Origin of the sequence: Cellulomonas algicola, from assembly GCF_019024305.1 — a bacterium.
Lineage (GTDB): Bacteria > Actinomycetota > Actinomycetes > Actinomycetales > Cellulomonadaceae > Cellulomonas > Cellulomonas algicola.
Window position 1 is genome coordinate 230,687 of sequence record NZ_JAHKSJ010000017.1, and the last position, 43,188, is coordinate 273,874.

39 protein-coding genes, 1 pseudogene and 1 riboswitch (1 of these 41 running past the window's edge) are annotated in these 43,188 nt (G+C 74.9%); of the genes and pseudogenes, 28 read left to right on the forward strand and 12 right to left on the reverse strand.

Annotated features, from left to right (window positions below; genetic code table 11):
• The 11 genes from KOV94_RS14405 to mutM form a co-directional block, all read left to right on the forward strand.
• Positions 1 to 309, forward strand: the end of a protein-coding gene (locus KOV94_RS14405; protein WP_218052412.1) for a DAK2 domain-containing protein. 1,317 nt of this gene lie to the left of the window's left edge; 309 of the gene's 1,626 nt are visible here — the last part of the coding sequence; its start codon lies off the left edge, out of view; its stop codon occupies positions 307 to 309.
• The gene (locus KOV94_RS14410; protein ID WP_218052413.1) at positions 309 to 2,579 is read left to right on the forward strand and encodes an ATP-dependent DNA helicase RecG; all 2,271 of its coding nucleotides are present in this window, start codon (positions 309 to 311) and stop codon (positions 2,577 to 2,579) included. The genes KOV94_RS14405 and KOV94_RS14410 overlap by 1 nt, the downstream gene beginning before the upstream one ends.
• Positions 2,580 to 2,713: 134 nt before the next feature.
• The gene (locus KOV94_RS14415; RefSeq protein WP_124344189.1) at positions 2,714 to 3,403 is read left to right on the forward strand and encodes an ABC transporter ATP-binding protein; all 690 of its coding nucleotides are present in this window, start codon (positions 2,714 to 2,716) and stop codon (positions 3,401 to 3,403) included.
• A complete protein-coding gene (locus KOV94_RS14420; protein WP_124344188.1) occupies positions 3,400 to 5,001 on the forward strand; it encodes a DUF6297 family protein in 1,602 nt (533 codons plus the stop codon). The genes KOV94_RS14415 and KOV94_RS14420 overlap by 4 nt, the downstream gene beginning before the upstream one ends.
• On the forward strand, positions 4,998 to 5,642 hold the full coding sequence (gene rsmD, locus KOV94_RS14425; RefSeq protein ID WP_218052414.1) for a 16S rRNA (guanine(966)-N(2))-methyltransferase RsmD: 645 nt from the start codon (positions 4,998 to 5,000) through the stop codon (positions 5,640 to 5,642). Before KOV94_RS14420 ends, rsmD begins: the two co-directional genes overlap by 4 nt.
• A 50-nt stretch (positions 5,643 to 5,692) precedes the next feature.
• Positions 5,693 to 6,187 (forward strand): pantetheine-phosphate adenylyltransferase, encoded by a 495-nt coding sequence (gene coaD / locus KOV94_RS14430; RefSeq protein ID WP_124344186.1) that lies wholly within the window; start codon positions 5,693 to 5,695, stop codon positions 6,185 to 6,187.
• On the forward strand, positions 6,184 to 6,699 hold the full coding sequence (locus KOV94_RS14435) for a hypothetical protein (RefSeq protein WP_124344185.1): 516 nt from the start codon (positions 6,184 to 6,186) through the stop codon (positions 6,697 to 6,699). The genes coaD and KOV94_RS14435 overlap by 4 nt, the downstream gene beginning before the upstream one ends.
• A gap of 162 nt (positions 6,700 to 6,861) precedes the next feature.
• Positions 6,862 to 7,440, forward strand: a complete 579-nt coding sequence (locus KOV94_RS14440) for a YceD family protein (protein WP_124344184.1) — start codon at positions 6,862 to 6,864, stop codon at positions 7,438 to 7,440.
• A gap of 2 nt (positions 7,441 to 7,442) precedes the next feature.
• Positions 7,443 to 7,640 carry a 50S ribosomal protein L32 gene (gene rpmF, locus KOV94_RS14445; RefSeq protein ID WP_124344183.1) on the forward strand — a complete coding sequence of 66 codons (198 nt, stop codon included), beginning with the start codon at positions 7,443 to 7,445 and terminating at the stop codon, positions 7,638 to 7,640.
• 46 nt (positions 7,641 to 7,686) lie between these two features.
• Positions 7,687 to 8,478, forward strand: a complete 792-nt coding sequence (gene rnc, locus KOV94_RS14450) for a ribonuclease III (protein WP_225916671.1) — start codon at positions 7,687 to 7,689, stop codon at positions 8,476 to 8,478.
• A 5-nt stretch (positions 8,479 to 8,483) separates the two neighbouring features.
• Positions 8,484 to 9,392 carry a bifunctional DNA-formamidopyrimidine glycosylase/DNA-(apurinic or apyrimidinic site) lyase gene (gene mutM, locus KOV94_RS14455; RefSeq protein ID WP_218052415.1) on the forward strand — a complete coding sequence of 303 codons (909 nt, stop codon included), beginning with the start codon at positions 8,484 to 8,486 and terminating at the stop codon, positions 9,390 to 9,392.
• 74 nt (positions 9,393 to 9,466) lie between these two features.
• Here mutM and KOV94_RS14460 read toward each other — a convergent pair whose 3' ends face one another.
• Positions 9,467 to 10,468: a phosphoglycerate dehydrogenase gene (locus KOV94_RS14460; RefSeq protein ID WP_225916672.1), complete on the reverse strand. Its 1,002-nt coding sequence runs from the start codon at positions 10,466 to 10,468 to the stop codon at positions 9,467 to 9,469.
• Between the two features lie 7 nt (positions 10,469 to 10,475).
• Between KOV94_RS14460 and KOV94_RS14465 the strand changes: the two genes are divergently transcribed.
• The 4 genes from KOV94_RS14465 to KOV94_RS14480 all read left to right on the forward strand — a co-directional run bounded on the left by KOV94_RS14465 (position 10,476) and on the right by KOV94_RS14480 (position 14,488).
• A complete protein-coding gene (locus KOV94_RS14465; RefSeq protein ID WP_124344123.1) occupies positions 10,476 to 11,102 on the forward strand; it encodes a response regulator in 627 nt (208 codons plus the stop codon).
• A 113-nt stretch (positions 11,103 to 11,215) separates the two neighbouring features.
• Positions 11,216 to 12,673, forward strand: coding sequence for a glutamate/gamma-aminobutyrate antiporter GadC (gadC, locus tag KOV94_RS14470; protein ID WP_218052416.1), 1,458 nt, complete (start codon positions 11,216 to 11,218; stop codon positions 12,671 to 12,673).
• Positions 12,670 to 13,122 carry a hypothetical protein gene (locus KOV94_RS14475; RefSeq protein WP_218052417.1) on the forward strand — a complete coding sequence of 151 codons (453 nt, stop codon included), beginning with the start codon at positions 12,670 to 12,672 and terminating at the stop codon, positions 13,120 to 13,122. Before gadC ends, KOV94_RS14475 begins: the two co-directional genes overlap by 4 nt.
• On the forward strand, positions 13,115 to 14,488 hold the full coding sequence (locus tag KOV94_RS14480; RefSeq protein WP_308160565.1) for a dipeptidase: 1,374 nt from the start codon (positions 13,115 to 13,117) through the stop codon (positions 14,486 to 14,488). The genes KOV94_RS14475 and KOV94_RS14480 overlap by 8 nt, the downstream gene beginning before the upstream one ends.
• Before the next feature lie 43 nt (positions 14,489 to 14,531).
• Here KOV94_RS14480 and KOV94_RS14485 read toward each other — a convergent pair whose 3' ends face one another.
• From KOV94_RS14485 to KOV94_RS14505, 5 genes are read right to left on the reverse strand one after another with little or no spacing between them, the layout of a single operon-like run.
• Positions 14,532 to 16,262, reverse strand: coding sequence for a sensor histidine kinase (locus KOV94_RS14485; protein WP_307720316.1), 1,731 nt, complete (start codon positions 16,260 to 16,262; stop codon positions 14,532 to 14,534).
• A 10-nt stretch (positions 16,263 to 16,272) separates the two neighbouring features.
• Positions 16,273 to 18,216 carry a thiol reductant ABC exporter subunit CydC gene (gene cydC / locus KOV94_RS14490; RefSeq protein ID WP_218052418.1) on the reverse strand — a complete coding sequence of 648 codons (1,944 nt, stop codon included), beginning with the start codon at positions 18,214 to 18,216 and terminating at the stop codon, positions 16,273 to 16,275.
• Positions 18,213 to 19,865 (reverse strand): thiol reductant ABC exporter subunit CydD, encoded by a 1,653-nt coding sequence (gene cydD, locus KOV94_RS14495; RefSeq protein WP_218052419.1) that lies wholly within the window; start codon positions 19,863 to 19,865, stop codon positions 18,213 to 18,215. The genes cydC and cydD overlap by 4 nt, the downstream gene beginning before the upstream one ends.
• 1 nt (position 19,866) lies before the next feature.
• Positions 19,867 to 20,973, reverse strand: a complete 1,107-nt coding sequence (cydB, locus tag KOV94_RS14500; RefSeq protein WP_225916673.1) for a cytochrome d ubiquinol oxidase subunit II — start codon at positions 20,971 to 20,973, stop codon at positions 19,867 to 19,869.
• 18 nt (positions 20,974 to 20,991) lie between these two features.
• On the reverse strand, positions 20,992 to 22,500 hold the full coding sequence (locus tag KOV94_RS14505; RefSeq protein ID WP_124343573.1) for a cytochrome ubiquinol oxidase subunit I: 1,509 nt from the start codon (positions 22,498 to 22,500) through the stop codon (positions 20,992 to 20,994).
• A gap of 495 nt (positions 22,501 to 22,995) precedes the next feature.
• Between KOV94_RS14505 and KOV94_RS14510 the strand changes: the two genes are divergently transcribed.
• On the forward strand, positions 22,996 to 26,379 hold the full coding sequence (locus KOV94_RS14510) for an Rne/Rng family ribonuclease (protein ID WP_218052420.1): 3,384 nt from the start codon (positions 22,996 to 22,998) through the stop codon (positions 26,377 to 26,379).
• A gap of 86 nt (positions 26,380 to 26,465) precedes the next feature.
• Here the strand turns inward: KOV94_RS14510 and KOV94_RS14515 are convergent, their stop codons facing one another.
• Together KOV94_RS14515 and KOV94_RS14520 are read right to left on the reverse strand one after the other, a co-directional pair.
• Positions 26,466 to 27,566, reverse strand: coding sequence for a YihY/virulence factor BrkB family protein (locus tag KOV94_RS14515; RefSeq protein ID WP_218052421.1), 1,101 nt, complete (start codon positions 27,564 to 27,566; stop codon positions 26,466 to 26,468).
• 142 nt (positions 27,567 to 27,708) lie between these two features.
• Positions 27,709 to 28,329: an NAD(P)H-dependent oxidoreductase gene (locus tag KOV94_RS14520; protein ID WP_218052422.1), complete on the reverse strand. Its 621-nt coding sequence runs from the start codon at positions 28,327 to 28,329 to the stop codon at positions 27,709 to 27,711.
• Positions 28,330 to 28,448: 119 nt separating this feature from the next.
• Between KOV94_RS14520 and KOV94_RS14525 the strand changes: the two genes are divergently transcribed.
• The 5 genes from KOV94_RS14525 to proB all read left to right on the forward strand — a co-directional run bounded on the left by KOV94_RS14525 (position 28,449) and on the right by proB (position 32,844).
• Positions 28,449 to 29,015: a TetR/AcrR family transcriptional regulator C-terminal domain-containing protein gene (locus KOV94_RS14525; protein ID WP_124342624.1), complete on the forward strand. Its 567-nt coding sequence runs from the start codon at positions 28,449 to 28,451 to the stop codon at positions 29,013 to 29,015.
• A gap of 218 nt (positions 29,016 to 29,233) precedes the next feature.
• Positions 29,234 to 29,542: a 50S ribosomal protein L21 gene (gene rplU / locus KOV94_RS14530; RefSeq protein ID WP_218052445.1), complete on the forward strand. Its 309-nt coding sequence runs from the start codon at positions 29,234 to 29,236 to the stop codon at positions 29,540 to 29,542.
• 65 nt (positions 29,543 to 29,607) lie between these two features.
• Positions 29,608 to 29,865 carry a 50S ribosomal protein L27 gene (gene rpmA / locus KOV94_RS14535; protein ID WP_124342626.1) on the forward strand — a complete coding sequence of 86 codons (258 nt, stop codon included), beginning with the start codon at positions 29,608 to 29,610 and terminating at the stop codon, positions 29,863 to 29,865.
• Between the two features lie 109 nt (positions 29,866 to 29,974).
• Positions 29,975 to 31,495 carry a GTPase ObgE gene (gene obgE / locus KOV94_RS14540; RefSeq protein ID WP_124342627.1) on the forward strand — a complete coding sequence of 507 codons (1,521 nt, stop codon included), beginning with the start codon at positions 29,975 to 29,977 and terminating at the stop codon, positions 31,493 to 31,495.
• 194 nt (positions 31,496 to 31,689) lie between these two features.
• Positions 31,690 to 32,844, forward strand: coding sequence for a glutamate 5-kinase (gene proB / locus KOV94_RS14545; protein WP_124342628.1), 1,155 nt, complete (start codon positions 31,690 to 31,692; stop codon positions 32,842 to 32,844).
• Positions 32,845 to 32,953: 109 nt separating this feature from the next.
• Here the strand turns inward: proB and KOV94_RS14550 are convergent, their stop codons facing one another.
• From KOV94_RS14550 to KOV94_RS14565, 4 genes are all read right to left on the reverse strand, one after another.
• Positions 32,954 to 34,594: an ABC transporter substrate-binding protein gene (locus tag KOV94_RS14550; RefSeq protein WP_218052423.1), complete on the reverse strand. Its 1,641-nt coding sequence runs from the start codon at positions 34,592 to 34,594 to the stop codon at positions 32,954 to 32,956.
• A gap of 74 nt (positions 34,595 to 34,668) precedes the next feature.
• The gene (locus KOV94_RS14555) at positions 34,669 to 36,417 is read right to left on the reverse strand and encodes a dipeptide ABC transporter ATP-binding protein (RefSeq protein ID WP_218052424.1); all 1,749 of its coding nucleotides are present in this window, start codon (positions 36,415 to 36,417) and stop codon (positions 34,669 to 34,671) included.
• Complete coding sequence (locus KOV94_RS14560) at positions 36,414 to 37,406, reverse strand: ABC transporter permease (protein ID WP_218052425.1); 993 nt, start codon at positions 37,404 to 37,406, stop codon at positions 36,414 to 36,416. Before KOV94_RS14560 ends, KOV94_RS14555 begins: the two co-directional genes overlap by 4 nt.
• On the reverse strand, positions 37,403 to 38,461 hold the full coding sequence (locus tag KOV94_RS14565) for an ABC transporter permease (RefSeq protein WP_218052426.1): 1,059 nt from the start codon (positions 38,459 to 38,461) through the stop codon (positions 37,403 to 37,405). Before KOV94_RS14565 ends, KOV94_RS14560 begins: the two co-directional genes overlap by 4 nt.
• Before the next feature lie 74 nt (positions 38,462 to 38,535).
• A riboswitch (SAM riboswitch) is annotated at positions 38,536 to 38,647 on the reverse strand.
• Between the two features lie 177 nt (positions 38,648 to 38,824).
• Here KOV94_RS14565 and KOV94_RS14570 point away from each other — a divergent pair.
• The 7 genes and pseudogenes from KOV94_RS14570 to KOV94_RS14600 all read left to right on the forward strand — a co-directional run.
• Positions 38,825 to 39,646: an NADPH-dependent oxidoreductase gene (locus tag KOV94_RS14570; protein ID WP_218052427.1), complete on the forward strand. Its 822-nt coding sequence runs from the start codon at positions 38,825 to 38,827 to the stop codon at positions 39,644 to 39,646.
• A 78-nt stretch (positions 39,647 to 39,724) separates the two neighbouring features.
• Positions 39,725 to 40,141, forward strand: a complete 417-nt coding sequence (locus tag KOV94_RS14575) for a rhodanese-like domain-containing protein (RefSeq protein WP_218052428.1) — start codon at positions 39,725 to 39,727, stop codon at positions 40,139 to 40,141.
• A complete protein-coding gene (locus tag KOV94_RS21320; protein WP_218052429.1) occupies positions 40,138 to 40,746 on the forward strand; it encodes a GNAT family N-acetyltransferase in 609 nt (202 codons plus the stop codon). Before KOV94_RS14575 ends, KOV94_RS21320 begins: the two co-directional genes overlap by 4 nt.
• A gap of 4 nt (positions 40,747 to 40,750) precedes the next feature.
• A complete protein-coding gene (locus KOV94_RS14585) occupies positions 40,751 to 42,058 on the forward strand; it encodes a glutamate-5-semialdehyde dehydrogenase (protein WP_218052430.1) in 1,308 nt (435 codons plus the stop codon).
• Between the two features lie 58 nt (positions 42,059 to 42,116).
• Positions 42,117 to 42,272 (forward strand): hypothetical protein, encoded by a 156-nt coding sequence (locus KOV94_RS14590; protein WP_218052431.1) that lies wholly within the window; start codon positions 42,117 to 42,119, stop codon positions 42,270 to 42,272.
• A gap of 23 nt (positions 42,273 to 42,295) precedes the next feature.
• Positions 42,296 to 42,895: a nicotinate-nucleotide adenylyltransferase gene (gene nadD, locus KOV94_RS14595; RefSeq protein WP_218052432.1), complete on the forward strand. Its 600-nt coding sequence runs from the start codon at positions 42,296 to 42,298 to the stop codon at positions 42,893 to 42,895.
• Positions 42,892 to 43,188 (forward strand): annotated as a pseudogene (locus tag KOV94_RS14600) (hypothetical protein); the annotation flags it as partial. The gene nadD and the pseudogene KOV94_RS14600, both read left to right, overlap by 4 nt.

A 43,188-nucleotide genomic window follows, 5' to 3' on the forward strand; every position in this document is an offset into this window, starting at 1 on the left:
GTCGTCGTCGCGACCCTCGCGTTCGCGTCGTCGGCGTCGTCGTCCGGGACGGCGGCGGCGGTGCACGACGCGGTCCGCGCGCTGGGCCGGCTGCGGGTCGTCCGCGTCGACGACGCGTCCGCGCTGCCCGCGGCCGTCGACGACGTGCTGACCGGGCCGGGCGGCGAGAGCCTCACCGTGCTCCACCGCGACCCGCTCGACGACGCGACGTCCGCGCACGTCGAGGCAGCGGCCGCGGCGCGCGGGCTCGAGCCGGTGCTCGTCGGGCCGACCCGGGGCGGGGCGGCGTTCTGGGTGGGGGTGGACTGATGGCGCGGCGGGTGCAGGGCGGTCAGGGCGGTGTCCGGTACGTCGACGGCGTCGAGCCGCGCGGCGGGTACCTGGACTCCCCGGTGACGTCCGTCGCGCCCCGCGCGGGCAAGCCGTTCGCGGCGCTCGGGATGCGGACCGTCGGCGACCTGCTGCGGCACTACCCGTTCCGGTACGCCGACCCGGGGACGCTGACCGACATCGCGAGCCTGCGCGTCGGGGACACCGTGACGGTCGTCGCGGACGTGCGGCAGGCCGTCGTGCGCCGGGCGCGGTCGACGAACGCGTCGCGGCTCGAGGTGCGGATCACCGACGGTCGCGCCGAGCTGCAGCTCATCTTCTTCGGCGGTGCGCGGCACCACGAGCGCCTGCTCGTCCCCGGGCGGCGCGGGCTGTTCACCGGGCAGATCTCCGCGTTCGGCGGGCACCTGCAGCTCGCGCACCCCACCTACGAGATGTTCGACGACGACGGCGAGGGCGAGCGGGTCGCGGTCGAGCGCGCGTCGTGGCCGCGGCCCGTCTACCGGGCCGGCTCGGGGCTCGACACGACGAAGATCGCGGCCGCCGTCCGCACGGTCCTCGGCACGCTGCGCGACGAGGACGTCGTCGACCCGGTCCCGCCGGAGCTCCGCGAGGAGCGCGGGCTGGCGGACCTGCACCGCACGCTGCGGGACCTGCACGAGCCGCACACCGCGGCCGACTGGCAGGCCGCGCGCGACCGGCTGCGCTACGAGGAGGCGTTCGTCCTGCAGGCCGAGCTCGCGCGCCGACGGGCCCGCGCCGCGGCCGAGCCCGCCACCGCTCGCCCCCCGGTGGCCGACGGCCTGCTCGCCGCGTTCGACGCGCGCCTGCCGTTCACGCTCACCGCGGGCCAGGTGGAGGTGGGCGAGACCATCGCGGCCGAGCTCGCACGTCCCGTCCCCATGCAGCGGCTGCTGCAGGGCGAGGTCGGGTCCGGCAAGACGCTCGTCGCGCTGCGCGCGATGCTCCAGGTCGTCGACGGCGGCGGCCAGGCCGCCCTGCTCGCGCCGACCGAGGTGCTCGCCGCGCAGCACGCCCGGTCGCTGCGCGCCCTGCTCGGCGACCTCGCGGAGGGCGGCATGCTCGGCGGCGCGGACACCGCGACGCGGGTCGTGCTGCTCACCGGGTCGCAGTCGACCGCGGCCCGCAAGGCCGCGCTGCTCGACGCGGCGAGCGGTGCCGCGGGGATCGTCGTCGGGACGCACGCGCTGCTCTCCGCCACGGTGCAGTTCGCGGACCTCGGGCTCGTCGTCGTCGACGAGCAGCACAAGTTCGGCGTCGAGCAGCGCGACACGCTGCGCGCCAAGGCGTCCACCAGCCCGCACCTGCTCGTCATGACGGCGACGCCCATCCCGCGGACCGTCGCGATGACCGTCTTCGGCGACCTCGAGACGTCGGTGCTCCGCGAGGTGCCCGCGGGTCGCAGCGGCGTCGTGACGCACGTCGTGCCCGCGGACAACCCCGTCTGGATGTCGCGCACGTGGGTGCGCGTGCGCGAGGAGGTCGACAAGGGCGGCCGCGCGTACGTCGTGTGCCCGCGCATCGACGGCGACGACGACCAGGGCGCCGACGACGCGGACCTCGTCCGCGAGGACGCGCCCGAGGACGACGCCGGGCCGACCACCCCACGCCGCCCGCTGCGCGCGGTGCTCGAGGTCGCCGCCGAGCTCGCCGAGGAGCCCGCGCTGTCCGGCCTCGGGGTCGGCGTCCTGCACGGGCGCATGCCGCCCGACGAGAAGGACCGCGCGCTCGCGGACTTCGCGTCCGGGCGCGTGCCGGTGCTCGTGTCGACGACGGTCGTCGAGGTCGGCGTCGACGTCCCCGAGGCCACCGTCATGGTGATCCTCGACGCGGACCGGTTCGGGGTGTCGCAGCTGCACCAGCTGCGCGGCCGCATCGGGCGCGGCACGGCACCGGGTGTCTGCCTGCTCGTGTCGACGGCCGAGCCCGGCACGCCCGCGGCGGAGCGCGTCGACACGCTCGCGCGCACGTCGGACGGGTTCGCGCTCGCGAGCTTCGACCTCGAGCAGCGCGGTGAGGGCGACGTGCTCGGTGCGTCCCAGTGGGGCGGGTCCTCGTCGCTGCGCCTGCTGCGCGTCACGCGCGACGGCGACGTGATCGAGCAGGCGCGCCAGGACGCGCGCGCGCTCGTCGAGCGCGACCCGGAGCTCGCGTCGTGGCACCCGCTGGACGACGCGATCCGCGCGCTGCTCGCGGGGGACCGCGAGGAGTTCCTCGACCGCACCTGAGGGCGCGCCCCCGCCGGATGACGGCGTCACCACGGACGCGCCGTCGCGGCTCGTCGCGGCGGTCCCGCACCCCGGCTGGTGCGTCGACGAGCCCCGGTGCGGCGTGCACGGGTGGGCGGTCTACCCTGGCGGGCGTGTCGAAGCCCGTCGTGCGCGCCCAGGACCTGGTAGTCGGCTACGGCGGGGCACCGGTGTGCGCGCCGGTGAGCTTCACGCTCGCCCCGGGCAAGGCGGTCGCGCTGGTCGGCGCCAACGGCTCGGGCAAGTCGACCGTGCTCAAGACGATCCTCGGCCTGCTCACGCCCGCGCAGGGCACCCTGCGCGTGTTCGGGGACCCCGTCGACGAGCGCGACGTGCTCTTCCGCACCCGGGTCGCGGCGGTGCTCGACGACGACGCGTACTTCCCGGCGCTCACGGTCGCGGAGCACCTGTACCTCACCGCGCGCGGCCACGGCGTGCTCGGCGCCGACGGCGTCGTCGACACGCTGCTCGACGAGTTCGGGCTGTCCGACCACCGTCGCGCGCTGCCCGTCGCGCTGTCCTCGGGCCAGCGCCGGCGCCTGCTCCTCGCCGCCGGGTTCGCGCGTCCACGATCGCTGCTGGTGCTCGACGAGCCCGAGCAGCGCCTCGACCGCGCGATGCGCGACCGGCTCGCCGACCGCCTGAACGTCGAGAAGCGCGACGGCGGCGCGGTGCTGCTCGCGACGCACGACCCCGACCTGGTGCGTGCGGTCGCCGACCGTGCGGTGGTCGTCTCGGACGACGTGAGCCGCGTGGTCGACCCGGCCGAGGCGGCCCGCGTCATCAGCCGGGAGAACCCGTGAGTGACGAGGCGGCCGTCGCGCCCTCCGACGTCGGCGAGGTCCCGTCCGCCCGGGCCATCCGTCGCTACACCGCGCACGCGGGCAACGCGCGCGGCGGCGCGAACCTGGGGTCGGTCCTGTCCGACGTCTACTACGCGGTGATCGCGGTCGGCGTGGGCGTGCTCGTCGCGCTCGGCGCCGCGCGCACCCTCCGGCTCGAGGTGCACCCGGCGTCGCACGTGGTCACGGGGTGGGCGCTCGACCTGTCGACCCTCGTCGCGGTCGTGCTCGTCGCGGGCGCCGGGGCGCTGCTGTCGGTCGCCGGTCGCCTCGGGCCCGTCGGGGCCGGTGGTGCCGAGGCGGCGTGGTGGCTGGGCCTGCCCGTCGACCGGCGGGGCCTGCTGCGGCCTGCGTCCCTGCGCCTGCCGGTCGTGGCCGGACTCGTCGGCGGTGTGCTGGTCGCGGTGCTCGACGCGGGGTTGCTGGCCGAGTCCGGCAGCACCGTCAGCCGCGTCGCCGTCGCCGCCGCGTTCGTCGCCGCGGCCGTCGTCCTCGTGGCCGCCGCCGCGCAGACCACGGGTACCGCGCGCCGCACGCTCGCGCTCACGGGCGACCTCGTCGCGGTGACCGCGCTCGCCGCGGCCGCGGTCCTGCTCGTCACCGACGTCCAGGTCCCGCCGCCCGCGCCCGGCTGGGTCGTCGTCGCCGTGCTCGCGGTGCTCGTCGTGGGGCTCGGCGTGCTCGTCGACCGCCGCCTGGCGCACATCCCGGAGCGCTCGCTGCGCGAGAGCGGCTCGGTCGCGGCCCAGGCGGTCGGTGCGGTCGTCTCGCTCGACTCGCGCGAGCTCGGCCGCGCGCTCACCGACGGCGCGCTGCCGTCCGCGCGTCGACGCGTCAGCCGGCTGCGGACCGCGCGCGGGGCCGCGTCCGCGCTCGTCACGGCCGACCTCGTGGTGCTGCGGCGCTCGACCCGGCACCTCGTGCAGCTCCTCGTCGCGGCGCTCGTGCCCGCGATCGTCGTGGTCGTCCCGCAGCTCGCGTCCCCGTTCGGCGTCCTCCTGGCCGTCCTCGTGTCCGGCTACGTCGCGGCGAGCGCGACGGGGGAGGGCGCGCGCCGCGCCGAGATGGCCCCCGTGCTCGACCGGCTCCTGCCGCTCGAGGCGAAGACGGTCCGGCGGCTGCGCATGGTCGTCCCCGGCGCCGCGATGCTCGTCTGGTCGCTCCTGGCGTTCGCGGCCGTCGGGCTGTGGGCCGACCGGCTCGTCGGGTGGCTCGCGCTCGCGGTCGCCGCGACGCCGGTCTGGGCGGCCGCGGCCGTCCGGGCCGCGTACCGCTCGGCGCCGGACTGGTCGGGACCGCTCGTCTCGACGCCCATGGGTGCCCTGCCGGGCGGTGTCGCCGCGGTGCTCGCCCGCGGGCCCGACGTCGTCGTGCTCGGCCTGCTGCCCGTGTGGATCGCGATCCTCGTCGGCCGGACCGGGCCGGTGTTCCTCGCCGCGCAGGCGCTGTTCTCCGTGATCGCGGTGCTCGTCGCGTCGTCGATCGAGACCCGGCCCCTCATGGAGCGGATCATGGACGCGCAGGAGAACCCGCCCGAGAAGTCCGGGGCGCGGCGGTGACGCGCATCGTCGCCGGGGCCGCGGGCGGCCGCACGCTCCAGGTGCCGCGCCGCGGCACGCGGCCGACGAGCGAGCGCGTCCGCGAGGCGCTGTTCTCCCGGCTCGAGCACCTGGGCGTCGTGTCCGGCGCGCGCGTGCTCGACCTGTACGCCGGCTCGGGCGCGCTCGGGCTGGAGGCCGCCAGCCGGGGCGCGGTCGCCGTGACGCTCGTCGAGTCGTCGCGCGACGCCGCCGACGTGTGCCGGCGGAACGCCGCGACGCTCGGGCTCCGCGGGGTCACCGTGGCCGCCGAGCGCGCCGAGAAGTTCGTCCAGCGCCGGCCCGTCGCCCCGTGGGACCTGGTGCTCGTCGACCCGCCCTACGACGTCGCGGAGCCCGACCTCGGCACGGTGCTGGCCCACGTCGCACCGGGCGTCGCCGACGACGGCGTGCTCGCCGTCGAGCGCTCGTCACGCTCGCCCGAGCCCACGTGGCCCACCGGCTGGGAGGGCGTCGAGCGGCGCGTCTACGGCGAGACGGTCGTCTGGTTCGGGGAGCGGACGCCGGTCGACGGCACCCCCGACGACGGCGGGCAACCCGACGACGCCGCGTGCGACGGCGACGCCGCGGACGGGCGAGCGCCGCGCCCGGACGAGGACTGACCCGGCCGCGTCCGACGGGCGCGCACCGGCCGTTCGCCTACCCTGGCCGGGTGACCACAGCCGTCTGCCCGGGATCCTTCGACCCCCTCACCCTCGGCCACGTGGACGTGGTGCGGCGTGCGCGGACGATGTTCGACGAGGTCGTCGTCGCCGTGGCGCGCAACTCGTCGAAGACGCCGCTGCTGACCGCCGACGAGCGCGTCGCGCTGGCCCGCGCGGCGCTCGCGCACGTCGACGGCGTGCGGGTCGAGGCGGTCGACGGACTGCTCGCGGACTTCGTGCGGGAGCAGGGCGCGTCGGCGGTCGTGAAGGGCCTGCGCAGCGGCGCGGACTTCGACGCCGAGCTGCCCATGGCGCTCATGAACCGGCACCTGTCGGGCGTCGAGACGGTGTTCGTGGTCGGGGACCCGGCGCTCGCGCACGTGGCGTCGTCGCTGGTGAAGGACGTGGCCCGGTTCGGCGGGCCGATCGACGACCTGGTGCCGGCCGAGGTCGGTGAGGCGGTGCGCGCGGCGCTCGCGCGGACGGGAGGGAGTGCACGATGACCGACGAGGACGCGACGACCCGGCCCGAGGGCCTCACGGGTGTGCTGGACGCGATCGCGGCGGCGGTGACGCAGGCCCGGGCGATGCCCATGTCGTCGTCCGTGCTGGTGAACCGGGCGGAGCTGCTGGACCTGCTGGACCAGGCGCGCGACGTGCTGCCCACGCAGCTCACGCGCGCGGACCAGGTGCTCGCGGACGCCGACGCGGCACGGGCCGAGGCGCGGGGGCAGGCGGACCGCATCATCGCCGAGGCACGGCAGCGCGCCGACGAGCTCGTCGACTCGGAGGCCGTCGTCGTGGCGGCGCGCGAGCGGGCGCAGCAGATCGTGCAGGAGGCCGAGGAGTCGGCGACGGTCCTGCGGCGTGACGCGGACGACTACTGCGACCGCCGGCTGGCGGACTTCGAGATCGACCTCGGCAAGGTGCTGAGCCAGGTGCAGGCGGGTCGTGCGAAGCTCGCGGACCGGCTGGACGGTGGCGCGGACGACCGGTCGGAGGGCTCCGTCCTCTGAGCCGAGGCCCCGGCTGACCGGCCGGTCGAGCAGCCCGTCGACCGGTGCCGTCGGGCGAGGTCGGGGCTGATTTGGGAGCCCCCGGTCGCGTGTCGTAGAGTTGGCGGTTGGTCCTGCCGGTCGTGGCGTGGACCGAGATCCAAGATGAGGGGACCTTCGGCCGTGCAGCGCCCTGTTCACCTCGATCCCCGTTCGCCGTTCGTGCTCGACACGCATGAGCTCGGCCGACGTCCGGGATCGACGCGGACCGTGCAGCTCACGGTCGGTGCCCCGGAGGATCTCGGGACCGACGTGATCGGCATCCGTCCTGGTACCGACATCGAGCTGGACCTCCGGCTCGAGGCGGTCATGGAGGGAGTCCTGGTCTCCGGATCCGTCCGTGGCCGGGCGGTCGGGGAGTGCGTGCGCTGCCTGGAAGAGGTCGTCGAGGACGTCGACGTCACCCTCCAGGAGCTCTACGTCTACCCCGAGCGCGCCGCCGCTGCGGTCGAGGAGGGCGACGAGGACGAGGACGTGCGTGAGCTGGAGGGCGATCTGATCGACCTCGAGCCCGCGCTGCGGGACGTGGTGGTGCCGGCTCTGCCGTTCCAGCCGCTGTGCCGCCCCGACTGCCCGGGTCTGTGCTCCGAGTGCGGAGCTCGCCTGGCGGACGACCCTGACCATTCGCATGAGACGCTTGACCCTCGCTGGTCCGCCCTGAGCGGCCTGTCGAGCAAGGTCGACGAGACGAAAGAGAGCTAGCCGTGGCGGTTCCGAAGCGCAAGATGTCGCGCAGCAACACCCGTGCGCGTCGGTCGCAGTGGAAGACCACTGCCGCGACGCTGACCTCGTGCCCCGTCTGCAAGGCGGACAAGCTGGCGCACACCGCGTGCCCGTCGTGCGGTGCGTACAACGGCCGTCGCTACGCCGAGGCCGTGCGCAGCGAGCACGAGGCCCGCTGACACCCTCGCTCGTCGCCGTGACGCACCTGACCGCCCTGTGACCGGGATGAGTGCCGCGGCCGACAGGCTCATCGTGAAGCTCGGGGTCCATCTGGACCCCGAGCTTCTCGTGCTGGCGCTGACCCACCGCTCGTTCGCGCACGAGGCCGGTGGCATCCCCACGAACGAGCGGCTCGAGTTCCTCGGCGACACCGTCCTCGGTCTCGTCGTGACCGAGTCGCTCTACCGCCGTCACCCCGACCAGCCCGAGGGTGCGCTCGCGAAGATGCGGGCCGCGACCGTCTCGCAGCGTGCGCTCGCCGGTGTCGCGCGCGACCTGGACCTGGGCGCGTTCGTGCTGCTCGGCAAGGGCGAGCTCGCGACCGGCGGGGCGGACAAGGACTCGATCCTGTCGGACACGCTCGAGGCGATCTTCGGCGCGGTGTACCTGTCGCACGGGCTCGAGACGGCCCGCACGGTCGTCGACCGGTTCGTCGGGCCGACGCTCGACGCGGCCGCGGGCCTCGGTGCGGGGCTCGACTGGAAGACCTCGTTGCAGGAGCTGTCCGCGGCGCTGGGCCTGGGGGCTCCGTCGTACGAGGTCGTCGGGGAGGGTCCCGACCACGCCCGGACGTTCACCGCACGCGCCGTCCTCGCGGGCGAGGCGCGCGGCTCGGGCACCGGCCCGGCGAAGAAGCTCGCCGAGCAGCACGCCGCCGAGGACGCCTACCGCACCCTGGAGGCGCTCGCGGCGCTCGGGCCGGCCGCGGACGGCGGACCCGACGGCCCCGCGGGGGACGTGCCCGTCCCGGCCGACGAGCACGCCGTCGCCGCCGCGGACGCGTCCGTCGAGGGCTGAGGCGGGTGCCGGAGCTCCCCGAGGTCGAGACCGTCCGTGACGGGCTCGCACGTCACGTCCTGGGTCGGACGGTCACCGGGGTCGCCGTCCACCGCGACTACAGCGTGCGGCGGCACGTCGCCGGACCCCTCGACTTCGGCGGGCGGCTCACCGGCCGGCGACTGGACGCGGCGGTGCGGCGCGGCAAGTTCCTGTGGCTGCTGCTCGACGGCGAGGACGACGCGCTCCTCGCACACCTCGGCATGAGCGGGCAGCTGCTCGTGCGTGGCGCGGCGAGCCTCGACGACGCGGCCCGGCACCCCCACCTGCGCGTGCGGCTCGGGTTCGACGACGGGTCGGCGCTCGACTTCGTCGACCAGCGGACGTTCGGCCACCTCAGCGTCCCGGACCTCGTGCCGACACCCGACGGGGAGCCCGGCGGGCTCGGCTCGGACCGCGCCGCGGTGCCCGAGCCCGTCGCGCACATCGCCCGTGACCTGCTGGACCCCGCGCTCGACCGCGCGCGCCTCGTCGAGGCCGTCCGCGCCCGCCGCACCGGGGTCAAGCGCGCGCTGCTCGACCAGACGCTCGTCTCGGGCGTCGGCAACATCTACGCCGACGAGGGGCTGTGGCGGGCCCGGCTGCACTACGCGCGCGCGACGGACACCCTGCGCCGGGCGGAGGTCGAGCGTGCGCTCGACGGTGCGCACGAGGTCATGACGCAGGCGCTCGCGCAGGGCGGCACGAGCTTCGACGCGCTCTACGTCAACGTCAACGGGGCGTCGGGCTACTTCGACCGGTCGCTCGCCGTGTACGGGCAGGAGGGGCGGCCCTGCCCGCGGTGCGGCACGCCCGTACGGCGCGACGAGTTCATGAACCGCTCGTCGTACACGTGCCCGCGCTGCCAGCCGCGTCCCCGCAACGGCCGCTGGTGACGCCGCGCGGGTCCACGCCGCTCCGGCGTCGCGCGTGACTCGGCGCTCGGCGGCATCGTGCGGCGAGCGGTGACTCAGCGCTCGACGACGTTGCGCAGCGGACGCCCGGCCGAGAACGCGGCGTAGTTCTCCGCGACGAGTGCGGCCGCACCGACGGGTCGCCCGCCGGCCGCGTGCGGGCTCACCAGGATCCGCGGCTCGTCCCACAGCGGTGACGTCGCAGGCAGCGGCTCCTCCTCGAACACGTCGAGCGCGGCGCCCGCGAGCCGACCGGACCGGACGGCGTCCAGCAGGGCGTCCTCGTCGAGCGTCGCGCCGCGGCCGACGTTGACGACCCACGCGTGCGCGGGCAGCAGTCCCAGCACGTGCGCGTCGACGGCGTGCCGCGTCGCGTCCGTCGCGGGGAGCAGGCTCACGAGCAGGTCGGTGCGGGGGAGCAGGTCAGGGAGCGAGTCGGCGGTGACGACGGGGTAGCCGTGCCGGTCGCCCGCTCGCGTCGCGACGCCCGTGACCTCGGCACCGAGCGCGGTGAGCAGCGGCGCGAGGCGGGCGGCGATCGAGCCGAAACCCCAGACCGCGACGCGCGCGCCGTCCAGGGTGCGGAGCGAGTCGCGCGGCCGGACGGGCTGCACGCCGCCGAGGTCGGTGGCCCACCGGTGCTCGGCCTGCGCGCGGACCAGGTCGGGGACGCGGCGCACGACGGCCAGCACGAGCGCGAGGGTGTGCTCGGCGACGGGACCGTCGTGCAGGCCGCGGCCCGACGTCAGGACGACGTCCGGGCCGAACCCGGCGGCGAGCACGGCGTCGGGTCCGGCGGCGAGCGTCTGCACCCAGCGCAGGTCGGTCAGCCGCTCGGCGCACGCCCGGAGGTTGTCGGCGCTGTTGCCCCACGCGACGAGGACCTGGGCGTCGAGCGCGTCGTCGGGCGGCGGCGCGTCGGGGGCGTACCGGACGACGCGCACGTCGTCGGGAAACGCGGGCGCGTCCTCCAGCGTGGTGGGCAGCAGAACCGTGATCACACCTGGATACGATGCCATCGTGCCGTCGATCAGCCAGCCGACGAGGTCGGGACCCATCACCGTCATGATCGTCGACGACCACGAGGTCGTCCGCCGCGGGATCGCCGAGGTCGTCGAGCGGACGGACGGCATGACCGTCGTCGCCGAGGCCGGGTCCGTGGGCGACGGCGTGCGTCGTGCCGGGCTCGTGCGCCCGCAGGTCATGCTCGTCGACCTGCAGCTGCCCGACGGCACCGGCATCGACCTGATGCGCGCGGTGCGCGAGTCGCAGCCCGAGGCCCGCGCGATCGTCCTCACGTCGTTCGACGACGACGACGCCCTGGCCGCGGCGCTCGAGGCCGGCGCCGCCGCCTACCTGCTGAAGTCGGTCCGCGGGGCCGAGATCACGGACGTCATCCGCGCGGTCGCCGCGGGTCGGACGCTCCTCGACGAGCGCACCGTCACGCGCCGCAAGGCCGGTCACGAGGACCCGACGGAGAACCTGACGCCGAGCGAGCTGCGGGTGCTCGACCTCATCGGCGAGGGCCTGTCGAACCGCGAGATCGCGGAGCGCCTGGGCGTCGCCGAGAAGACCGTCAAGAACCACATCACGTCGCTGCTGGCCAAGATGGGCCTGCAGCGCCGCACGCAGGTCGCGGCGTGGGTCGCGTCGCGCAAGCACGCCGGGTGGCGCGCCGAGCCGGGCCACTGACGCCTTCTGACCTGCGAGACCACCCTCGACGGGTGAGCCACCGCGCCGACGCACGTCGCTAGCGTCGCGAGCGGGCGGGGGAGGACGCTCCCGCACGACGGTGGGAGCGGCGCATGGCGGCGGACTCGCAGACCCGGGCACCGGCAGCGGCACGCGGCGGACCGCCGCCGCCCACCGTGATCACCTGGATCGCGCTCGCGTTCATGACGACGTCGAGCGTCGCGAGCCTGCGCGCGGCGCCCACCATGGCGGTGTACGGGCTCGCGGCGGTGTTCCTCTACGTCGTCCCGGCGATCGTGTTCCTGCTGCCGACGTCGCTCGTCTCGGCCGAGCTCGCGTCGGGGTGGTCTGGCGGCGTGTACCGGTGGGTCGCGGAGGGCATCTCGAAGCCCGCCGGGTTCCTCGCGGTGTGGTGCCAGTTCGCGATGACCCTCTTCTACTACCCGTCGCTGCTCGCCTACGTCGCGAGCACGTTCGCGTACGTCGTGAACCCGGCGCTCGCGTCGAACGGGCTCTACACGGCGATCGTCATCGTCGTCCTGTACTGGACCGGCGTGTGGGTGTCGTCGCAGGGCACCAAGGCCGTCGCGGGGCTGTCGTCGATGGGGCTGATCATCGGCACGCTCGTCCCGGGCGCGCTGCTCGTCCTGCTCGGCATGGCGTTCCTCGGGCAGGGGAACGCGTCCGCGGCACCCATGGACGCCGAGCACCTGCTGCCCGCGTGGACGGGCATCGCGTCGCTCGTGCTCATCGTCAACAACTTCCTGTCGTACGCGGGCATGGAGATGAACGCCGTGCACGTGTCGAGCCTCAAGGAGCCGTCGCGCGAGTTCCCGCGGTCGATGTTCCTCGCGATCGGGCTGGTCCTCGCGATCTTCATCCTCCCGGCGCTCGCGATCAGCTGGGTCATCCCCGCCGACGCGTTGTCGCTCACGGCGGGTGTCATGCAGGCGTTCGACGCGTTCTTCGCGCACTTCTCGATCCAGTGGCTCACGCCGATCGTCGGGCTCATGCTCATCGCCGCGTCGCTCGGCGGGATGCTCACCTGGCTCGCCGGTCCGTCGCGCGGGCTGCTCGTCGTCGCGCGCGAGGAGGGCTACCTGCCGCCGTTCCTGCAACGGCTCAACGCGCACGGCGTGCAGCAGAACATCCTCGTGACGCAGGGCTTCCTCACGACCGTCATCGCGCTGCTCTACGCGTTCATCCCCGAGGTGTCGAGCGCGTACTGGATCTTCTCCGTGATGACGACGCAGGTGTACCTGATCATGTACCTGCTGCTGTTCGTCGCCGCGGTGAAGCTGCGCCGCCGGGCGCCCGACCACCCGCGCGGCTACCGCGTGCCCGCCCTGACGCTGGTCTGCACCGTCGGGTTCGTCGCGTCGCTCGCGGCGCTGTTCATCGGGTTCGTGCCGCCCGCGCAGTTCTCCTCGGGCAACGGGCTCGTGTACGTCGCGATCGTCGGCGGCGGGCTCCTGCTCATCGGTCTGGTCGCGCCGTTCGCGTTCTACGCGTCGCGCAAGCCGTCGTGGCGTACCGCGACGGTCGACACCACCGCGGGGGAGGCGACGTGAGCCCGGTCGTGGCGAGTCGGCGCCGCTGGCCCGTCTACACCGCGTGGGGGCTCCTGCTCGTGGGTCTGCTCGCCGTCATGATCGTCGGCTTCGCGAACCGGCAGACCAACCAGGACGTGTCCGAGGCGGACGCCAAGGCCGCCGAGCTCGTCGCCGCGTTCGACGCCGCGGGGCTCGTCCCGCTCGACCAGGACGTCGTCGCCGACGTGCTCGGCAGCGACGGCGGGATCGTGTGCACCGACCCGGACGGTGCGCTCGCGATCGCCGCGCGACGCGCCGGTCTCGAGAACGGTGCCGCCGGGCCCGGCATGCGCGCGTCGGCGTTCCCGCAGGACCTGCTCACCGCCGGCCGGCTCGTGCTCGAGACGTACTGCCCCGACGTGGTCGACGACTACGACGACTTCGTCGGGTCCCTCGACGTGCACGACGGGACGACGACCAGTGGCTGACGCCCCCGCCGTCGCCGACGTCCGCCGCGCCGTCGCGGTGCTCATGCCGCGTGCGCTCGACGACCTCGCCGCGCTCGTCGCGATCCCGTCGGTCGCCGACGACCGGCTCTTCCCGCGGGCCGAGTGCGAGCGCGCCGCCGCCTGGGTCGCCGACGCGCTGCGCGCCGAGGGGATCGACGACGCGCGGCCCGTGCCCACGCCCGACGGGTCGTCGACCGTGCTGGGGCACCGCGCCGGCCCCGCGGGCACGCCGACGGTGCTCCTCTACGCGCACTACGACGTCCAGCCGCCGCTGCGCGACGAGGCGTGGCTGTCGCCGCCGTTCACCCTCACGCCGCGCGACGGGCGGCTCTACGGGCGCGGAGCCGCGGACTGCAAGGGCAACGTCGTCGCGCACCTCACGGCGCTGCGGGCGCTGCGGCAGCTGCTCGGCGAGCTGCCCGTCGGTGTGCGGGTCGCGATCGAGGGGTCCGAGGAGCAGGGCACCGGCGGTCTCGAGGAGTACGTGCGTGCGCACCCGGAGCACTTCGCGGCCGACGCGGTGCTCGTCGCGGACACCGGCAACGCGACGCTCGGACGCCCGACGCTCACCGTGTCGCTGCGCGGCGCGACCAACGTCGTCGTGCGCGTCGAGACCATGGCGGGCGAGGTGCACTCGGGGATGTTCGGCGGCGCCGCGCCCGACGCCCTCGCCGCGCTCGTCGCGATCCTCGCGACGCTCCGCGACGCGCAGGGCGGCACCACCGTGCGAGGGCTCGACGCGACCGGCACGTGGGACGGCGTCGCCTACGACGCCGAGCAGTTCCGGCACGACGCGGGCGTGCTCGCCGACGTCCGGCTGCTCGGCGGTGCGAGCGTCGCCGACACGCTGTGGGCGCGCCCGACGGTCACCGTGCTCGGCCTCGACGCACCGCCCGTCGTGGGGTCCGCCGCCGCCGTGCAGCCCCGCGCCGCGGCGCGGCTCAACCTGCGGGTCCCGCCCGGGACCGACGCCCGCAACGCCCGGGACGCGCTCGTCGCGCACGTGCTCGACGTCGCACCGTGGGGTGCGCGCGTCACGGTCGAGACGGAGCCCGTCGGGCAGCCGTTCCGCGCGCGCACCGACGGGCCCGTGTTCGCGACCCTGTCGCAGGCGCTCGCGGACGCGTTCGACGCGCCCACCGTCACCGCGGGGCAGGGCGGCTCGATCCCCCTGTGCAACGTCTTCGCCGAGACGCTCCCGGACGCCGCCGTCGTCCTGCTGGGCGTCGAGGAGCCGGCGTGCCTCATCCACGCGCCGAACGAGTCCGTCGACCCGCGGGAGATCGAGCGGCTGGCCGTGGGGGAGGCGCTGTTCCTCGCGCGCCTCGCCGACCGCTCGCACTGACGACCTGGTCGATCCGCGGGGCACGGGTCGACCAGGGTGGGCGTCAGGCGAGCGGAGCCTGCCAGGTCAGGAGCGTGCCGCGGCCGTCGGGTGACGCGCCGAGCGTGAACGAGCCGCCGTGCTGCCGGGCCCGTGACGCGAGGTTGCCGGTGCCCGAGCGGCGGTCGCGACGCTCCGGCAGGCCCGTGCCGTCGTCCTGGACCTCGACGAGCACGCGTCCGAGCGGGCCGGTGCCGTTCACCGAGATGCGGACCGTGACCGACGACGCGTGCGCGTGCCGGGCGGCGTTGGCGAGCCCCTCGCGCACGACCGCCACGACGTCGTCCGTCAGCTGCTGGCCCACGCGGTCGTCGAAGCGGTCCTCCTCGAACGGGTCGTCGGACAGACCGCTGCCGTCGAGCGACAGGATCACCGACGGCGCGAAGCCGAGGCCCGTGCGCGCGAGCGACGCCTCGCGGCGCAGCCGCTCGACCAGGCCCGTCGCGGCGTCGGGGTCGCGCAGCGCGTAGACGATCTCGCGGATCTGCCGCACGGACGAGTCGACGTTGTCGAGCGCGTCGTCCACGATGCTCAGCAGCTCGCTCGGGTCGACACCCCGCGCCGCCCGACGCTTGACCGTCTCGAGCTGCATGCCGGTCGCGAAGAGCTGCTGGATCGCGAGGTCGTGCAGGTCGCGCGCGATGCGCTCGCGCTCGTCGAGCAGCGCCGCGACGTCCTGCGCGTGCCGAGCCTCCGCGAGCACGTAGGCGAGGGCCGCCTGCGAGGCGAACGACTCGGCGGTCGCGAGGTCGCCGTCCTCGAACGGCGGCTCGCCGATGCGGCGCAGCAGGATGAGCACGCCCACACCGCGGCCGGACGTCTGCATCGGCGCGTACATCGCGGACCCGAACGCGCGCATCGCGGGCACCTTGACGCTGCGGGACTGCGACAGCGACGGCGTGAGCAGGCCCTTGCCCTCGGTCATCACGGTCCACGCGCGGCCGCCCTCGGGCATGACCGTGCCCATGAGCTTGTCGGCGTCGTGCCCGTCGACGAGCTCGATGAGGAGGCGGCCGCCGAGCCCGGGCAGCGCGAGGGCCGCGGTGTCGGCGTGCGCGACCTCGCGAGCCGTCGCGGCGATGTGCTCGAGCGCCTCCTCCTCGTCGATGCCCTCGAGCAGCATGGTCGTGATGTCCTGGCCGGCGCGCAGCCAGTGCTCCCGGCGCGAGGACTCGGCGTAGAGCTGCGCGTTCGCGACGGCCACGCCGGCCGCGGCGGCGAGCGAGATGACCGTGCTCTCGTCGCCGTCGGTGAAGCCGCCCTCCTTCTCGGACAGGTAGAGCTGGCCGTAGATGCGCTCGCCCGTGCGCACGGACGCGCCGAGGAACGAGCCCATCGGCGGGTGGTCCTTCGGGAACCCGCGGAACGCCGGGTGGTGCGTGAGGTCGTCGAGCCGCAGGGCGCCCTCGATCGGGATCTGGCCGAGCACGCCGAGCGCGTGCGGTGCGGTGCCGAGCATGCGCGCCACGGCGGTCGGCACGCCCGCGTAGACGAAGGTCGTCGACGTGCCGGTGGGGTCGAGGACGTTGATCGCCGCGTACCGGGCGCCCGTGAGCTCGGCGCTGACCTGCACGAACCGGTTGAGGACCGACGGCAGGTCGAGCTGCGCGGCGACGGACAGGATCGCGTCGAGCAGGTCGGCCACGCCGTCGCCGGTGAGGTCCACGACCTCTTCCGAGTGGACCTCGCTCAGCACCCCGCGCGCGAACGGGGTCCCGACCACGGGACGCTCCACGGGCGGACGCTCAGCCATGCGTCGCGCCGCCGACCTGCCCCACGCGGGATCGCGCACCCTCGCCCTCCCCGGCGTCGCCCTGCTCGCTGTCCAGGGCCACACGGTAGCCCGGGACCCGCGTGAGCAGGTCGTCGTGGGAGCCGCGCGCCGCGACGGCGCCGTCCTCGAGCCACAGGACCTCGTCGGCGTCGGCGAGGGCCGAGACGCGGTGGGTCACGAGGAGCACGCCGCGCCGGCCGCTGCGCGCCTCGTCGAGCAGCGTGCCGACCAGGCGGTCCGCGGTCGCCGCGTCGAGGTGCTCGGCGGGCTCGTCGACGAGCACGAGGGGAGCGGGTGCGAGCAGCGTGCGGGCGAGCAGCAGCCGGCGGCGCTCGCCGCCGGACACCGTGCGGGCGTCGGGGCCGACGAGCGTGTCGAGGCCCTCGGGCAGGCTTGCGAGCCACGGGCCGAGGCCGACGCGGTCGAGCGTGGCGCGGGCCTCGTCCGGGGTCACGTCGCCGCGGGCGACGCGCAGGTTCTCGAGGACGGTCGTGCCGAAGACGTGCGCGTCCTCGGTCACCGCGACCACGGCCGCCGCGACGTCTACGCGCGCGAGCCCTCCGACGTCGGTGCCGTCGAGCGACACCGTGCCCGCGGCCGACGGCAGCAGGCCGGCGAGCGTGAGCAGCGTGGTCGTCTTGCCGGTGCCGCTCGGGCCGACGACCGCGACCGACCGGCCGCGGCGCAGCGTGACGTCGAGCCCGCGCACGACGTCACGGCCGTCGGGCCACGCGCACGTCACGCCCGCGGCGCGCAGCACCGGGTCGGCCGCTGCCGCGTCGCGGGTGTCGGTCGCGGGGGTCGCGTCCGCAGTCGACGACACCGTGGCGTCCCCGCGGGGGTCCGCCGTCGCGTGGCCCGTCCCGCGGGACGACGGCCCTGCGGCGGCACCGCCCGCGGTCCGTGCGGTCGCTGCGGACAGCTCCTGCGGACCTGCGGGCGCTCCGGAGTCGTCCAGCAGCGCGAGGATGCGTGCGGCCGCCGCTCGCGACCGCTGGACCTGGATCGCGGCGGCGGGCAGGAGCGACGTGGCCTCGAACGCGGCGAGCGGCGTCAGCACGACCACCGCGAGCTCGACGGGTGCGAGCAGCCCGGCACCGACAGCGGGCACCCCGGTGACGAGCGCCGCGAGCACCGCGAGCCCGACCGCGAGCTGCCCGACGGCGGCAGCCGCGGCTGCGGGCCGGGCGCCGGCGTCCGCCGCGGCCGTGACCCGGGCGTGGGCGGCGGTCAGCGCCGCACGCTCGGCGGTCGCGCGTCCCGCCACGGCGAGCGGCCCGGCGTCGTCGAGCAGGCCGAGCGCGGTCGCGGACAGGTCGGCGCGCGCGTCGGCGGCGTGCCGCTCGGTGGTGCGCGACGCGCGTGCGGCCAGCGCCGGCGCGACGACACCCGCGAGGAGCAGGCACCCGGCGAGCGCGAGCCCGGCGGGCACCCAGAAGGCGCACATCGCGACGACGGTCCCGACGCCCAGGCACACCGCGACGACGGCGGGCAGGAGCCCGCGGACCACGACGTCGCCGACCGTGTCGACGTCCGCGCCCACGCGCGCGAGGAGGTCGCCGCGTCGGACGCCGGCCAGCGCGGCGGTCCGACCGGCGGCGAGCCGCTCGTAGAGCGTCGTGCGGACGTTCGTCATGCCGCGCAGCGCGACGTCGTGCGAGACGAGGCGCTCGAGGTAGCGCAGCACGCCGCGGCCGATGCCGAACGCGCGCACGGCGACGGTCGCGACGGACAGCTGCAGGACGGGCGGCATCTGCGACGCGCGCGCGATCAACCACGCCGACACGGCGGCGAGCGCGACGGCGCAGCCCAGCGCGAGCGTGCCGAGCAGCGTCGCGAGCGCGACGCGGCGCAGGTCGACGTCGAGGAGCCGGACGGCCCGGCGCAGGGTGCCGCGGGGCTCGCGGGCGCTCACGCGACCACCTGCCCGGCCGTCGACCGGACCGGCACGACGACGTCCGCGCACCCCGCGAGCGACGCCCGGTGCGCGACGAGCACGACCGTGCGGCCCTCGGCGCGCAGCGCCCGGACGGTGTCGAGCACGACCTGCTCACCGGACGCGTCGAGGTGCGCGGTCGGCTCGTCGAGCACGACGAGCGGGGCGGGGGAGAGCAGCGCGCGCGTGAGCGCGACGCGCTGGCGCTGCCCGACGCTCAGGCCGACCCCACCGCGGCCGAGCAGGGTGCTCCAGCCCGCCGGGAGCGTCGCGAGGACCTGGTCGAGACCCGTGAGCGCGGCGGCGCGGGCACGCGAGGCGTCGTCACCGCCGACCACGTCGGCGACCGTGCCGGGCTCGAGCACGGGTCGCTGCGGCAGCCACGTGACCTGCGACCAGTAGGTGTCACGGTCGACGTCCGCGAGCTCGAGCGGGCCGTCCGGTCCGTCGAGGACGACGCGTCCCTCGTCGGGCGGCAGCAGGCCGAGCAGCACGTCGACGGCCGTGGACTTGCCCGCACCGCTGGGCCCCGTGAGCGCGACGACCGTCCCGGGCCGCACGACGAGGTCGAGCGCGTCGGGCGCGAGGCCGTCGGCCGTCGTGACGCCGACGCCGTCGAGCCGCAGCGTCGTCGACGCGAGGTCGGGGGCGGTCCGCGCGCTGCGCGCGGGCGCGGGCTCGTCGAGCAGCGCGAACGCCTGGTCGGCTGCCGCGACCCCGTCGACGGCCGCGTGGTACTGCGCGCCGACCTGGCGCAGCGGCAGGAACACCTCGGGCGCCAGGATCAGCACCGCGAGGCCGGTGACGAGGTCGAGGTGCCCCTCGACGAGCCGCAGGCCGATCCCGACGGCGACGAGCGCGACCGACAGCGTGGTCAGCAGCTCGAGCACCATGCCGGACAGGAACGCGATGCGCAGCGTGCCCATGGTGGCGCGGCGGTGCGCGTCGCCGAGCGCCCGGACGCGGGCCGCGGGGCCACGCTCGCGGCCGAGCGCCTGGAGCGTCGGCAGGCCGGCGAGCAGGTCGAGCACCTGCGCGCCGAGCCGCTGCATCGTCGCGAGGCCGCGCTCGGAGCGGCCCTGCGTGAGACGCCCGACGAGCACCATGAAGATCGGCACCAGCGGGATCGTGCCGACGAGGATCGCGGCCGAGATCCAGTCGAGCCCGAGGACGACGAGCAGCGTGCCGGGCGTGACGGTCGCGGCGAGCACGAGCTGCGGCAGGTACCGCACGAAGTACGGCTCGAGCGCGTCGAGGCCGCGCGTCACGAGGGTGACGAGCGCCGGCCCGTGCCCCGCGGCGAGGTGCCGGGGTCCGAGGTCGACCGCGCGCTCCACGACCGCGTCGCGCAGCTCGCCGACCGCCCGGGTCGCCGCGCGGTGCGCGTACCGCTCCTGCAGGCCCGTGACGAGCACCCGCGCGGCGACGACCGCCGCGAGGCCCGCGACGAGCGGCCCGATCGCGTCGAGCGTCGCGCCGTCGTGCACGGCCCGGCCGAGCGCGCGGGCGAGCAGCAGCGCCTGCGCGACGACGAGCGCCGCGGTGAGGACCCCGAGTCCCGCGGTCAGCGCGACGTAACCGCGTGCGCTGCGCGCGTACCGCAGGAGCCGGGGGTCGAGCGGGCGCACGTCAGCGCGGCTCCGCGCCGTCGGCCGGCACGTCGTCCTCGCGCCCCGCGCCCACCGACGCGGGGACCGACGCGCGGGTCTTCGCGAACGTCAGGCCCGTGTGCGCGGGGATCTGGTGGCCGCTGATGCGCTTCCGGAACACCCAGTACGTCCAGCCCTGGTACAGCAGCACGAGCGGCGTGAGGAACACGGCGACCCACGTCATGACGGTGAGCGTGTAGTCGGTGGACGACGCGTTGTCGACGGTCAGCGAGTTCGCCGGGTCGAGCGCGGGCATCACGTCGGGGTACATCGACCCGAAGATCAGCACGACGACGGCGACGATCGCGACGGCCGACGCGACGAACGCCTGCCCCTCACGCCGCGCTCGCGTGGCGACGACGAGCGCGACGAGCGCGAGCGCCGCGACGACGACCGCGACCCACGTCCACGCGACCGAGTACGCCACCTGCGCCCAGACCGCCCAGACGGCCCCGACGGCGAGCGTCGCGACGGACGCCTTCGCCGCGAACGCGCCGGCGCGGACGCGGACGTCGCCGTCGGACTTGAGCGCGAGGAACACGGCACCGTGCGTGAGGAAGACGAGCGCGGTGAGCGCGCCGCCGAGCAGCGCGAACGGGTTGAGCAGCGCGAAGAACCCGCCGACGTACTGGTGGTCGGCGTCGAGCTCGACGCCCCGGACCAGGTTGGCGAACGCGACGCCCCACAGCACGGCCGGCACCCACGACCCGACCATCAGCGCACGGTCGGCCCACGCGCGCCAGCGGTCGTCGTCGATCTTGCCGCGCCACTCGAACGCGACGACGCGGACGATCAGCGCGAGCAGGATGAGCAGCAGCGGCAGGTAGAACCCCGAGAACAGCGTCGCGTACCACTCGGGGAACGCCGCGAAGGTCGCGCCGCCGGCGGTGAGCAGCCACACCTCGTTGCCGTCCCAGACGGGACCGATCGTGTTGATCATGACGCGGCGGTCCCGGTCCTTCGCCGCGCGGTCACCGCGGTTCAGGATGCCGAGCAGCATCCCGACGCCGAAGTCGAACCCCTCGAGCAGCAGGTAGCCGGTCCAGAGCACGGCGATGAGCAGGAACCAGACGGTCGACAGCTCCATGGTCGTGGGCTCCCGTTCTCAGTACGCGAAGGACAGCGGACGGTCGGTCGACTCGTCGTCCGGGTCCGGTCGGTTGGCGGGGTTGTCGGGGCTCGGGTCCTTCTCGCTCGCGGCGACGCCCTCGATCGCGTACCGGTGCATGAGGCGGAACCAGACGACCGCCAGCACGCCGTAGAGCGCGGTGAACGCGAGGAGCGACGTGAGGATCGTGCCCGGGCCGGTGACGGTCGAGACGCCGCGCGCGGTGAGCAGCCAGACGCCGTCGACGCCCGACGGGTTGGGGTTGGGCGCGACGACCCACGGCTGGCGGCCCATCTCGGTGAAGATCCAGCCGAACGCCGACGCGAGGAACGGCGTCGCGAGCGCGGCGACGGCGAGCCGGGAGACCCACACGCTCCCGCTCACGCGGCCCTTGCGGGTGACCCACAGCGCGACGAGCGCGAGCGCGGCGGACCCGACGCCGAAGCCGATCATCAGGCGGAACGACCAGTAGGTCACCGCGAGGTTGGGCTGGTACGAGATCGGCTGCCCGTCCTCGTCCGTGAAGCCGAACTTCTCCTCGTACTGCGCCTGGAGGTCCTCGACACCCGGCAAGGGCTCGGTGAAGGAGCCCGACGCGAGGAACGACGTCATGCCCGGGATCTCGATGAGGTGCTGCACGCCCTCGCACGAGTCGGACAGGTCGCCGATCGCGAGGATGGAGAACGGCGCGCCGCCGTCGGTCGTCTCGCACAGGGCCTCGGCGGCCGACATCTTCATCGGCTGCTGGTCGAACATGAGCTTGGCCTGCGCGTCCCCGCTGACGGCGACGACGAGCCCTGCGACGAGCATCGTGACCACGCCGAGCATCACGGCCGGGCGGTAGACGTCGCGTGCCTCGTCCGCACGGTTCGCGCGGACCAGCTTGACCATCCACCAGGCGGCGATCCCCGCGACGAACGTGCCGGCCGTGAGGAACGCGGCGCTGATCGTGTGGGGGAACGCGGCGAGCAGCGTGTTGTTGGTGAGGATCGCGACGATGTCGGTCATCTCCGCGCGGCCCGTCTCCGGGTTGTACGTCGACCCGACGGGGTGCTGCATCCACGAGTTCGCCGCGAGGATGAAGTACGCGGACAGGTTGGTCGCGATCGCGACGGCCCAGATGCACGCAAGGTGGATCTTCTTCGGCAGCTTGTCCCAGCCGAAGATCCACAGCCCGAGGAAGGTCGACTCGACGAAGAACGCGGCGAGCGCCTCCATCGCGAGCGGTGCGCCGAACACGTCGCCGACGAAGCGCGAGTACTCGGACCACGCCATCCCGAACTGGAACTCCTGCACGATGCCCGTGGCGACACCGATCGCGAAGTTGATCAGCAGGAGCTTGCCGAAGAACTTGGTGAGCCGCAGCCACCGCTCGTTCCCGGTCCGGACCCACGCCGTCTGCATGATCGCGACCAGCGGCGCGAGGCCGATCGTCAGCGGCACGAAGATGAAGTGGTAGACGGTCGTGATGCCGAACTGCCAGCGGGCGAGATCGAGGGCGTCCACGTGGGTTCTCCGTGCTCTGCGGACCGGACAGGCGGGCAGGTCGCACGGAGGACGCCTCGGCGGGTGCCCGGCCTGTGGACCTGGGGGAACGCTAAGAAGCACCCCCAGTCTGCTCCTGGGACGAAGGTCCCGTGTAGTGACGGGGCGTCGTGAAACACGGCCTGGAGGTGTCCGGTGTCACTCCACCGCCGCCGCGCCGACGGTCGTGCCGCGCTCGCGGGAGGCCCCTGTGCGATACTGACCACGGTTCCGGCCGCGCCCACACCGTGGACGGACCCTTGAGCTCGCAGCACCAGCGCGCATCGCGCGCCAGTCCGCCGCTCGGCCGTGCCGCTCCATCCGGGAGCGCGCCGCCGGTGCAGGCGACGGCGCCGGCCCAGGTGCAGCAGCCACGACCGACGACTTCCGTCGCCGCGCCGAGGGCGTGCGTGACGACCGACCGACCGAGGACCGCGCGTGTGGGGCGGGGCTCTGCGGTACCCAGGAGCACCACGCGTGACCCCCGAGAACACTCCCGAGAACGCAGACGGCACGACGACGTCCGGGGGTGAGTCCGCGCCGAAGACGCGGCGCCGCCGGGCGACGCGCACGACCGCTGCCGCCCCCGTCGTCGAGCAGACGACCGACGCCCCCGCCGGTGACGGTGCGGCCGTCGCCGCCGAGCCCCCGGCCGAGCCGGCCGGGACCGCCGCTCCCGAGGTCGCCGAGGTCGCACCCGCGGCCGACGCGCCCGCCGAGGCGCCCGCGACCAAGCCGCGTCGCTCCCGTCGCGTGACGCGCACGGTCACGCCGGCCGCCGAGCCCGCGGAGGACGGGGCCACCGCCGCGGATGCCGGCACGGCCGTCGGTGCCGAGCCGGCCGCCGCCGCGGAGCCCGCTGCCGAGACCCCCGCCGCGTCCGACGCGGAGCAGGCCGTGGCCGAGCCCGCCGCCGAGCCGAAGAAGCCGGCCCGCCGCCGCCGCTCCGCCGCGCGCCCGACCGCCGCCCCCGAGCCGGCCGCCGAGGTCGCGCCGCCCGTCGCGGACGAGGCGACCGACGCCGAGGACGAGGTCGACGAGACCGCCGAGGGCGCCGACGCCGCGACCGCCGAGGGTGGCGAGACCGCGCAGGACACCGCTGCCGCACCGGCGCTCGACGTGCTCGCGGCGCTCGCCGACGTCCGTCCGGCCGAGCCGCAGGCCCCCACGAGCCCTCGGCTCGCGACGACCGCGCTGCTGTTCCAGGCGCCCGACCCGGCCGCCGCACGTCCGCGCCGCCGCCGCGCGCAGGCCAGCGCCGGCTCCCCGGAGGAGATCTCCGAGGCCGCGCGCCGCGCCGAGCGTGAGGCTGCGGAGGCGGCCGAGGTCGCAGCCGCCGTCGACGCGTCGCCGGAGAGCATCGACGCCGAGACCGTGACGACCGACGCCGTGACGGTCGAGGCCGCGGAGAGCGAGCGGGCCGAGCGCCCGTCCCGCCGCCGGGGTCGCCGCGGCCGTGGTGCCGCGCCGACACCCGTCGAGGTGGCCGAGGCCCTCGAGGAGGAGGGCGACACCGTCGTGCCGTCCGACGCGGGCGACGTCGAGGACCACGCGGACGACCAGGCCGTCGACGACCAGACCGACGAGGCCACCGACGAGCAGGGCGACGACCAGGGCGAGGGGGCCGGCCAGCGCCGTCGCCGCCGTCGCGGCGGTCGCGGGCGCCGCAACCGCGGCGACGCGGGCGAGCAGGACCAGGACGCCCCGGCCGACGCCGACGCCGACGCCGAGGACGAGGACGCCGAGTCGCAGGACGCCGACGCGGACGACACGGACGCCGAGGGTGACCAGGGCGGGTCGAGCCGTCGGCGTCGCCGCCGTCGGCGGGGCGGCCGCGGCGACGCGGGCGAGCCCGAGCGTCCGTCGCGCCGCTCCGCGAGCGACGAGGTCACCGCGCTGCGCGGGTCGACGCGCCTGGAGGCGAAGCGTCAGCGTCGTCGTGAGGGCCGCGACGCGGGCCGGCGCCGGCAGATCATCACCGAGGCCGAGTTCCTGGCCCGTCGTGAGTCGGTCGAGCGGACCATGGTCGTGCGCGAGCGTGCGAACCGCACGCAGATCGCGGTGCTCGAGGACGGCGTGCTCGTCGAGCACTACGTGTCGAACCAGGCGCAGACGTCGATGGTCGGCAACGTGTACCTCGGCCGCGTGCAGAACGTGCTGCCGAGCATGGAGGCCGCGTTCGTCGACGTCGGCAAGGGCCGCAACGCCGTGCTGTACGCGGGTGAGGTCAACTGGGACGCCGCGGGTCTCGAGGGGCAGCCGCGCCGTATCGAGCAGGCGTTGAAGTCCGGCGACTCGGTGCTCGTCCAGGTCACCAAGGACCCGATCGGCCACAAGGGTGCACGTCTGACGTCGCAGGTCACGCTCGCGGGCCGCTACCTCGTGTTCGTCCCCGGCGGCGGCATGACCGGGATCAGCCGCAAGCTGCCCGACACCGAGCGCAACCGCCTCAAGAAGATCCTGCGCGAGGTCGTCCCGGACTCGGCGGGCGTCATCGTGCGCACCGCGGCCGAGGGTGCCTCGGAGGAGGAGCTGCGCGCCGACGTCGCCCGCCTGCAGGGGCAGTGGGAGGCCATCGAGAAGAAGGCGAAGACCGCGTCGGCCCCCGCACTGCTCCAGGGCGAGCCCGACATGGCGATCCGCGTGGTCCGCGACATCTTCAACGACGACTTCTCGTCGCTGGTCGTCCAGGGCGACGACGCGTGGTCGACGATCTCGTCGTACATCGACGAGCTCGCGCCTGACCTGGCGCAGAAGGTCTCCAAGTGGACCGGCACGCAGGACGTCTTCACCGTGCACCGGGTCGACGAGCAGCTCGCGAAGGGCATGGACCGCAAGGTCTGGCTGCCGTCGGGCGGCTCGCTCGTCATCGACCGCACCGAGGCGATGACGGTCGTCGACGTCAACACCGGCAAGTTCACGGGCTCGGGCGGCACGCTCGAGGAGACCGTGACGCGCAACAACCTGGAAGCGGCGGAGGAGATCGTCCGCCAGCTCCGGCTGCGGGACATCGGCGGCATCATCGTCATCGACTTCATCGACATGGTCCTCGAGTCCAACCGTGACCTCGTGCTGCGCCGGCTCGTCGAGTGCCTGGGTCGCGACCGCACGAAGCACCAGGTCGCCGAGGTGACGTCGCTGGGCCTCGTCCAGATGACCCGCAAGCGGGTCGGCCAGGGCCTCGTCGAGGCCTTCTCCGAGACGTGCGAGCACTGCCACGGCCGCGGCTTCATCGTCCACGAGGAGCCGGTCGAGAAGAACGGCCGCCCGGACGCCGGCGCCCAGCAGGCCGCCGCGCCCGTCGAGGCCGGCGAGTCGAAGCGGTCGCGCCGCAAGCGCGGTGCCAAGGAGCCCGCCCCCGTGACGCCGCACCCCGGCGTGCCGGTGCTGCCCGAGGCGCGCGAGGCCGTGAAGGCGACGCTCGCGACGATCGCGGCTGCCGCTGCGCACGCGCACGAGCACCACCACGAGGCCGACGGTCACGCCGAGGGGCACCACGCGGACGCGCCGGTCGTCGACGACGCGGTGGCCGGTGACGGCGTCGCGGTGGTCGTCGACGAGACGGTCGAGGTGCGCGAGAGCGTCGTGGTCGTCGAGGACGCCGTCGAGGAGCTCGCCGCGGCGGAGGCCGCGCCGGGCACCACGGGCGGCCCGGCCGACCAGCCGGTGCTCGACGTCCTCGCGGCGCTGGCCGCGAGCGGGGTCGCCCCGGCGGGTGCGCCGAGCACCGCCGAGGTCGACGAGACCGCGGCCCCGGAGGCCGAGGCCGCCGACGAGCCGCTCGAGCTCACCCCCGTGTCGCCCGACCTCTTCGAGGACGCCGGCGACGACGAGGAGCCCGCGGAGACGACGCAGGACTGATCGCCGGCGCCGGACCACCGGCACCGCTCACGACGACGCCCGCACCGACCTCCGGTGCGGGCGTCGTCGTCGCTGCGGCTGCGCCGTCAGCGCCGGGTGCGGCCGTCGCGTGCGTCGTCGTCCTCCCGGCCACGGCTCGCGCGCTCGCGCAGCTCGCGGCCCCGGCGGACGTCCTCGGCGGCCTTCGCGGCCTTCTTGTCGCTCGCCTTGGTGTCGCGCGCGGGGAGCTGGATCGTCTCCTCGGCCTCGATGCCGCCCTGCAGCTCGCGGCCCCGTTCGAGCTCGGCGTCGAGCTCGGCGCCGAACAGCAGCGCGAGGTTGCTGATCCACAGCCACAGCAGGAACACGACGACGCCCGCGAGCGAGCCGTACGTCGCGTCGTAGGACGCGAAGGTCGTGACGTAGAAGCCGAACCCGACGGACGCGACGACCCACACGATCAGCGCGACGGTCGCGCCGACGCTGATCCAGCGGAACTTCGGCTGTCGCACGTTGGGCGTGCCGTGGTAGAGCAGCGCGATCGCGATGACGACGAGCGCGACCACGACGGGCCACTTGAGCACGTTCCAGACGGTCACGGCGGTGTCGCTGAGCCCGACCGCGTCGCCGATGCTCCGCGCGACCGGTCCGGACAGGACCGTCGCGGCGACGATCAGCACGGCGATCACGACGAGCACGAGCGTGATGAGGAGGATCACCGGGCGCAGCTTCCAGATCGGCCGGCCCTCCTCGACCTCGTACACGCGGTTCATGCCGCGCCCGAACGCCGCGACGTAGCCCGAGGCGGACCACAGCGCGAGCAGCACGCCGAGGATCAGCGCCAGCCCTGCCTTGGTGTTGGACGTCGCGGCCTCGACGATCGGCTGCACCGTCTCGGCGGCCTGGTCGGGCGCGCCGAGGTCGCCCACGAGGTCCATGACACGGTTGAGCGTCTGCTCGGGGTCGCCGACGAGGCCGAGCACCGACACGACGGCCAGCAGCGCGGGCGCGATCGCCAGCACCGCGTAGTAGGTGAGCGCCGCGGCCTGGTCCGTGCACTCGTCGGCCAGGAACTCGCGGAACGTCTTGCGCGCGACGTACTTCCACGACGGCTTGTGGATGTCGCCGACGGAGTCGGGCTTGCGCGGGTCTTCGGGTTCAGGTGCGGCCTCGGTGGTGCTGCGGCTGCGGGACGGGTCCTGGGACACGACGCCTCCTGGGGGACGCGGCGGCTGCGGGACGCCTCTCGCCCGACTGGTCCGACCTGGCGAGGCTAGGTCGGCGCACCTGCCGCCGCATCCGGACGCGGACGCCCTGCACGTCGATCGCGCGCACCGGTCACCGCGGTGCTCAGGAGGCGGTGACCGCGAGGTCGTCGCGCCGCTCCGGGCGCACCCCGGCGACCCGGTCCTCGATGCGCACCAACCACCGGTCGCGACGCGCGGGGGAGACGTCGGCCACGCGCGGATGGCTGAGCCAGCGCGCGGGGACGCCCATCTTCTGCCAGACGCCGCGCACCGACGCCTTCTGGACGGTGTTGCCGAACAGCCAGCGGTAGGCGGGGCCTGGCGTGGTCATGGTCGTGGCGACGGTGACGCGGCGCAGTCGTCCGAACCGCGCGCGCGGGAGCCCGAGGATGCCGTCGTCGTACGCCCAGCCGGGCACGAGCACCTTGTCGTAGAACCCCTTCATCACGGCCGGCGCGGTCTCCCACCACACGGGGTGCACGAGCACGAGGTGGTCGGTCGCGTCGATGCGGGCCTGCAGGTCGAGCACCAGCGGGTCGACGGTGCGGTGCTCGCGCCACGCGGCGAGGTCGGTGCGGCGCATGACCGGGTCGAAGCCGAGGGCGTCGAGGTCGAGGACCTCGGCCTCGTGGCCCGCCCGCCGTGCACCCCGCTCGGCGGCGTGGGCGAGCGCGTGGCAGAAGCTCCCCTCGTAGGGGTGGTTGACGACGACCGTCGTGCGCATGAAGACCTCCTGAACGTTGTTCACTGAACGATGTTCAGGTTGCGTTGAACGACGTTCAGTTGTCAAGGTGGTGCAGCGCGGGGCGGTCCCGCGGCAGGGCGGACGGCAGCGGAGGTGCGTTGGTCCAGCGACTCGACCGCGACCGGATCGTCCGGCGCGCGCTCGACCTCCTCGACGAGGTCGGTCTCGACGGCCTCACCCTGCGCCGCCTCGCGGGGGACCTCGGTGTCCAGGTGGCGGCTCTCTACTGGCACGTGCCCAGCAAGGCGGCGCTGCTCGACGAGATGGCCACGACCATGCTGCGCGACCTCATCGACGCCGCCGGGCCGGAGATGCGCGACCTCGTCGGCGAGCCGTGGCAGGACTGCGTGCGCGTCTCCGCCGACCGCTTCCGGGCCGCGCTCCTCGGTCGTCGCGACGGAGCCCGTGTCTTCAGCGGCACGTACGTCACCGACGAGCGCCTGCGCGGGTGGGTCGAGCTGCCGATGTCGATCCTCGTCGACGCCGGGTTCGGCGAGCAGGACGCGACCCGCGCGTGGTCGACGCTGCTGGCGTTCGTCGTCGGGTTCGTGGTCGAGGAGCAGGGCCGGCCCGACGGCGACGACGCCGCCGACGCCCGCTTCGCGTTCGGGGTGGACCTCGTCGTGCGCGGGTTGGAGTCGCGGCTCGCAGCCCCGGCGGTGTGACCAGCGTCGCCCCCCGCCGCGGTTTGACCCTGGCTCACACGGTCCGTACCCTAGAACGTCGGCGCGTCGTGTGCGCGCTGGTCATGTGTGCCGCCGCAACGGCGTCGACGCGACTCCCCTCGGACCGGGCTCCCGGACGCTGCGGGACGTGCGCGGGCGCAGGCAGGCACCGGCAGACTTTTGACCGAGCAGTTCGACGAGCAGAGATGAGCAGCAACGTGGTGTACGCGATCGTGAAGGCTGGCGGCCGCCAGGAGAAGGTCGCCGTGGGCGACGTCGTCGTCGTCGACCGCCTCGCCGCGCAGGCCGGCTCCACCGTCGAGCTGACGGCTCTGCTCCTCGTGGACGGCGAGAAGATCACCACCGACGCCGCGGCGCTGGCCAAGGTGAAGGTGACGGCGGAGGTCGTGCGGGACGAGAAGGGTCCCAAGATCGACATCCTCAAGTACAAGAACAAGACCGGTTACCGCAAGCGCCAGGGTCACCGCCAGCAGCTGACCCGCATCAAGGTCACCGGCATCAAGTGAGCTTCCCCGCGGCGCACTGACGCCGCGGCCCCCGACTTACGCAGCAGCTAGAGAGCAGGTTCGTCATGGCACACAAGAAGGGCGCGAGCTCCTCGCGCAACGGTCGCGACTCCAACGCGCAGCGCCTCGGCGTCAAGCGCTTCGGCGGTCAGGTCGTCAAGGCCGGCGAGATCATCGTCCGCCAGCGCGGCACGCACTTCCACCCCGGCAACAACGTGGGCCGTGGCGGCGACGACACGCTCTTCGCGCTGGCCGCGGGTGCCGTCACGTTCGGCACGCGTCGTGGCCGCAAGGTCATCGACATCGTGGCCGTCGAGGCCTGACGACCGCTCAGCAGTCGACGAAGGGGCGCACCGGTGCGGTGCGCCCCTTCGTCGTGTGACGATCACGAGAGCGCTCCGGTGAGGGCCGGGGCCGGACAGGAGGACAGCCGTGGCGACGTTCGTCGACCGGGTCGTGCTGCACGCGACCGGCGGTGACGGTGGGCACGGGTGTGCGTCCATCCACCGTGAGAAGTTCAAGCCGCTCGCCGGCCCCGACGGGGGCAACGGCGGCAACGGCGGCTCGGTGATCCTGGAGGTCGACCCCCAGGTCACGACGCTGCTCGAGTTCCACCACCTGCCGCACCGGCACGCGCCGTCCGGCACGCAGGGCATGGGCGACCACCGGTCCGGCTCGACCGGGCAGGACCTCGTGCTCGGCGTGCCCGACGGCACCGTCGTCAAGGGCACCGACGGCGAGGTCCTCGCGGACCTCGTCGGCCTCGGTGCGCGCTTCGTCGTCGCGGCCGGCGGCCGTGGCGGGCTGGGCAACGCCGCCCTCGCGTCGCAGCGGCGCAAGGCGCCGGGCTTCGCGCTGCTCGGCGAGCCGGGTGACGCGCTCGACGTCGTCCTCGAGCTCAAGACCATCGCCGACGTCGCGCTCGTCGGGTACCCGTCGGCGGGCAAGTCGAGCCTGGTCGCGGCGATCTCCGCCGCGCGGCCCAAGATCGCCGACTACCCGTTCACCACGCTCGTGCCGAACCTCGGCGTCGTGCAGGCCGGGTCGTCCCGCTACACCGTCGCCGACGTCCCGGGGCTCATCCCGGGCGCGTCGCAGGGGCGTGGGCTCGGGCTGGAGTTCCTCCGCCATATCGAACGCTGCGCGGTGATCGTGCACGTGCTCGACTGCGCGACGCTCGAGCCCGACCGTGACCCGATCTCCGACCTCGACGTCATCGAGTCCGAGCTCGCGGCCTACGCCGGTGACCTCGGGATCGAGGGTGGACGCGTCCCGCTGGCCGAGCGCCCGCGCATCGTCGTGCTCAACAAGATCGACGTGCCCGAGGCGCGCGACCTCGCCGACATGGTCAAGCCCGAGCTCGAGGCGCGCGGCCTGCCCGTGTTCGAGATCTCGACGGCCAGCCACGAGGGCCTGCGCCCGCTCACGTTCGCGCTCGCCGAGCGCGTCGAGCGGGCCCGTCGCGAGGCTCCGGTGCCCGAGGCCACGCGCGTGGTGCTCCGGCCCAAGGCCGTCGACGACTCCGGGTTCACCGTCACGCGACGCGAGGGCGGCGGCGCCGTCTGGTTCGCCGTGCGCGGCGAGAAGCCCGAGCGCTGGGTCCGGCAGACCGACTTCTCCAACGACGAGGCCGTCGGCTACCTCGCCGACCGGCTCGCGCGGCTCGGCGTCGAGGACGCGCTGTACTCGGCCGGCGCGGTCGCGGGGGACGAGGTGCGGATCGGTCCGGACACCAACGCGGTCGTGTTCGACTGGGAGCCCACGCTCATGACGGGCGCCGAGCTGCTCGGTGGCCCGCGCGGATCCGACGTCCGCCTCGAGGACCGGTCGCGCCCGACCCGTGGCGAGAAGCGGCAGGAGTACCGCGAGCGCATGGACGCCAAGACCGCGGCCCGGGACGAGCTGTGGTCCGAGCGCGAGCACGGCGTCTGGACGGACCCGGACGCGGACTGACGCCGAGCGCGAGCACGGCGTCCGGACCGACCCGGACGCGGACTGACGCCGAGCGCGAGCACGGCGTCCGGACGGACCCGGACGCGGGACGACGCGTGACCCGCGGGGCGGGTTCGCGCCCACCACGGTGCGGGCGGCGTCCGGCGCGCGGATGCGTCCGCGGCGATGCGGGGTCGCCGGGGCAGAATGCCGACGTGAGCGCCGCACCCCTGCACGACCGCCAGCAGCTGCCCGCCGCCGCGCGGGTGGTCGTCAAGGTGGGGTCGTCGTCGCTCACGAGCCCGGACGGGCGCCTCGACCCCGAGCGGCTGCGTGCGCTCGTCGACGTGCTGGCCGAGCGGCGGAACGCCGGCGGGCAGGTCGTGCTCGTGTCGTCGGGGGCCATCGCGGCGGCCATCGGTCCGCTCGGGCTGTCGGCGCGGCCCCGGGACCTCGCGACGCAGCAGGCCGCCGCGTCGGTCGGGCAGGGTCTGCTCGTCGCGCACTACACGAAGGCGTTCGCGGACCACGGGCTCCGTGTCGGGCAGGTGCTGCTGACCGCGGAGGACACGGTGCGGCGCGGGCACTACCGCAACGCGCACCGGTCGCTGACCCGGCTCCTCGACCTCGGCGTGGTGCCGATCATCAACGAGAACGACGCGGTCGCGACGGACGAGATCCGGTTCGGCGACAACGACCGGCTCGCGGCGCTCGTGTCGCACCTGGTGCACGCGGACGCGCTCGTGCTGCTCACGGACGTCGACGCGCTGTACACGGGACCGCCGTCGCGGCCGGGGTCGCGTCGGCTCACGCACGTCGCCGGACCGCGGGACCTGGACGGCGTCGACGTGTCGTCACGCGGCAGTGCCGTGGGCACGGGCGGCATGGTGACGAAGCTCGAGTCGGTCGCGATCGCGACGCAGTCGGGCATCCCGGTGGTGCTGACGTCGGCGGGCCAGGCGCGTGCCGCGCTCACGGGCGACGACGTCGGGACGTGGTTCGCCGCGACGGGCCGGCGGTCGTCGATCCGGTTGCTGTGGCTCGCGCACGCGGCGCGGACGCGCGGGCGGCTCGTGCTCGACGAGGGCGCCGTGCGGGCGGTCGTCGAACGGCGGACGTCGCTCCTGCCCGCGGGCGTCACGGGTGTCGAGGGGACGTTCGACGCGGGCGACCCCGTCGAGATCGTCGGGCCCGACGGGACCGTCGTCGCGCGCGGGCTCGTCGCGTACGCGTCGGACGAGGTGCCCGACCTGCTGGGCCGCACGACGTCGGACCTGCGGGACGACCTCGGTCCGGGCTACGACCGCGAGCTCGTGCACCGCGACGACCTGGTCCTGGTCAGGCGTCGGCGGGTGGCGGCCGAGCGCTGAGCGCGCCGCGCACCACCGCGCACCGCCCGCGCGACGCCCTTTCGTGACGACGCGCGGGGCGGGAGCGCCGTCGTGGCCGCTCCCGCCCCTCGTGCGGTCGGTCGCCCGGTCAGTCGAGCCAGGCGGTCGTCAGCTGGTCGAGACGCGAGTCCGCGCCGAGCTCGACGCCGTGCACGTCGGGCGACAGGCCGAGGTACGTCGTCAGCTCGTGCACGGGCAGGACCCAGTGCTGCGAGACGAGGCGCTCCTGGGCCTCCGCGAGGACCGCGTCACGCGCCGCCAGGTCGCTGGTCGCCAGCTGCTCCTGCAGCAGGCTCTCGAGCTCGGGGTCGTCGATCCGGTAGTAGTTCGTCGCCGCGGTCGAGTACTGCGTGCGCAGCACGTCGCCGTCGGCGCGGGACAGGTTGCCCCACACGAGGTCGAACTCGCCGGACTTGAGCTTCGCCTGGAAGTCCGGGACGGCGCCCGACCACAGGGTGACGTCGATGCCGACCGCCTTGAGCTCGGCCTGGAGCAGCTCGACGGACGTCTGGTTCGGCGAGAAGTTCGTGATCCAGACGAGCGTCGGCGCGAGGCGCACGCCGTCCTTCGCGTAGATGCCGTCGGCACCCTTCTCCCAGCCCGCGTCCTCGAGCACCTCGGCGGCCTTCGCGGGGTCGGAGTCGAGGTGCTCGCTCACGTCGGCGACACCCGGCGTGGTGCTCGCGAGCACGCTGGTGGCGACGGCGAACCCGTCCGTGAGCGCGGTGTCGCGCACCTCGGTCGGGTCGATCGCGAGGCCGATCGCCTCCCGGACGGCCGGGTCGCTGCCCAGCGTGGACGCGCCGTTGAACGTGAGGCCGAACGTGATGCCGGGGTTGGCGCGGTGGACGAGCGGGAAGCCCGACTGCTCGAGAGTCGCGATGTCGGTCGGCTGGACGCCGCCGATGACCTGGACCTGGCCCGACGTGAGCGAACCCGTGCGGACGCTCGCCTCGGGTGCGACCTGGAACGTCACGGAGTCCACGTGCGGGGCACCGGCGTCGGTGCGGGCCTCAGGTGCCCACGCGTAGTCGTCGCGGGCCTCGAGGACCGTCTCGGTGTCCTTCGTGTAGTGGTCGAGCACGAACGGTCCGGTGCCGACGACGGCCGCGCCGTCCGCGCGGTCGTCGAACGGCACGGCGATCGTCGACGCGGCCACGACACCGAGCGCGACCGTGCTCACGGCCTGCGGGAACGCGGCGTTCGGGGTGCCGAACGCGACCGTCACGGTGTGCTCGTCGACGACCGTCGTGCCCGTGTAGCCGACGAACGACGGCGCCGCGCTGCTCTTGGCACCCGCGGCGACGATGTCGTCGAACGTCGCCTTGACCGACTCCGCGGTGAGGGGCGTGCCGTCGGAGAACGTCACGTCGTCGCGGAGCGTGAAGGTGTGCTCGGTGGCGTCGTCGTTCGACGACCACCCGGTCGCGAGCCACGGCTCGAGCGAGCCGTCCGCCGGGTCCTGCCACAGCAGCGAGTCGACGAGCTGGCGCGTCACGTAGAGCGTGTCGTTGCCCGAGCCGGTGCCGGACGGGTTGAGCGAGATCGGGTCGTTGCCGATCGCGAAGACGAGGTCACCGCCGTCGACGGGACCGCTCGACGCGGACGTGGACGGCTCGGCGCCCTCGGGGGAGCCGGAGCTGCACGCGGCCAGGGCGAGGCCGAGCGCGAGGGTGGACGCCGCGACGCGCAGGGCGCGCGTGCGAGCAGGGGACGGGGACTGCGACATGGGGTCTCTCCAGGGTGCTGCGGGGCGGGGGCGCGGTCAACGCCGGGGGCGGCGACGGCCGGGACAACAGGCGGTCATCGCTCACCTCCTCGGTGCTCGGCCCGCACGGAGACGCCGGGGATCGCCTCCAGCAGCTCGGTCGTGTACGGGTGGGAGGGACGCGCGAACACCGACTCGACGTCGCCGTGCTCGACGACCCGCCCGTGCCGCAGCACGACGACGTCGTGCGCGACCTGCCGGACGACGGCGAGGTCGTGCGAGATGAACAGGTACGAGACGGCCAGGTCGCGCTGCAGGTCGGCGAGCAGGTCGAGGATCTGGGCCTGCACGGACACGTCGAGCGCGGACACCGGCTCGTCGAGCACGACGATGTCGGGCCGCACGGACAGCGCCCGAGCGATCGCGACGCGCTGCCGCTGACCGCCCGAGAGCTCGGCCGGGTGGCGGTGCAGCGCCGACGCAGGGAGCGCGACGAGGTCGAGCAGCTCGGCCGCACGGGCGGCGCGCTCGCGCCGGTCGCCGACGCGGAACGCGCGCAGCGGCTCGGTGACGATCCGCTCGACGGTCCAGCGCGGGTCGAGCGACGCGTACGGGTTCTGCTGCACGACCTGGAGCCGGCGCCGCAGCGCGCGGAGCTGGGCGCCGCGGGCGCGCGTCACGTCGGTGCCGTCGACGTGGACCGTCCCGGCGGTCGGCTCGGTGAGGCGCAGCGCGAGGCGCGCTGTCGTCGACTTGCCCGACCCGGACTCGCCGACCAGCGCGAGCGTCCGGCCGCGCGGGACCGCGAAGGACACGTCGTCGACGGCGCGCAGGACGCCCGTCCCGTCCCGACCGGAGCGCGGCAGCGGGAAGTGCTTGACGAGCCCGCGCACCTCGAGCGCGGGCGGTGCGGGCGTGCTCGCCGGGCCGCCGGCCGTCGAGGGGACGCGCTCCGCAGGGACGCGCGCCGCGGGGACGGTCACCGGACGGACGGCTGTCGCGCGCCGCGCGCCTCGCAGCGACGGGGCGGCCGCGAGCAGCGCGCGCGTGTACGCCTCGCGCGGCGACCCGAGGACCTCGTCGGGCGTCCCCGCCTCGACGACGCGACCGCGGGACATCACGACGATCCGGTCGGCCCGATCGGCGGCGACACCGAGGTCGTGCGTGATGAGCAGGACGCCCGTGCCGGTCGCGGCGGTGAGCTCGTCGAGGTGGTCGAGGATCCGGCGCTGGACCGTCACGTCGAGCGCGCTGGTCGGCTCGTCGGCGACGAGCAGGCGCGGCTTCGCGACGAGCGCGATCGCGATGAGCACGCGCTGGCGCATGCCGCCCGAGAGCTCGTGCGGGTACTGCCGTGCGCGCAGCTCGGGCTCGGGCAGGCCGGTGCGGCGCAGCGCCTCGACGGCCTGGCGGGCGGCTCCGCGGCGGTCGGCCAGCCCGTGCACGACGAGCGCCTCGGCGACCTGGTCGCCGATCCGTGTGACGGGGTTGAGCGACACGGTCGGGTCCTGCGGGACGAGGCCGACGAGCGCGCCGCGGACGGTGCGCAGGACGCGCGGCGACGCGGTCGCGAGGTCGTGGCCGAGCAGGTCGATCGTGCCCGACGCGATGCGTGCGGCGGGCGCGAGCAGGCGGACGACGGCCGCGGCGGTCGTCGACTTGCCCGAGCCCGACTCGCCGACGACCGCGACGGTCTCGCCCGCGTCCACGTGCAGCGAGACGTCGCGCACGGCGTGCACGTCGCCGCGGCGCGTGCGGTAGGAGACCGCGAGGTCGCCCACGGTGAGCAGGCGCTCGGCGGTGGGGGCGCCCGCGGCCGGCGCGGCGGAGGTCGTGGCGGTCATCGGGCCCTCCCGGGGTCGCCGTCGAGCGCGCGGGAGATCCGTCCCGCGGCGAGCACGGTCGCGACGACGACGAGGCCGGGGAGCGTCGTCAGCCACCACGAGGTGCGCAGGAAGTCGCGGCCGCCCGCGACGAGCGAGCCCCACTCGGGAGCGGGGGGCGGCTCGCCGTAGCCGAGGAACGACAGCGACGACACCGCGAGGACCGCACCGCCGAGCTCGAGCGCGGCGAGCACGACGACGGGTCCGACGGAGTTCGGCAGGACGTGGCCGAACAGGACGGTCCACCAGCGGCTGCCGCCCGCCTGCGACGCCTCGACGAACCCGGACGTCCGCACGCGCAGCACCTCGGACCGCATGATGCGGCTCACCGCCGCGACGTTCGCGATGCCGACGGCGATCGCGACGTTCACCGAGCCGAAGCCGAGCACCGTGATGAGCGCGAGCGAGAGCAGCAGCGCGGGGATGGACAGGAGCACGTCGACGACCCGCATGGCGACGTCGTCGACGAGACCGCCGACGAACCCCGCGACGAGCCCGACGAGCGCGCCGACGACGAGCCCGACGAGCACCGCGACGAGCGCGGCCCGGAGAGTGAGCGGCGTGCCGTGCACGACGCGCGTGTACAGGTCGCGGCCGAGCTGGTCGGTGCCGAACCAGTGCGCGGCCGACGGCGGCTGCAGCTTGTCGGCCGGCACCCCGACGAGCGGGTCACCGGGTGCGAGGAGCGACGGCGCGAAGGCCGCGACGACGACCGCGAGCGACCACACGAGCGCGAGCACCAGGCCGGGCCGGCGGGCGAGGTCCTCGACGCGGGACCGCCACGGGCCGCGGTGGGTGAGCTCGTCGTCGTGCTCGCGGACGGCGTCGGCGAACCGGTCGGCGGCCGTCGCGGTGAAGTCGTCGGCGCGCGTGCCCGGGTCGAGCGCCGTGGGGACGAACCCGTCGGGGCGCGACGGGCCTGAGCCGGTGAGGCTGTCGATCGTGCTCATCGCGCACCTCCGGCGGGGACGGCGTCGGCGTGCTCCGCGGGCGCGGTGGTCGGCGGCGGCGTGACGTGCGCGTCGGCGGCCGGACGGCCCGCGTCGTCGGGCTCGGGCGTGACGCCCGCCGCACGACCGCCCGTCACGATGCGCGGGTCGAGCAGCGGGTAGACCACGTCGACGAGCAGGTGGGTGAGCACGTAGACCGTCGCGGCGACGAGCACGACGCCCTGCACGACGGGGATGTCCTGCGAGGCGACCGACGTCGCGGTGAGGCGCCCGAGCCCGGCCCGGGAGAACACGGTCTCGGTCACGACCGCGCCGGACAGCAGCCCTCCGACGACCAGACCCGTCGCGGTGAGCGCGGGCAGGGCCGCGTTGCGCAGCGCGTGCCGCAGGTGCACGCGCACCCGGCCCGCGCCCTTGGCGACCGCGGTGTCGACGTACGGCTCGCGCAGCGTGTGCAGGAGGCTGCGCGACAACAGCTGCGCGATGATCGCAGACGTCGGCAGCGCGAGCGTCACGGCGGGCAGCACGATCGACGCGGCCCCCTGGTTGCCGAGCGCGGGGAAGATCGGCAGCTGGAACGAGAACCACTGCACGAGCGTCAGGCCGAACCAGAACGACGGGATCGCGACACCGAGCGGCGGCAGCGACAGCAGGAACCCCGCGAGCGCGCGGTTGCGCGTCGCGGTCGCGACGACCGCGAGCGTCCCGCCGCCGACGACCGCGAGCAGCAGCGCGGCCCCCGCGATCGCGGCGGTGGGCGGGATCGCCTGGGCGAGGAGCGTCGTGACCGGCTGCTTGCTCACGACGGACGTGCCGAGGTCGCCGCGCACCGCGTCGAGCAGCTGCGTCAGGTACTGCACGGGCAGCGGCTGGTCGAGCCCGTACTCGGCGCGCAGCGCGTCGAGCTGCTCGGGGGTCACGTCGGACGAGTCGCCGCCGTACATGATCGACACGGGGTCGCCGGGGAGCGCGTAGAGCACGACGAAGGACACGGTGTACGCCGCCCACAGCACGAGCACGGCGAGGCCGAGCCGGCGGGCGAGGTACCGCGTCACGGCGTCACCGCCGGGGCGTGCGGTGCGGGCGTCATGGGTGCTCCTTCGGTGCGCGGGACGGTGCGCGCGTCGGTCGTCCGTGCTTGCACGACGGGGGTGCCGTGCCGGGTCATCACCTGGAGCACCCCGCCACGTCCGGAGGGTTGCTGCCCGACCAGCCAGGGCTTGTCGTCGGGTCTCGTGACCGGCCCGGAACGTAGGAACGCGGCCGGGGGCGGTCAACGGTCCGGCGTGCGTGTCCCACGATCCGGACACGGCGTCTCACGTGCGTCCCGCCGCCTGAGACGACCCCGCGCGGGCGTTGACTGCCGGCTGTCCTGCGTCGACCCTGCGCGCAGCCACGCACCGACCGAGGAGCCGCCCATGAGCATCGACGTCCGCGACACCGCTCGCCTCGCTCACGAGCGGTACGCCGCGCCGCTCGCCGTCGACCTGCGCACGTCGCCGGTCGTCGAGCAGCAGCTCGCGCACCGCTCCGTCCGCCGCTACCTGCCCGACGAGGTCGACGACGCGACGATCCGGACGCTCGTCGCCGCCGCGCAGTCCGCCGCCACCAGCTCGAACCTCCAGCTCTGGAGCGTCGTCGCCGTCCGCGACGCCGCGACCCGAGCGCGCCTCGCCGAGCTCGCCGGTGGGCAGGCGCACGTCGTGCAGGCGCCCGTCCTGCTCGTCTGGCTGGTCGACCTCGCCCGCGCACACGCCGTCGCGGCCCGGCACGAGGCACCCACCGCGGGCGCCGAGTACCTCGAGACGGCCGTCGTCGGCTTCGTCGACGCCGCGCTCGCCGCGCAGAACGCGACGCTCGCCGCCGAGTCGCTCGGGCTCGGCACCGTCTACATCGGGGCGCTGCGCAACCACCCGGCCGAGGTGTCCGCGCTGCTCCGGCTCCCGGCGCACGCGTTCCCGGCCTTCGGGCTCGTCGTCGGGCACCCGGACCCCGCCGAGGGCACGCGCGTCAAGCCGCGGCTCCCGCAGTCGGCCGTGCTGCACCACGAGGTCTACGACGAGATCGCGCACGAAGCGGTCGAGGACTACGAGCGGCGCATCGGTGCGTTCTACGCCGACGAAGGCCTCGCGCACTCCTGGGTCGAGCGGCTGCTCGCCCGGCTGTCCGGCCCGCACGCGCTCAACGGCCGCGACCGGCTGCGCGAGCACCTGCACGACCGCGGCTTCCCGCTGCGCTGAGCCGCCCGCCCGTTCGTGCGCCCGGCCACGCCGACCCCGCTGACCCGTCCTGCCGACCGCCACCCCCAGGAGCCCCTCATGACCCGATCCACCGCCCCCGCCGAGGACCTCTCTCTCGAGGCCGCGGGCGCGCTCGCGCCGCTCGTCACCCCCGCCGACGCGGCCGCACGCGTCGCCGACGGAGCCGTCCTCGTCGACGTCCGCAGCGACGCCGGCCGCGCGCGCACCGGCGCGATCCCCGGCGCGACGGTCGTCGACCGGTACGCCGTCGACACGGACTTCGACCTCGCGTCGGCCGCGCGCGTCGCGCCCGTCGTCTCGCTCGACACGCCGATCGTCGTGGTGTGCGGGTCGGTCCGCGGCTCCGGACCGGTGGCCGCCGAGCTGCGCGCGCGCGGCTTCACGAACGTCGTGCACGTCGAGGGCGGCGCACCCGCGTGGAAGGACGCGGGGCTCCCGGTCGACGAGGTCACGGCGGGGGAGCCGTCCGCGTGAGCGCACCCACGACCGACCGGGTCGGCGGGACGCGGCACGGCGGGATCGTCGTGCGCCTCGTCGAGCCGCACGAGCACGACGAGGTGGCCCGCCTGTCCGTCGCGGCCTACGCGCACGACTACGAGCTCAGCGACACCTACCGGGCGTCGCTGGCCGACGTCGCGTCGCGGGCGGCCGAGCACGAGGTGTGGGTCGCGCAGGACGTGGCGACCGGCGCGCTGCTCGGCACGGTCGCGACGCCGCGCGCCGGCCGCCACATCTCGCCGCTCGGGGAGGACGGCGAGCTGGACTTCCGGCTGCTCGCGGTCGACCCGGCGGCGCGCGGCCGCGGCATCGGGACGCTGCTCACGCGGTTCGTCGTCGACCTCGCGCGGGCGCGCGGCCTGGCGCGCGCCGTCATGAACTCCGGGCCGCGGATGACGGGCGCCCACCGCCTGTACGAGGGGCTCGGGTTCGTGCGGGTGCCCGAGCGGGAGACGCGCGTCGTCGACGGCGGCACGCTGCTCGCGTTCGCCCTCGAGGTGCCGCCTGCGGACGACCGCGCCGAGGGCGACGGCCGGGTGGTGGATGCGCGGACCGACGAGCACGCCCGCGGTCTACCCTGACGGGATGACCGCATCGCTCGAGGCACCGCTGCACGACGCCGCCGGGACGGACGTCGCCGCGCAGGTCCGCGAGGTGGCGCAGCGCGCCAAGGTCGCGTCGCGTGCGCTCGCGACCGCGACCCGTGCCACCAAGGACGCCGCGCTGCACGCGCTCGCGGACGCGCTGGTCGCCGCCACCGCCGAGATCGTGGCCGCGAACGCCCTCGACCTGGACCGGGGCCGCGCCGACGGCATCTCCCCGGGGCTCCTCGACCGCCTGGCCCTCACGCACGAGCGCGTCGCGGCGATCGCCGACGCGCTGCGCGAGCTCGCGGGCCTGCCCGACCCGGTCGGCGAGGTCGTGCGCGGCTCGACGCTGCCGAACGGCCTCCGGCTGCGCCAGCTGCGCGTCCCGATGGGCGTCGTGGGCATGATCTACGAGGCACGGCCCAACGTGACGGTCGACGCCGCCGGCCTCGCGCTGAAGTCCGGCAACGCCGTGATCCTGCGCGGCGGGTCCGCGGCGGCCCACAGCAACGAGGTCATCGTCCGCGTGCTGTCCGACGCGCTCGTCGCGCAGCGCCTCCCCGGCGACCTCGTGCAGTCCATCGACGCGTGGGGTCGTCCCGGTGCCGTCGCGCTCATGCACGCGCGCGGGCTCGTCGACGTGCTCGTGCCGCGCGGGGGAGCGGACCTCATCGCGACCGTCGTGCGCGAGTCCACGGTGCCCGTGATCGAGACCGGCGTCGGCAACGTGCACGTCTACGTCGACGAGAGCGCCGACCTGTCCGTCGCGCTGCCGATCCTGCTCAACGCCAAGACCCAGCGCGTCGGCGTCTGCAACGCCGCGGAGACGCTGCTCGTGCACGAGGGCGTCGCCGACGAGTTCCTGCCCGTCGCGCTGGCGGCGCTCGCGGACGCCGGCGTGACGATCCACGGCGACGAGACGACGCTGCGGCTCGCGCCCGAGGAGGTGTCCGTCGTCGCCGCGACCGACGAGGACTGGGCGAAGGAGTACCTGTCGCTCGACCTCGCGGTCCGCGTCGTCGACGACCTCGACGAGGCGCTCGACCACATCCGCACGTGGAGCTCGGGGCACACCGAGGCGATCGTCACGCGCGACCTGGCCGCGTCCGAGCGGTTCGTCGCCGAGGTCGACTCCGCGGCCGTCATGGTCAACGCCTCGACGCGGTTCACCGACGGCGGACAGCTCGGCCTGGGCGCCGAGATCGGCATCTCCACCCAGAAGCTGCACGCCCGCGGCCCGATGGGCCTCGCCGAGCTCACGACCACCAAGTGGGTCGTGCAGGGCGACGGGCACGTCCGGCCCTGACGCCACAGCGCGTCGTGCGACACTTGTCGCTCCCCGACAACCCCACAGGAGGAACACCGTGCACAGCGCACTGATCGCCGCCGCCGAGGAAGCCGCCGAGCACGCCGTCGAGCTGCCGTTCTCGCCCGTGGTCTTCGGGGTCGGGGCGTTCGTCGGCCTCGTCGCCATGCTGCTGTTCACCTTCGCGTTCCGGAGCGTCGGGACCCGCCACTGAGCGCGGCGGGGAGCACCGGTCCGATGACGCAGCGGCGACCCCGCCTGGGGGTGATGGGTGGCACGTTCGACCCCGTCCACCACGGGCACCTCGTCGCCGCGAGCGAGGTCGCGGACCGGTTCGACCTCGACGAGGTCGTCTTCGTCCCCACGGGCCAGCCGACGTTCAAGCAGGAGCAGGACGTCACGGTCGCGGAGCACCGCTACCTGATGACCGTCATCGCGACGGCGTCGAACCCGCGGTTCACCGTGAGCCGCGTCGACATCGAGCGTCCCGGGCTGACCTACACGGTCGACACGCTCCGCGACCTCAAGACGCTGCGCCCGGACGCCGACCTCTTCTTCATCACGGGTGCCGACGCGATCGAGCAGATCCTCACGTGGAAGGATGCCGAGGAGCTGTTCGCCACGGCGCACTTCGTGGCGGTGACCCGTCCCGGTCACACGTTGTCGGTCGACGGCCTGCCCGCCGACCGTGTGAGCATCCAGGAGATCCCCGCCCTGGCGATCTCCTCGACCGACGTCCGCGCGCGGGCACGCGCCGGCCAGCCGGTCTGGTACCTCGTCCCCGACGGGGTGGTCCAGTACATCGCGAAGCACAGGTTGTATCGAGGTCAGTCATGAGTGAACCGGGAGAGCGGCGGCGTCGCCGCGAGCTCGAGCGCGCCGCCGCCGAGCAGGAGGCCGCTCAGGGGCAGTCGTCCCGTCGCGCCATGCGCGAGCAGACGACGGGTGGCTCCGGCGTGCCGTCCTGGTCGCAGCCGGCCGACGACCAGCCGGCGCGGTCCCGCCGGTCGAGCCGCGACACCACGCTCGACCCGACGAGCGCGCCTCGCCCGGCCGCGGGTGCGCAGCCGCCCGCCGCCCCGTCCGCGCCCGCGTGGCCGACCGCGACGTCGCGCCCGGCCGCGCCGCAG

Coding starts and splice junctions, on each gene's coding strand:
- KOV94_RS14410 (WP_218052413.1), top strand. CDS start 309: ATGGCGCGGCGGGTGCAGGGCGGTCAGGGCGGTGTCCGGTACGTCGAC.
- KOV94_RS14435 (WP_124344185.1), top strand. CDS start 6,184: ATGACCGACGAGGACGCGACGACCCGGCCCGAGGGCCTCACGGGTGTG.
- rnc (WP_225916671.1), top strand. CDS start 7,687: ATGAGTGCCGCGGCCGACAGGCTCATCGTGAAGCTCGGGGTCCATCTG.
- KOV94_RS14460 (WP_225916672.1), bottom strand. CDS start 10,468: ATGGGTCCCGACCTCGTCGGCTGGCTGATCGACGGCACGATGGCATCG.
- KOV94_RS14465 (WP_124344123.1), top strand. CDS start 10,476: ATGATCGTCGACGACCACGAGGTCGTCCGCCGCGGGATCGCCGAGGTC.
- gadC (WP_218052416.1), top strand. CDS start 11,216: ATGGCGGCGGACTCGCAGACCCGGGCACCGGCAGCGGCACGCGGCGGA.
- cydB (WP_225916673.1), bottom strand. CDS start 20,973: ATGGAGCTGTCGACCGTCTGGTTCCTGCTCATCGCCGTGCTCTGGACC.
- KOV94_RS14520 (WP_218052422.1), bottom strand. CDS start 28,329: ATGCGCACGACGGTCGTCGTCAACCACCCCTACGAGGGGAGCTTCTGC.
- rpmA (WP_124342626.1), top strand. CDS start 29,608: ATGGCACACAAGAAGGGCGCGAGCTCCTCGCGCAACGGTCGCGACTCC.
- KOV94_RS14550 (WP_218052423.1), bottom strand. CDS start 34,594: ATGTCGCAGTCCCCGTCCCCTGCTCGCACGCGCGCCCTGCGCGTCGCG.
- KOV94_RS14555 (WP_218052424.1), bottom strand. CDS start 36,417: ATGACCGCCACGACCTCCGCCGCGCCGGCCGCGGGCGCCCCCACCGCC.
- KOV94_RS14560 (WP_218052425.1), bottom strand. CDS start 37,406: ATGAGCACGATCGACAGCCTCACCGGCTCAGGCCCGTCGCGCCCCGAC.
- KOV94_RS14570 (WP_218052427.1), top strand. CDS start 38,825: ATGAGCATCGACGTCCGCGACACCGCTCGCCTCGCTCACGAGCGGTAC.
- KOV94_RS14575 (WP_218052428.1), top strand. CDS start 39,725: ATGACCCGATCCACCGCCCCCGCCGAGGACCTCTCTCTCGAGGCCGCG.
- KOV94_RS14585 (WP_218052430.1), top strand. CDS start 40,751: ATGACCGCATCGCTCGAGGCACCGCTGCACGACGCCGCCGGGACGGAC.
- nadD (WP_218052432.1), top strand. CDS start 42,296: ATGACGCAGCGGCGACCCCGCCTGGGGGTGATGGGTGGCACGTTCGAC.